Here is a 56,841-nt window from a genome sequence, read left to right on the forward strand (position 1 = left end):
CGCCCGCCCCCCCCCCCCCTCCCGATGCCGCGCCACCCGGCACGGCCAATGGTGAAGGGCCGCAGGCTGCCCCAAGCTCATTCGGTGGGGGAGCCGGTAAACCGGTGCCGTCGATCGCGGTCGCCCACTACGACCCGCGTACCGGTCGCTATGTCGGCCCGGACGGAAAGCTGTACCAGCAGTCGGATCTCGCGACGGCGACACCGCCTAAGACGGGGCGGGGAGTTCTCCCGCCGAGGGGACGTCGAGTGGCGCGATGGGCGGAAGGTCAGCCGACATTGGCGACAAGGGTGCCAGCGTTGGCCCCGATGACGGCACCGGCGGCGCAGCGTATCCCGGTCCGGGTGGTCCATACGCGCCCCGCGGCCCCGGCGGTGTGCCGCGCGGCACCGCCCCCGGCGGCAGTGGCGTTCCCTCGACCGGGCCAAAGATCCTGTTGTTGACGGTAACCCGGTCATCGGGCGGGATGCCCTGGGAGAGCAGGTTCGGATCCAGCGGGGAGGGGCCCAGAACATGCTGGCGCATCGCCAGCGGCATGTACGGCTTGTCGCTGTTGCAGATTTCGACCGTGGGCGCGCGTTTGCCGGGATGACCCATGCATGGATAGTTGCGGGCGCCGCGAACCGAGAGCGGTGAATCCTGCGGGAGTTTGCAATAAAGCCCGTCTGGTGTGTCCATGTCGCTGGTGTCGGCCGGGGATCGCCATTGGCTCGGCGGCAAGAAGCCGACCGTGCAAATGGGCGGATCGTCGATCGTGAGTGCGAAGTCACCGACGGCCCGACCGTCCGGATGGTTCGTGGGGCCGGCAGCTTGCTCGATAGCAACCGCCGACGGCAGCAACACCAGCAGCTGCTCCAGCGATGGGTGATAGGTGACCGCGATCTGCCCGATGGTCGTCAGGTTGGCAAGCAACACCGGCAGCGTCGGTTTGATTTGTTCGAGCAGTCGGGACGCTTCGTTCGCGGCCTCGGGACCGTTTCGTAGCAGGGTGCGAAACTGGGAATCGTCGTTCACCAGGACGTCCGAGATGCCGGCGAGGCTATGCGCCCACGTTCTGATCGAATCGGTGGTGCGTGCTTGCGAATCCAAAAGCGGCCCAGTGTCTTCGGTGAGGGTGCGGGTGCGATCGACGACGCCATTCGCATCGCGGGAGATCGTGGACGAGGAGTCGAACAGTGACCCCAGGTCGTAGCCGGTTCCGTTGAAGCCCTGGAAGGACTCGTCGAGCAACTGGCCGAGTTTGGTCTTCGGGATGCTGTTGACCAAGGCACTGACCTGATCGAGCATCGGCCCGACCGGTTGCGGAATCGCCGTGTCGCGCACGGCGATTACTGAGCCGTCGTGCAGGTAGGGCGGCGAATCGGTTCTGGGTCGCAAGTCCACGTACTGTTCGCCGACCGCGGAGACACTGTGCACCTCCGCTTCCAGGTCGGCGGGCACCTTGGGTGAAGTGCCAAGCGACAGCGTCGCTTTCGCGCCGGTCGGCGTCAACGCCACCGCCGTGACCTTACCGAGCTGCACCCCGCGGTAGGTCACGTTCGAAAACCGGTACAGGCCGCCGGTAGCCGGCAGTTCCAGCGTGACCGTGATCCGACCGATGCCCAGCAGGGTCGGCGCTTGGATGTAGAAGAGAACCATCGCGATCACGCCAATGGTCCCGACGATCGTGAAAATCACCAGCTGGATCCGAACGAAGCGCGTCAGCATCTATCCGCCGCCGTCCGTCGGTGCCGGTGGGGGCGGCGGCGTTTGGCCAAGACCCGCGTCGGGCCCCGGCGCCGTGGTTGGCGCGGGCCCGGGCAGCGGGGCACCGGGCGCCGGTGCCGCGGCTGGCGGAGGCCCGGGCAGCGGGGCACCGACCCACGGTGGCCTCGTGGCGGCGTGCAATGGATCCAGCGTGTAATTCAAGTAATACGGGTCCCCGGGTGCCGGTACCTCCGGTTGGTCCAGCTGCCCCCAGTGGGTCCCCAACATCAGTCCCCGCTTGAGCCGTGGAATCGTCAGGTCCAAGTCGACATGCAGGTTGAAGTAGTCGCCTCGGACCGCTCGGTCGACGAAGTTCTGGGTGAACGGGAACACGAACGCCGCCGCAAGTGCCGTGCCGAGTTCCGGTCCGACGTCGGCGAGCGCGCGGATGGTCGGTTCCAAGTTTTTGAGGTTCGTGACCAGGTCGGCCTGGGTGTCGTTGATCAGCCGGGTGGCGGTGTTGCTGAAGACGCGGAGTTTGTCCAGGGCGGTCGTCAAGCGCGGCCGCTCCCTGATCAGCACTTCGAGCGCGGGCGGTACCTTGCGCAGCGCCTGGGTGAGAACGTCGCGTTGTCCGGCGAATGTGGCGGAAAGCCGGTTCAGCGCCTGGATCGAGGCGACGATGTTGTCCCGCTGTTGGTCGAGTGTTCCCACGAACGTGTCGAGGCGAGTAAGGAGATCACGTACGGCGCCCTCACGCCCGGACAGCGCAGCGGTGAAATTGTGGATGATCTCCCCGATCTGTCCGAGGCCCCCGCCGTTGACGACCGCCCCCAGCGACGACAGCGTCTGCTCGGTCGACGGGTAGTTCGATGACCGGCTCAGCGGGATGGTGGCGCCCGGCTGCAGCCGTCCGCTCCCCGGTTGGCCGAGCGGCGTATTGAGCTCCAGATGCATCGACCCCAGCAGGCTGGTCTGACCGACGCTGGCTACCACGTTGGCCGGGACGACGACATCGCGCTTTACAGAAATCTCGACGTCGGCGTGCCAGCCTTGCACCCTCATCGTGCCGACGCTGCCGACGACGACGTCGTCGATCATCACCGGCGAATTCGACTCCATCGTACCGACATTCGGGACCTCGACGTGGTAGATGTTGGCACCCGGCCCGCGTCCGACCGCACCGGGCAAGGGTAATGAGTTCAGGCCGTGGAAGGCGCATCCCGTCACCGTCAGCATGACGCAGGACGAAATGGCGAGCACCCGCCGCCCCGGCACTCGTACCCGGGCGGTCATGGTTGCTGCCCTTCGGCCGGCAGCAGCATGCCCGACACGCTCGGCGCCGGTGGTGGCGGTGGGGGTTCCATCGGTGTCGTCGGTGGGGGCGGCAGCGGCATCGCCGCGCCCGGTATCCGCGCTGGCGGCACCGCCCCCGGCGGTCCGACGGGATCACCGGGCAGACCGGTGTAGGCCGACACCGCGGGCGGGATCTCGGGTGGTCCCGGTTTCGGGCCCTCGCCGCCCGGGGCCAGGCGTTGCTCGGTGTAGACGATCTTGGAAGGGTCCACCGACTTCTGCAGGAAGATGTTGATGGGAATCGGCAGACTGTTGAAGTTGAGCAGGCGCAAACCGGGACCGAGAAACAGGGTGCACAGCTTGGCCGTTTCGACCGCGGTCACATTCTCGACGGCGCCGATTTGCGAGCAGCCCGGAACGGGCAGCGGAAGAAGCAAACCCGAGGCCACGGGATTCGCGAAATCCATGATCCCGAACCCGCCCACGATCGTTCCGGTATCGGCATTGTAGTCGTTGAAGAAGTTACCGAGCGCGTTCGGCGACGCGTGCAGAATGTTCTCCAGAGCCATGTGCTGATCGACCAGGATCTGCGTGACGTCGGCCAACCGGGCAACCTGCTCGCTGGCCTGGTTGCGAGTCCCGGCGATGAATCGTTGCACCTCGCCGACCGCCGTCGACAGATCGGTCAGCGCGGCGTCCAGGTCAGACCTGCTGTCGTTGACCACGCTGGTGAGCGTGGCCAGGCGGTCGTTGAACTGCACGATCTGGGTGTTGCTGTCGCGCAGCGCCGTGACGAAGATCTGCAGATTCTTGATGATGTCGACGATGTTCCCGCTGCCGTTGGCCAGGATCCGGCCCACCCCCGACAATTGGCCGAGCGTTTGCCGCAGCTTGTCGCCATTGCCCTCGAGTGCATTGGCGGCGCTGTCGATGAACCGGCCCACCGACGTGTCCGATACCCCACTCTTCGGTCCCAAATCCGTTGCCAGCCGCATCAACTGGGTCTTGACCTCATCCCACTCGACGGGCACCGCGGTGCGTTCGACCGGTATCACCCCGCCGTCCGGCATGACCGGGCCGCTGGACCGGTAGGCGGGAGTCAGTTCGACGTAGCGGGCGGCCACCAGGTTCGAGGCGACGATGACCGCTTTCGCGCCCGCCGGAATGGGCACGCCCTGGTCGACTTTGAGGGTCATCTTGGCTACGGTGCCCGCTGGGTGAATCGACTTGATGCTGCCGACTTTGACGCCCGAGACCCGCACCTCGTCACCGGGATAGATCGCCGTGGTCGTGGTGAAATAGGCGGTAATCGTCTTCGGCCGAAAGAACGTATTACGGACGAGCACGGCCGTGCCGGCAACGAGGAGCCCGACCAGGACAACCGCCGCCACGGTCGCAAGCCTGTTGCGCGGGATCCGGGAGATCCGGGAGGTCCGGGAGGTCATTGTGATCCTCCGATCCTTCCGCCCAACGTACAGCCAGGGCACACCGGAATACCGTTGTACGGCCAGGGGATCAGCGACCGAGGTACCGGCGAAGGGAAGCCGGGACCGCGAGCCGTGTCGAAGGTGCGGAATCCCCAGAGGTAGTCAAGGAACGGTTGGAAGAGTTGCGGGATAAGGAAGTTCGGGACGAACGCCGAGTAGGCGTACATGCTGGAGATGGCCTCACCGACCGTGACCTCGAATTTCGCGAGACCCGGCAGCGATTTGGAGATGTTGTCGCGGTTCTTTTCCAGCATCGCGGTCACGGAATTCAGCTTCTCGAGCGTCGGCGCCAATTTGCTTTCGTTGTCGTGCACCAATCCCGTCAGCTGCCTGGCCACCGCCGACGTGTTGGCCAGCAGGTCCACGATCTCTTGTCGGCGCGCCGCCAGGACCCGGAGCAGATCGTCGGAATTGAGGATGAGCTTGTTGACCTGCTGGCTGCGTTCGGATAGGACCCCGGTGACGTCGCTGGCACTCTTGAATAGGTCACCCAGGGTCTGGTTGCGGCCGTTGAGGGTGCGTGACAACCGGGTGAGCGCGTCGAAGGTCGGCCCCAGTTGGGGTGCAATCTGGTTGAGCGTCGCCGACAGCGTATCGAGCGACTGGTTCAGCGACTGGGTGTTGGTTCCGGCGGTGTTCGATGTGAGGTCGCTGACCGCTTCCGTCAAGGAGTAGGGCGAGGATGTGCGCGAGACCGGGATGACAGCCATCGGATGCATCGTGCGGCTACCGGCGGACTCCAACGTCAGCATCCGCTCGCCCAGCAGCGTGCCGGTGCGGATGTGCGCGGTAGTCTCCGACCCGAGCAGGATGTTGCCTTTCATCGAGAACGTCACCAAAGCATCGCCGTTGCGCAGCGACATGTCCGACACCGTGCCGACTTTCAACCCCGACACCGTGACGGGGTTGCCCACCGCAAGGCCGCCGGCTTCCGAAAACAGCGCCTGGTATCGGACCGCTGTCGCCCACGACAGCAACCGTTCCGGCGACAGGCCCACCAGGATGACGAGCACGATCAGGACAGCGCCGATGAGTCCGGCCTTGACGAGCCCCGCTCCGCGATACTTAAGCATTAGGGTTCCGTGCACCTTCCAGCATCTGACCTGAACCAGGGGGCTACCACCGTCTTGCCCTGAAGATCCGTGCCACGGAGCGTTATCTCGCAGATGTAGTACGGGATGGTGGCGCCGAATACTCCGAGTCGCGTCAGCTTGCGGTAGTTCTTCGGCGCCTTCTGGATTGCGGCGTCGAGGCGGTCCTTGTCCGAATCGAGTATCGGCGCCAGCCTGCTGAGCTGGTCTATGGTGCCGGACAGCGGCGGCCGCGCGTTGGTCAGCAGGTCTGCCAGCGAGGCGGTCCCCTTGTCCAGGGAGTCGATGGCGGCGCCGATGGTGTCGCGATCGTCCGACAGGCCGCTGACAAGCCGTTCGAGGCGATCGATTGCGCCGGAGAACTTGGTGCCGTCCTTGGAAAGCGTGCCGACCACGACGTTCAGGTTGTCGATCAGTTGCTGCACGGTTTGATCGTTGTCGGCCAAGGCATTCGAAAACGATGTGGTCTTGGCGAACAGCGACTCGAGAGTTCCGCCCTGGCCCTGGAAGACCTGCAACAACGCCGAGGTCAGCGCGTTGACGTCCTGCGCATTCAGGCCCTGAATAACGGGTTTCAGTCCGCCGAGCAGCAGATCGAGGTCCAGCGCCGGCGCGGTGCGGTCGACGGGAATCTGACCGCCGGCCGGCAGACGCTTGGTCGAGCCCGGGCCATCGGCGAGCTCGAGGTAGCGATCGCCCACCAGGTTGAGATAGCGGACCGACGCCCTGGTGCCTTCGGTGAGGACGACATTGCGGTCGGCGTCGAACTTCACCACGACTTTTTTGTCGGGCCGCAGCGAAACGCCTTTGATCGTGCCCACCCGGATCCCGGCGACCCGCACCGATTGCCCCGATTTGAGACGCGACACGTCGGCGAACACCGCCGAATACCCGGTCGTCGAACCCGTTCTGTACTGGCCGAAGATGAAAAACAGGAAAGCGGTCAGCACCGACATCACGACCACGAAGATCGCGAACTTGATCAGCGTGGCGCGCGTCCTCATCCGGGTTGTCCGATCTGAGCGGAGTTGCGCGGTGGGCCGGCGATCGGCCCGTACAACAGCTGCTTGAGGAGATCGGAGTTGATCAGCAGCTGTGGGTTTCCATACCCCACCGGGTCGGCACCGATATCTGTGATCAGTTGCGGCGGATTCGTATTGAACGGCAGCTTCGGCAGGCCCAGGCACCGCGGGCCACCCGTGGCCGCGACCTTGGGCAAGTTCGTCGGGTATCGATAACGTTCGCCGCCCCACGTGAGACTTGCCGAGATGTTGATGCTCGGTTCCGACAACGGCGGATTGTGCCCAATCTGTATGAGCCCGCCGAAACCACAGGTGAACACCTCGTGGTACTGGCTGGTCAGGTCGGTGGTCGGCACCAGCAGATGCAGCACATCCGTAAGCGGTTTGCGGTTCGTCGACAAGACGTCGTTGCCGATGTCGGCCAAGCCGATAGCGCTGATCAGCAGCGCATCCAGGTTGTGCTGCTCGTCGACGATCGTCTGGCTGATCCGGCTCGCGTTACTGACCGTCCTCACCAGATCCGGTGCCGCGTCGGCATAGGCGTTGGACACAGCCGGCAAGAGCGCGAGGTCGCGACTCAATGCGGGGAGGCTCGGCTCCAGGTTGGCCAGAAACGAATCCAAGTCGCTCAGCGATTGGCCAAGCTTTGCGCCCCGCCCACTGAACGCTTTTGCCAGCGCGCCCAGTGCCTCGTTGAGCTTCGCCGGGTCGATCTGGGCGAGCACCGACGTCAATTGCTGAAACACCGTGTTGATCTCAACCATCACGTGCTGGCCCTGCAGCGTCTGGCCGGCGTGGAGCCGCTGCGCCGAGGGGTCGGCGGGTGGTACCAGCTCAACGAACTTGGCGCCGAACACCGTCGATGACGTGATGTTCACGAGCACGTTGGCGGGAATGTAGTGCAAGTCCGACGGGTACATGTCGAGGTGAATCGCCGCTTGGCCGTTCGGTAGCGTTTCGATGGGGGAGGCGACCCTGCCCACCTGCACGCCGCGCATCTTGACCTTGGCGTCCGGGTTCATCACCAGGCCGGCGCGTTGCGAAATAACGGTCACCGGCACGGTTTCGGTGAATCCTCCCTGGAATAGCGTTATCGCCAGGGCGACAATTCCGCAGATGACCACGACAGTGGTCAGTCCGAGCAGGGGCGCTAGGTAACTCGGCGGCCCCTGCCGGGTGGCTCCCCGCGCAGCGGCGGTACCCGGTAGCCGGCCGGCGGATGAGCCACGACCCGCTGGCACATTTTGCGTCACTGCGATCCCACCTCCTCCGCTACCCGGACAGGTTGAAGTTGCCGTTACTACCGTAAATAGAAAGCGAAACCAGCAGCGTTACCGACACCACGACGATGAGCGAGGTGCGCACCGCGTTACCGGTCGCGTTGCCGACACCGGATGGTCCACCGGAAGCGAAATAGCCGTAGTAGGTATGAATCAGCAAAATGGTCAACGCCATGAGAACTGCCTGCAGGAACGACCACAACAAGTCGAGCGGGTTCAGGAACGTGTCGAAGTAGTGCTCGTACAAACCCGCCGACTGACCGAGCAAAAACGTCGTGGTGAACTGGCTGGCGACGAACGACAAGATGACAGCGATGCTGTACAACGGCGTGATCGCGAGCATTCCGGCCAGGATCCGGGTGCTCACCAGGTACGAAATCGGGCGAATGGCCATGCTTTCCAGCGCGTCGATTTCTTCGTTGATGCGCATCGCACCCAACTGAGCGGTCACCCCGGCACCGAAGGTCGCCGCCAAACCGATCCCGGCGACCACCGGTGCCGCGATACGCACATTGATGAACGCCGCCAGAAAGCCGGTTAGCGCCTCGATGCCGATATTGCCCAGCGAGGTGTAACCCTGAATGGCCAGCGTGCCGCCCGCGGCCAACGTCAAAAAGCCGACAATCACCACGGTTCCGCCGATCATCGCCAAAGTGCCTGCGCCCATGCTGATCTCGGCGATGAGGCGGATGACTTCGCGTGTGTAGTGGGTGGCTGCGAAGGGTATCCCGGCGAGCGCTCGGCTGTAGAACAGTGTGTGGTCGCCGATCCGCCCCAACGAGGCGACCGGCCGCTCGAGTTGGCGGAAAAACCTGGGATAGGCGGCTCGCAGCGTCACGGGGTCACTTCGCCGTCATTTTGATGCCGACCGCGGTGACAACCACGTTGACTACGAACAGCGACATGAACGCGTAGACCACCGTTTCGTTCACCGCGTTGCCCACGGCCTTGGCGCCGCCGCTGCTGATGATCAGGCCGCGATAGCAGGCGACCAATCCGGCGATGAGGCCGAAAAGCGCTGCCTTGACACAGGAAATGATCACTTCGGGCACCCCGGTCAGCAAGGTGATGCCCGCGGCGAAGGCCCCGGGATTGACGTCTTGCACAAAAACCGAGAAGGCGTAGCCGCCCAAGATGCCGATGATGCAGACCAGGCTGTTGAGCAACATCGCGACCAACCCGGAGGCCAGCATGCGAGGCGTCACCAGCCGTTGCACCGGATTGATGCCCAGCACCTCCATCGCGTCGATTTCTTCACGGATCGTTCGCGCCCCGAGGTCGGCGCACATCGCCGTGGCACCGGCTCCCGCCACGATCAAGACCGTGACCAAGGGGCCGACTTGAGTGACCGCGCCGAACGCGGCACCCGCACCGGACAGGTCCGCCGCACCTAGTTCGCGCAGCAGGATGTTGAGCGTGAAGCTGACCAGAACGGTGAACGGGATGGCTACCAATATTGTCGGGGCCAGGGAGACCCGGGCGACAAACCATGACTGTTCCAGGAACTCGCGCGCCTGAAAGGGCCGGCGGAACGCGAACTTGATCGCGTCCGCCGACATCGCGAATAAACCCCCGACGGCCTGCATGGGCCCGGAGAGACTCCCCTTCAATTTCAGCGAGGGCAATCCCGGTGACCAGCGGTCGCCGCGCTTATCTGCCATGGGCGTCAAATCCTTCCGGCAACACGAGACCGGTAGTCTCAAAAATCGGCCGGGCCGGCGACGAATGCGCGACGCCGACGGCGAAATGCCTAGCGGGTAGCCACGTTTCGGGCTTTATGCCCAGTGCGGCGTCCGCTACCATCCTCACGCCAGTCCTCCGTTCTCTCGCGTGAGTTGGCGCCCCGAAACGAGGTATCCCTCGTCTCGAAGCGTCCGGCGATTATGACTCATGCCGCGTCCCGGGGGAACGAAAAGTTTAAAACCGTTATCGGACAGCCCATGTTCGGCTTGAACATCTCAGGCGGGGGTCCGATCCCTGCAGCACTCATGTGACGGCGCCGGCCGTCTTGAGTTCGATGATGCGATCCCAATCGAGCCCGATTTCCATCAGGATCTCGTCGGTCTGCTCGGCGAATCCGGGCGCCGGTCCCGTCTGCGGCGCGGCAACGTCGAACTGGACCGGGTTGGCGACCAGGTCGAGTTCACCTGCGCGAACCAGATACTCGTTGGCGCGGATCTGTGCGTCGTCCACCGCCTGCAACGTGTCCTGCACCGGTGCCCAGGGCCCGGCGAGCGTGGCAAAGCGGTCGCTCCACTCGGCAAGCGTGCGGGTTGCGATCACCTTGGTCAAGATCTCCACCGCGTCGGCTGTGTGGGCGGCGATGCTTTCGGCAGTGGCGAACCGTGGATCGTCCGCCAGCTCGGGAAGCTCGACGTGCCGGCACACGTCAGCCCAGAACTTGGTCGGCTGCATCATCACCAAAGAGATGTAGCGGCCGTCGGACGTCGCGTAGACGCCCACCAGTGGGTTGACCGGCGACCCATGTATGCCGGGCGGTGGCGCTTCCAGCCGCTGCCCGAGATGCTTTGTCAGCGCCACCGTGTGACCAAGCGACCACAGGCCGCTGCCGAGCAGCGACACGTCGACGACGGACGGCTCTCCGGTGCGTTCGCGCTTGAGCAAGGCCGCCGCGATGCCGCCGGCGAGGTTGGTGCCGGAGATGGTGTCGCCGTAGGCGGGCCCGGGCGGATTGATCATCCCCTCATAACCCATCGGCGTGATGGTGGCCGCCGTTCCGGCCCGGCACCAGAAGGCGGTCATGTCGTAGCCGCCTTTGGTGGCCTCTTGGCCGCGCGGGCCGAGCGCGCTTCCCCGGGCGTAGACGATCGACGGGTTCACCGCTCGAATCTCGTCGACGTCGATGCCGAACTTCTGCCGGGCGTCGGGCAAGAAACTGGTCAGGAACACATCCGACCGGCGGGCCAGCTCGTAGAGAACCTCCCTGCCCTCGGGCACCGACATATCCAGACCGATGCTGCGCTTGCCGCGGTTGGCGTGTTCGATGTTGGGGTTCGGGTCGCCTTCGACGCGCAACATGCCGGTCTGGCGCAGTCCGCGCTGCGGGTCACCGGTGACGGCGTGCTCGACCTTGACCACATCGGCGCCCCACTCGGCCAGCACCGCACCCGCCGACGGGACGAACCCGTACATGGCGACCTCCAGGACGCGGATGCCCTCGAGCGGCCTCATGCGGGCGCCCCCAGAACGGGAACAGCAAATGTCTTGCGCTCCAAGAACTCCTCGAGCCCCGCGACGCCCATCTCGCGGCCGATGCCGGATTGCTTGAAGCCCCCGAACGGGCTGTCCGCGCTGAAGTAGTTGCCGCCGTTGATGGAAAACGATCCGGTGCGGATCCGCCGCGCCACCGCCAGCGCCCGGTCCTGGTCGCGGCTGAAGACCGCGCCGGCCAGCCCGTAAATCGAGTTGTTGGCGATGCGCACCGCGTCGTCGTCATCGTCGAACGCGATGACGACGAGCACCGGGCCGAAGACCTCGTCCTGGGCGATTTCGCTGTCGGGGTCGACGTTGGTGAGCAACGTGGGGGCATAGAAGTAGCCGGGATCCAACCGCTTGCCGCCGGTGACCCGGGTCGCCCCCGCGGCAATAGCGCGCTGGACCATGCCGTCGACCTTGTCGCGCTGGCGCTCGTTGATCAGCGGCCCCATCAACGTTTTCGGATCGGCCGGATCGCCATGACGCACCTTGGCGAAGTTCTGGGCGATCAGTTCGACGATTTCGTCGTGGTGCGACTTGGGCACCAACAGCCGCGACGTGAGCGCGCAGCCCTGTCCGGCGTGGGTCACCATGCTGAACGCCGCGAACATGCTGGCGCTGGCGAAATCGGCGTCGTCGAGCATGATCACGGCCGACTTGCCACCCAACTCCAGGAAGACCCGCTTGACGGTGTCGCTCGCGGCGGCCATGATCCGGCGGCCGACCGCGGTTGACCCGGTAAAGGTGATGACGTCGACGTCGGGGCTGGCCGTGAGCGTCTCTCCGGCCGCGGCATCCGAGGACGTCAGCACGTTCACCACGCCGGGCGGGATATCGGTGTGGTTGGCGATCAATTCACCCAGGGCCAGCGTGACCAGGGGGGTGTCCGGCGCGCCCTTGAGCACCACGGTGCAGCCGGCGGCCAGGGCCGGGGCCAGCTTGGCCAGCGCGAGCTGGTTCGGATAGTTGTAGGCGATGATGGCGCCCACCACGCCTGCGGCTTCCTTTTCCACCCAACGCTGATGCCGCATGCCCCGCGATTCGATCTCGCCAAGGTCTTCGGAGAACTGGTAGCTGCGCAGCAGGTCGGCGTAGAAACGCACGATCTTGATCGGCTCGTCGAGCTGAGCGCCGTGGGTCAGCGCCCGGGTGGCGCCGACTTCGGCGATGGTCAGCTGGCGCAATTCCTCGGCGTGCTCGACAAGGGCTCGGTGCAGCTGGTCCAGGCAACGGATCCGCAGCGCGACGTCGGTCGGCCAGCTTGTCGTGTCGAACGCGCGCCGGGCCGCCGCGATCGCCGCTTCGGCCTGCTCGACGCCGGCGTCCGGGGCATGCCCGATGACCGCACCTGTGGCCGGATTGATCGAGGGGAACGACTTGCCCGCGCCCAGGAGCCGGCCGTCGATCAGCAATCTGTGGTCGATCTGCGACTCGGACGCGGCATCGGCGATGGTCCCTGAGGTCGTCCCCAAGGCGGCCTCGGCCGTGTCCTGCGCTGGCATTCCTTACCCCTTACTGTGGTGACGGTCACGATAATTTCATTCTCCTCCCGGGCGAATCTTACATTCGACTCTCGAGAATTCAAGAAAGTCACAGGAATCAAGAACCTGCGGCTGACCAGCTCAAAAGTTGCGTTTATCAGCCTCGCAGCGCAGGCCGAGCGTGGTTTTGTACCCGTGTTGCATGGCGCTTGAGGCCGAGAGTAGGGTTCTCATAATCGTAAGCGAGATTCTTTGTGGCTGAGATGGCCCACCGTTGGAAAGTGAAGGATCGACGTGAAGACCGCGGTTGTCACCGGTGGCGGATCCGGCATCGGTCAGGCTGTAGCGCAGCGCTTGCGCGCCGACGGCCTTGACGTCGCCACCATCGACCTCAGGCCGTCGGACGCCGATCTCGCGTTTACCGCCGACGTCACCGACCGATCGCAGGTGGACGCCGCGGTATCGGCGATCCGCGCGCGACTGGGCCCAGTGGCGGTTCTGGTCAACGCGGCGGGCCTCGACGGGTTCAAGCGTTTCAACAACATCACCTTCGAGGACTGGCACCGGGTGATCGATGTCAACCTCAACGGAGTTTTCCACACGATTCAGGCGGTCCTGCCGGACATGGTCGAGGCCGGTTGGGGGCGGATCGTCAACATCTCATCATCGAGCACGCATTCCGGCGCGCCCTACATGGCTCACTATGTGGCGGCCAAGTCCGCGGTCAACGGGCTCACCAAATCACTGGCACTTGAGTACGGCCCCAGCGGCATCACCGTCAACGCCGTGCCGCCCGGATTCATCGACACCCCGATGTTGCGCGCCGCCGAGAAAAACGGGTTCCTTGGCGACATCGACGAGACCATCGCCCGGACCCCGGTGCGCCGGATGGGCAAGCCCGAAGACATCGCCGCCGCGTGCGCCTTCCTGGTGTCCGAGGAAGCCGGTTACATCACGGGTCAGATATTGGGCGTCAACGGCGGCCGAAACACCTGAGCACCGCCACAACTTGAGCCGAAAAGAACCATCGCAAGGAGACGCCGTGAAGGTCTGGGTTGACTCAGAACGCTGCCAGGGCCACACCCTCTGCTCGATGATCGCTCCGGATTCTTTCCAGCTCAGTGACATCGACGGAAGCTCGTCGGCGATCGACGAGCTGGTGCCCGCCGACCGGGAGGACCGGGTTCGCGAAGCCGCACAATCCTGTCCCGAGCAGGCCATCATCATCACTGACGAAACGTAAAGGGAGACAGCGCTTTGAGTGTCGACGACGTCGTCAGTGACGGCGATCGCAAGCGAATCCGATATCAATTCGAGCGGCACTCCGCCGAGTACCGCTCGAAGTTCAAGGCGATCACCGAGGAGATGCACACCCGGTGCCCGGTGGCCTGGAGCGACACCTACGGCGGACACTGGGTGGCGGCCGGCAGCCACGAGGTGTTCGAACTGGCCCGCTGCCCGGCGGTGTCCAACGATCACGACGTCAACGACGAACGCCGTGGCTACAAAGGCATTTCGATCCCGACGGCCAGCCGCATCAACGGCGTGCGCGGCGGCATCCTGGAGATGGATGACCCCGAGCACCGCACCTACCGCAACGTGCTCAACCCCTACCTGTCCCCGGCCGCGGTCAAGCGGTGGGTGCCGTTCGTCGACGACGTGACGCGCGCCTGCCTCGACGAAAGGATCGAGCGAGGCAGCATCGACTTCGTCGACGATCTCGCTAACATCGTGCCGGCGGTTCTGACGCTGGCGCTCATGGGCATCCCGCTGAAGAAATGGAAGATGTACAGCGAGCCGACCCATGCTGCTGTCTATACGCCCGAGCACTCCCCCGACATCCGGCGAGTCACCGAAATGCACCGGCAGATGGGGCTCGACCTGGTCAACAACATGATCGAGATCCGCGAGCATCCGCGCCCGGGCGTGGTCAACGCCCTGCTCGAAATGCGGATCGACGGCCAGCCCGCCCCCGACCTGGAGATCCTTGGCAATCTCGGATTGCTGATCGGCGGCGGCTTCGACACCACGACGGCCCTGACGGCGCATTCGCTGGAATGGCTTTCGGAGAACCCCGATCAACGGGAACTGCTCAGCAAGTACCGCGACACGCTGCTCGACCCCGCGACCGAAGAATTCCTGCGCTACTTCACCCCGGCGCCCGGCGATGGCCGGACCTTCTCCGACGACGTCGAACTCGACGGGATGCGTTTCAAAGAAGGTGAGCGACTGTGGATCTCGTGGGCCATGGCGAACCGCGACCCATCGGTGTTTCAGGATCCCGACAAAATCATCCTCGACCGCAAAGGCAACCGGCACTTCAGCTTTGGCCTGGGCGTGCACCGTTGCATCGGCTCCAACGTGGCGCGGACGGTGTTCAAGTCCATGTTGACCGCCGTCCTCGACAGGATGCCCGACTACCACTGCGATCCCGAAGGCGCCGTGCATTATGAGACCATCGGCGTCATTCAGGGCATGCGTAAGCTGCCGGCCACCTTCACTCCGGGCCCCAGGCTCGGGGCAGGCCTCGACGAGACGCTGGACAAGCTGCAACGCATCTGCGACGAGCAAGAACTCGCCAGGCCGATCACCGAACGCAAGGAAGCGGCGGTCATCGACTAGGTGTTTCAGCCCGTTGACTGCCACGTTTTTTCCGAGTAGGCCTGTTCAGCGAGACGGCGCCTTATATTTGGGCTAAACGCCTGTGCAGGGATGGGAGACGCATCGGTGAAGATTTTCACGGTGAGCCTTGGGCTTGCCATGGCCGCGGTGACTCTTACGCCTACCGCCCACGCGGAGATGCAGGTTGGCAACTACAGGGTGGACACAAACCGGGACCCCGGCCACAGCTGGATCTGGTCGATTCGACCATGCAACCATCCCGAACCGGGATGCGTTCGGATTCAAGCGATACCCCAGCCCAACGGGCAAGCGGCGCCCTACGCCGAAGATGCTCATCTGTCCAACGGCCGCTACACCATGACCGTCGACGTGCCCGACGGCGTGCGCTGCGTGGTCCAGTTCTTCCCCTCCCATGATGTCTATTCGTGGGATGAGGTCTCGCTGGCCGGTCAGGTGGTTTCTACATTCGACACGGGATGCGGCGGCGGACCCGGCGGCACCAACACCTACCCTTTCTCGCTCGTGCGATGGTAGCCGCGACCACCCTTGTCCTTGCGATTTGCGGGCAGCTCTGATCTCAGGAATGGGCAGTACAGTACGAGCGATCAGAGTTCAGTCGACGATGACGGGGACGGGTGGTGAGCGCGATGGCTGAGGCGAAAGAACCGCAAGAACGCTCGGCCACATCGAAGGCCGAGACCATGGCGTTGCTCGAAGAAGCCGAGGCGGAAGCCGCCGAAGCTGAAGCACTCGCCGCCGCGGCGCGTGCCCGCGCCCGCGCCGCCAGGCTGCGGCGTGAGGCGCTGGCCGAGGCAGAATCCGACGCCGCCGAGCCCGAACAGGCCCCCGAGCCCGAACAGGTCGCCGAGGCCGCCGAGGCCGCCGAGGCGGCCGACAAACAACCACCGGACGCCGACCAAGGCGGGGACGAAACCGTCGAAAATGTCGATGCGGAGCCCGATGAGGTTGCCCCCGAGCAGACCGTCGAGGCCGACGAACCGGGATCTCGACTGGCCAGAGGGCGACGCCGGTTGCCGTCCCTGTCGACGACTTCTAAAGTGGTCGCGATCGTCCTCATCTGCGCCTTTGCCGGGATCAGCGGATACATGATGTGGCAAGACCGTCAAGCCACTCAGCGTGAGCACCGCGCAGCGAATTTTGTCGCGGGGGCCAGGCAGGGCATCGTCAACATGATTTCCTTGGATTTCAACCGAGCAAAGGAAGACGTCCAGCGAGTGATCGACAGCTCCACCGGCCAGTTCAGGGACGACTTCCAGCAGCGGGCAAAGGATTTCACGTCGGTCGTCGAGCAGTCGAAAGTGGTTACCCAGGGGACGGTCACCGCGGCGGCCCTCGAGTCCATGGACGAACATTCCGCATCCGTATTGGTTGCGGCCACATCGCGGATCACCAATTCCGCTGGCGCCAAGGACGAACCACGCATGTGGCGGTTGCGGGTAACCGTGACCGAAGAAGGCGGACAGTACAAGATGTCGAAAGTGGACTTCGTACCATGACCGATGACACCCGCGACGCCGAAACCAGCACGACGGCGGAGGCGGTCGAGGACGATGCAGGGGCGGACGAAACCGAGGTCGACGACTCGGTGGCCGAGGTGCCCGCCGAAGTCGATAGCTCCCCCAAGCGAATCCAACGCGGTCGGCGGGGCTGGTCACGCACTCTGCACAAGGTGAAGCCCGTTCCGGTGATTCTGATCCTGCTGCTGCTGGTATCCGGAGGTCTGGCGGCGTGGCTGTACTTCGAGCGGTACCAGCCAAATCGACAGACCGATCCCAGCGTCGCGCGCACGGTGGTCAACGCGGCGTCCGACGGAACGGTTGCGTTGCTGTCCTACTCCCCCGAGTCGCTGGACAAAGACTTCGCCAACGCCAAGTCGCACCTTTCTGGAGACTTCCTGTCCTACTACAACCAGTTCACCGACCAGATCGTGGCTCCCGCGGCCAAACAGAAGTCGTTGAAAACCACCGCCCGCGTGATTGGCGCCGGGCTGTCGGAACTGCATCCGAATTCTGCCGTGGTTCTGGTGTTCGTCGACCAGAGCACGACAAGCAAGGACAGGCCCGACCCGGCGATGGCGGCCAGCAGCGTGCTGGTGAGCATGACCCGCGTCAACGGCAATTGGCTGATCACCAAGTTCGACCCCGTCTAGAGCGCACCGCAGTTCGGCCCAGCAGACGTAAAACCCCCCGGCACGCCGTCTGAGCCCGCGAGCTCCGGCACGTAGCTCACGACCAGCGCTAGCCGCGAGGGAGGCCGAGCACGCGCTGGGCGATGATGTTGCGCTGGATCTCCGAGGTTCCCCCGGCGATCGTGCCGGAAAAGCTGCGGGCATAACGCTCGAACCAACTGGCGAAGTAGTGGTCGAGGTTCATCGGCGCATACGGGCCGGTCTGCCCGGGGTGGATGAGCCCGTCGGAACCGGCAGCCGACAGGGCGTGTTCGGTGCCGTGCAGCTCGGCTTCGGAGCCGAGGAGCTTGAGGACGGAGATCGCGGCGACGTCGTCTTCCCCACTCGCCGCGCGGGCCAACGCCACCGAACCCAGCAGGCGCAGAGCCTGTTTGTCCATGATCAGGGTGGCGTATTGGTCGCGCTCGAGCTCGGTGGACGGACGCCAGTCGGCGATCACGTTGTCCATTCGGTCCGCAAAACCGAGCCACATCATCGTGCGTTCGTGGCCTAGCGATCCGTTGGCCACCCGCCATCCCTGGTCGAGCTCGCCGACCAGGTTCTCGGCGGGGACACGCGCATCGGTGAAGAACACCTCGTTGAAGTCCAGGTCATCGGCGGCACAGATGGACGGGAACGGCCGGCGCGCGACGCCCGGGGTGTCGGTCGGGATCAATAATGCGCTGATGCCCTTGTGCTTTGGCGCGTCCGGGTTCGTCCGCACGAACGTCAACAACACATCGGCGTCATGGGCCCCCGACGTCCACACTTTCTGCCCGTTGACCACGAAGTGGTCGCCGTCGAGCACCGCACGGGTGCGCAGCGACGCCAGGTCGGAGCCGGCGCTGGGCTCACTCATCCCGAGCGAGGCGGTGATCTCGGCGCGCAGGATGGGCACTGCCCAGCGGCGCTTTTGTTCGTCGCTGCCGAACGACAACAGCGATGCCGCAACGATATTCACGCCTTGCGGGTTGAAGCTGTGGTAGATCCGCCGGCGGCACAATTCCTCGAGATGGACGAACTGCTGGACAATGGTCGCGTTGCGGCCGCCGAATTCGGGTGGCTGACCGGGCAGCAGCCAGCCGTTGTCGAACAGCAGCCGCTGCCAACGCCGCGCCCACTGCGGCATATGTGAGACGGACCGCGGGCGCTCCAGGGTTTCGCTTGCGGGAGGCAGGTTTTCGTCGAGGAACGCGGCGAACTCCGCCCGAAACGCCTCGACGTCGGGATCAAAAGTCAGCTGCACGGTACTCCTCCGCGATGCGCGCGCGATGTTCGGCCGCCCCGCCGAGCATGTGCTCGCCCGCCTTGGCCCGCTTGAGCGCGAACTGCAGGTCGTTCTCCCAGGTGAAGCCCATCGCACCGAAAAGCTGTAAGCCGTGCCGGAATACCAGCGACTGGCACTCGCCCGCCGACGCCTTGGCCATCGCGGCGGCCAGCCGGCGCCGCGGGTCGTCGGCCGCGATCGTCAAGGCGGCGAAGTAGGCCAGCGCCCGGGCGCGTTCCACCGCGACGTGCATGTCGGCAGCCTTGTGCTGAACAGCCTGGAAGGAACCGATCGGTACGCCGAATTGGTGACGGGTGCGGACATGATCGAGCACCAGGTCGAGGATCCGTTGGCAGGCACCGACCATGGTGATCGCCATGCCCGCCAACGCGATGTGGTGCGCGCGCTCCGCGTCTACGGTGAGCCGGGCGGTGTCGGGGACCCGGACCTCGCCGAACGACAAGTCGGCCACATGAAGGACGGGATCGAACACCGCCGAGCGGCGAGCCGATACCTGGTTGGCCGCGACGACGAACACCCCGGCATCGGTCACCACCGCCAACCGGTCGACACGGTCGCCGTCGAGGACGTGGCGTGCCGTCCCGTCCAACACCCAGCCGTCGGCGTCGCGGTGTGCCCATATCCCGCCGTACACGGCGGTCCCCGACGCGTGCGGGTCGAACTGATCGCCGGCCAGGGGTGCGAACTGGCTCATCGTCGCGAGGAACGGGGTCGGATCGGTCGCTCGTCCCAACTCCTCGAACACGATCGCCAGCTCCACCGCGCTGGCCGGATCGTTGAGCTCGGTCCAACCCTGGTCCAGATAGGACTTCCACAACGGGCTCGGGTCGACGCCATCCTCGGCCACGCTGCGAACGAGCGAGGGCGGGCACTGCTTGCCGACCACGTCGCGCACGGTCTTCTGCCACAGTCGCTGATCAGCGTCGAACTCCAACAGCATGAAGGCCGCCTCCTGTCGTCACCGCCAGAGCGAGAATAACATTCTCTCTCACGGAAGTAATAATCTCGGAAATCGGTTATGAGGTGCAAGTAAGGCGCGGACGCTGCTTGCTTAGATGCCGAGATTGACGCGAGCGTGTTGCGCAGTCGCACTTCTTCGCGCCGACGTGGATCTCGACGAAGAGTCGCCGCCGCACAACGGTGCTCCCGAACCAATGACTCACGCCGCTAGATTCTGGCCGCCAGGTTGTCGGCCGGCTGGTTCCACCTGTCGAGGTTGGCGAATTCGGCCAGTGGACGACGGCGCAGCGGCCCGTGCCTGCCCTTGGGCCATCCCACCACGATGTGGCCGGCGATCATCCAGTCGTCGGGCACGCCAACGGCGTCACGCAGCAGCCGCTCGCCCCCGTACGAGGCCCAGCTGGTCATGCACGCCCCGAGACCCTGGGCGCGCGCGGCCAGCAGAAAATTCTGCATGGCCGGAAAGATCGACCCGCCGAGCAGCAGTTCGGACGCGGTCGGGTAGTGCTGCTGGGCGAACAGCACCGAGGTGAATTCACCTGCCCGGTCGTGCAATTCGTAGGTCGCGCGGTAGGTGCGGGCACGGCGGCTGGTGTCGTCGTCGGCGGGTCGGCTCATTCCGTACACCGGCTCAATCACTTCCAAGGCGTGCGCGGCCGCCTCGGCCACGACGGCCCGCTGCTCGGGCGATCGCAACACGACGAACCTCCATCCCTGCGCGTTCGCGCCCGACGGGGCCCACCTGGCCGCTTCCAGACACCGCGCCAGCGTGGCGTCGTCGACCGGCTCGTCTGTGAACCGACGGATCGTCCGGGCGGTCGACATGACTTCCCAGACGTCGCTACTTGCTCCAGTCACGACTGCTCCTTCCGGCTAGACCAACGTCATATCAGGACGCGCCCGATTGCGGGTCGACCGCTCTGGTTGGGTGTAGATCGGCGTCAACCCCGGTCGAAAAGGAGAAGACCATTGGATCGCGAAACATACCAACGAGGACTCGAAATCCGCTCGGCGGTGCTGGGCGAGGAATACGTCAATCAAGCCCTGGCCAACGCGAACGACTTCACCAAGCCGTTGCAGGATCTCGTTACCGAGTACTGCTGGGGAGCGGTGTGGGGCCGCGACGGGTTGCCGCTCAAAACCCGCAGCATGCTCAACCTGGCGATGATCTCGGTCCTCAACCGGCCCAACGAATTGCGCACCCACGTCAAGGCGGCACTGACCAACGGTGTCAGCCGCGACGAGATCCGCGAGATTTTCCTGCAGGTGGCCATCTATGCGGGCGTGCCCGCCGCGGTCGATAGCTTTCGTATCGCCGGGGAGGCGTTCGCGGAAGTGGACCCAACCTAGTGGCCGTGATGGAGATCGGATTCATCGGGTTGGGAAACATGGGCTTTCCCATGGCAACTCGCCTCCTTGAGCAACGCAACGCTGTCATCGCCTTTGACACGAACGACGCGGCGCTCGATCGCATCGTGACCCTCGGGGCACGCGCCGCGTCGTCGCCGAAGGACGTCGCCGATCACGCCGAAACGGTGCTGGCAAGCCTGCCGTCGCCCGCCGCATCGCTCGAGGTGGCAACCGGTGCCGGTGGGGTGGTCGACGGCGCGCGGGTGCGGCGCTATATCGACCTGTCGACCGTCGGAAGCCGGACCGCAACCCGAATTCACGACCTGCTGAGCCAACGTGGCATCGCGGCGATCGACAGCCCGGTCAGTGGTGGGGTCAGCGGAGCCCAGAATGGGTCGCTCGCGCTCATGGTGTCCGGCCCGCGGGCCGAATTCGACAGCGTCGCAAGCGTGTTGGAGGCGCTGGGCAGACCCTTCTACATCGGCGAGAAGCCGGGCGCGGCGCAGACCATGAAGCTTGCCAACAACATGCTGGCGGCCAACGTCTTGGTCGCCACCGCCGAAGTCGTCGTGATGGGCGTCAAGGCCGGCCTCGACCCGAGCGTGATGGTCGACGTGCTCAACGCGGGGTCCGGCGGGACAAGCGCAAGCCGCGACAAGTTTCCCCGCGCGATCCTGCCACGCACCTTCGATTACGGGTTCGCCACCGGGCTGATGGTCAAGGATGTGCGGCTGTATCTCGACGAGGCGAAGGGACTGGGCGTGCCGGCCGAGGTCGCCGAGACGATCGGTCGGCTCTGGGAGGCGACGGCTCGCGAGGAAGGGCCCGATTCGGATTTCACGACGGTGATCAAACCGCTCGAGAAGGCGGCCGGTGTGACCGTGGGTCAGGCGGGCCTGCCACCGTCAGGCTAGTTGTCCTGACCGCAGAGATTGGCTCGCCGCCACTGCTCTGAACGATTCGGCTCGTGAATCACATTGGTAATCCGTGATTTTGGACATCCCAGCCTTGCCCGTGGGCGCGCGACGACGAGGCGAACTCAACGCTTGGTGCTTAGGTGACTCACAGTTGAGGTGTCTCGCGGTGGAGCTTCCCCCGCGCGCCCCGCGGCTGCGGAGGTGGCCAGCCGAAAAGCCACGCGGCCACGAGGAAGCACAAGGCGCCGAAGAACGTACCGATGTTGGCCCACGCGAGACTGACATCGGCTCCCGAGCGCAACACCAGTGCGCCCGCGGCCGAGGCGAGAAACAGGACGGATCCAGCAAAGTTGAGGAAAGCGATGCGCTGCGACGCGTTCGCAACGTGGGAATGCCGCCGGGCCCGGACCTCGGGAACGATCGCGATAGCCGAGGAGACCAGGAACGCGACAGAACCGACAATGTCCGGCACCCACACCTCGACGTCTACCAGCTCTGGGCGCGCGCCGATGCTCACCGCGGCGTCCATCGTGTTGACGTTGAACAACACCGTCCCCACCAACTGGATAGCCGCGGCCAGCCAGTCGGTAGTGCGAGCACGCAACGGGAGCGAGCGCCGCTCGGCGTCGGGCAGCTCTCGGCGAGCGAGGACGAGCTGAAGGGTCGCGGCGGCTGTGAAGAACACCGCCCCGATCGCGTATGTCACCGCCGAGAGCAGCGGTGGCGACGCGGGTAGCAGCGAGAGGAGGACACCGAGCGCAAACAGTGCCGCGCCGACCACGAACAGGAGACCAGTCCAGCGCACCATGGACGCGTGCACTGCCCTCAGCACGTACGGGCCATCGGGTGAGACAAAGAGCTACGACATTTTGACATCGATTCGCGCGTCTTCCTCATGGGCGTGGCGTCCCGATGGGTGCAAACCGCTCAGTCAGCGGTCGTGTTGCTGATCCGCGATCGGACTCGGCGCCAAGCACACATGGACAAAGCTGAACATGGCCCCAATCCGGCGATCACGCGTCGAATCGTACTGCCTATGCGGGAGGTCCGGTTCGCGAGTTGTCGCCGGCGCGGTCGGGTCCATCAGCAATAGCGGAGAATGCTATTATCCTTTATCAAGAACGATACTTACCTCAGCGACGGCAATACCGATAGCTACCAGCGCCGATGACTAACCGAAACGCTTACCGGAAATCCATTGATTGACGATCCAGAAGAATGTTAGCTTATCTATCATATGGCCCAACCGGGCTCACTTTGGCTGACGGCGCCGAAGGACGGCTCTCGTGATCGAACACGCTGACGGAACGCGCACACCGGTGATCGACGCCAGCGTGCACATCTTCTTCCCGTCGAACAAGGACCTGCGCTCGTTTTTGCGCGAGCCGTTCAAGAGCCGCGGTTTCCCCGACTACGAGATGGACTGGTACGGCGCACCGGGCGGCGAGTACGTGCCGAACATCGAGGGACCCGACCGCCAGTACCCGGGTTCGGATCCGGATTTCGTTGGCCATGAATTGTTTTCGAAGCGCGGGGTGGATGTGGCCGTGCTGCACCCAATGGGGCGCGGCATCATGCCGGACCGGCACCTGGGCACGGCGCTACATGCCGCGCACAACGAGATGATGGTGTCGCGCTGGCTGGACTCGGCGGAATTCGGCGAGCGGTTCCGCGGGACGATTCGGGTCAACCCCGACGACATCGCCGGCGCACTGAGGGAAATCGAGAAGTGGCGTGGCCACTCGCGAGTGGTCCAGATCGGTGTGCCGCTGCAATCCCGCGAGCTCTACGGCAAACCGCAGTTCTGGCCGCTCTGGGAAGCCGCCGCCGATGCCAATCTTCCGGTCGCTGTGCACATTGAAACCGGCGAGGGCATCGGCTTTCCCCCGACGCCGTCCGGGCACACGCTCACCTACGAGCAATACGTCAGCTTCATGGCGCTCAACTACCTCTATCACCTGATGAACATGATCGCCGAGGGCGTGTTCGAGCGCTTTGCGAACCTAAAGTTCGTCTGGGCCGACGGCGCGGCGGATTTCCTCACGCCGTTCATGTGGCGGATGGACACGTTCGGCCGGCCACACCTGGAACAGACGCCCTGGGCGCCGCGCATCCCCAGTGCCTACCTACCCGGCCACGTGCACTTCGTGCAGGGCAGCCTCGACGGTCCGCCCGACGCGGAATTCGCCGGCGAGTGGTTCGGCTTCACCGGCAAGGAAGACATGGTCATGTTCGGCTCCAGCTATCCGCACTGGCAATGCAATGACGTGCGCCGGCTGCCGACAGCGCTATCCGCCGAACAGCGCGAAAAGCTGTGCTGGCGCAACGCGGCCAACCTGTACGGGATCGACGTTTCGGTCGACCTCGCAGCGGGATAGTCGCAGAATGTGAAATAGGAAGACTGAGGAGTGCGAAATGACACTGACACACATGCACGAGCGGGTTCCTGCCGCCGAGCGCATAGCCGTCCGGTGCGTCGACTCGGATGTCCACCCGGTGCCCAAACGCGGCGAGATCACCCCGTACATCCCCGAGCCGTGGCGCAGCAACTTCTTCCTCGAACACAGGGTGGGCGAGCTGATCTACTACGACGCTCCCGATTACGCGCACGCCTTCGCGATGCGCACGGACACCTTCCCACCGGACGGCGAGTTTCCCGGGAGCGATCCCGACATGGCGTTCCGTCAGCTGATCATGGAAGCCGGCTCCGACATCGCGATCCTGGAGCCCGCCGGCCGCACGCCCCGCTTGCCGGAGGCTCACCAGGCGTTCTCGAGCGCACTCAACGACTGGCAGGCAAACCACTGGCTCGACAGCCACAACAACTGGCATGAGCGGTGGCGGGGTTCGATCTGCGTAGCGATCGAGGATCCTGATGGCGCGGTCCGCCAGATCGAGAAGTGGGCCGGGCATCCGTACATGGCGCAGATCCTGATCAAGGCGGAGCCGCGACCGTCCTGGGGTCACCCGAAATACGACCCCATCTGGGAGGCCGCCACCAAGCACGACATCACGGTGAGCTGTCACCTGTCGCGCAGCAATTACGAGCTGCTACCGACCCCGCCCGTTGGATTCCCCAGCTACAACCACGATTTCATGGTGACCTACTCGCTGCTGGCCGCAAATCAGGTGATGAGCCTGGTTTTCGACGGCGTCTTCGACCGGTTCCCGACGCTGCGGGTCGTCTTCGTCGAGCACGCGTTCTCGTGGATCCTGCCGCTGATGTGGCGCATGGACGCGATCTACGAAGCGCGCAAGTCGCGGATGCCAATCACGCGCAAGCCATCGGAGTACGTCAAGGAGCACATCAAGTTCACCACCCAACCGCTGGACTATCCGGAAGACAAGACGGAGTTGACCCGCGCCTTGGAGTGGATGGAGTGCGACAAAATCCTGCTGTTCTCCTCGGACTACCCGCATTGGACGTTCGACGACCCGCGCTGGCTGGTGAAGCACCTGCCGAAGGCGGCCCGGGACGCGGTGATGTACAAGAACGGGATCGCGACATACCACCTCCCGGAGACCGTGCCGGTCCTCGAGGGCCAGACCCGGGTGTTTTGAGTTGGCGTCTGAACAAGAAGGGGCAACCACCAGGCGGCCCCAGCCCCGCCTCGCTCAGGGCCGCGAGCATGTCGTGGCGACAGTGGACGAAATCCCTGCGGGCAGCCACAAATTGGTGCCGATAGGGCGGCACGGCGTCGGTGTCTACAACGTCAACGGGACGTTCTATGCCATCGCGAATTATTGCCCGCACCAAGGCGGTCCGCTGTGCTCAGGGCGCGTCCGCGGGCGCACCATCGTCGACGAGACCGCCGCCGGCGACGCGGTGATGGTGCGGGACCTGGAGTACATCTACTGCCCCTGGCATCAATGGGGCTTCGAGCTTGCGACCGGCACGACCGCGGTCAAGCCGGAGTGGAGCATTCGCACGTATCCGGTGCGAGTCGTGGGCAATGACGTTCTGGTGATGGCGTGACGCGACGGGAGCATGTGTGTCGACTATCGAGGTGAATGGCGGAAACGTTGTCTACGAAATCCTCGGTGACACAGGCGATCTCATTGCCCTGACACCGGGCGGCCGGTTCAGCAAGGAAATCAACGGCCTGCGCCCGCTGGCCGAGGCACTGGCGGCCGGCGGCTATCGGGTGCTGCTGTGGGACCGGCCCAATTGCGGCGCCTCCGATGTGCAGTTCTACGGTCAAAGCGAGTCGCATATGCGCGCCGAGACGCTGCACAAGCTGGTGACAGGGCTGGGCTTCGAGCGCTGCATCCTCGCCGGAGGATCCGGCGGTGCACGGGATTCCATGCTGACCACGATGCTCTATCCCGAGATGGTCACCAAACTCGTGGTGTGGAACATCGTCGGCGGCATCTACGGCACGTTCGTGCTGGGCTCTTTCTACATCGTCCCAAGCATTCTCGCGGTGCGAGGTACCGGAATGGACGGCGTAGTGAAGGTGCAGGAATGGCGCGAGCGCATCGAGGAAAACCCCGCCAACAAGCAGCGGTTTCTCGACTTCGACAAGGACGAGTTTCTCAAGGTCATGCTGCGCTGGCTCAACGCGTTCGTTTCCAAGCCGGGACAGACGATCCCGGGCGTCGAAGACGAAATGTTCGACCGTATAAAGGTCCCCACGCTGATCATTCGTGGCGGCGAGAACGACATGGATCACCCCAAACGGACGTCGCTGGAAGTGAGCTGCCTGATCAAGGAGTCGAAGCTCATCGATCCGCCCTGGCCGGAGGACGCCTGGGAACGCGCCTCCGAAGACCGCGCGGCGGGCCGGGTGCAGCACTTCAACATGTTCGACACGTGGGTGCTCGCCGGGCCTCCGATCCTCGAATTCTTGGACTCCTGATGTCCCCGTTGCGTTTACCCGATGCGAATGTGAACCTCACAGTTCAGCGAGGCCTCGAGGGCCGTGTGGATCCGGCTTTCCGGGATCCGCTCGAGGTCGGCTTCGCGCAGGGTCACGTGGATGATGTCGTAGCCGTCGTCGCCGGGCGTCCGGACGATCTCGCCGGTGAGTCCGAAGCCGGCCAGCACGCCGTGCGCGTCGTCGTCGGTTCCCCGGCTGACAAAGGTCACCACGCCGGCCGCCGGCGCGGTGCCAAATGCCTTGGCGCACAGGGCCAGTCCGGTCTGCTTGACCGCGTCGGCCTCGTCCCCTGCGATCAGGAGCTCCACCTCGCGGCGATCAGGCGGCATGCCCGCAACATTGTTTTCCACCACATCCGCACCCAGCTCACGGGCAAGCAGAAGGAGCGCGGTCATGCCCTGGCCTAGCTGCGCGGCGGTGAGCACACCGGACGGGTCGACGTTGACGCGCACGACGGCGGTTCGCATGTGCGCAAGCCTAACTGCGACGATGGAGAGCAGCTGATGGGAACCAGCGCGGCGCCGGCCATCACCGCGGCCACCTGGCCCGGGTGCCCGTCGCGCCTGCTCGGCGCTCACCCGGACACAAGGGAGAGCTACCAGGCTTACCGGGAGCAAGGCGGCTACCGTCGCCTTGCCGATCCGGACCAACTGCTCGGTGAAGTCGAACGCAGTGGGCTGCAGGGCCGGGGCGGCGCGGCCTTCCCGCTCGCGGTGAAGTTGCGCGCCGTGCGCGACAACGGCCGTCTCGCCGGTGGCCCCGTTGTCGTCGCGAACGGTGAAGAGGGAGAACCGGCTTCGATCAAGGACCGCTGGTTGCTGCGGAACCGGCCCCACCTCGTTCTCGACGGGCTGCGACTCGCGGCTGCGATGGTGGCGGCCAACCGGGCCTACGTCTACGTGTCAGACCCGGAATCTGCCCGCAGCGTCGAGATCGCGCTAACGGAACATCCGCTCGGCGACATCACGATTGAGGTGTTCAACGTCGCTGCCGGATACATCGCCGGTGAGGAGACCGCGGTCACCCGCGCGATCAACGGCGGCCCGGTCAAGCCGACGGACAAGCCACCGCGGCCCTTCCAGAAGGGCGTCGGTGGGCGGCCCACCCTGGTGAGCAATGTGGAAACCCTGGCCAACCTGCCCTACCTGCAGCGGCACGGCTCGGCGGAGTTCCGCTCGCTGGGCACGGCGTCCTCGCCCGGCACCTTCCTGGTGACGCTGACCGGGGCCGGTCGGCCGCCGGGGCTCTACGAGGTGCCGCACGGGCTGCCGTTCCGGGAACTGGTTGCCCTCCACGGGGTTTCGGCTGAGCGGGTCCAAGGCGCGCTGCTGGGCGGCTATTTCGCCGGGCTGCTCAACAGGAGCGTGCTGGACGCAACGTTGGATCACGAGACTTTCCGCGGCCTCGGCAGCGCCCTGGGCTGCGGTGCGATCGCGGTGATCGCCGACGAATGTACGGTGGCGGTCGCCGCGTCGGTACTGGCCTACTTCGACCGCGAGAACGCCGGCCAATGCGGTTCGTGCTTCAACGGCACCGCCGCGATGGCCGCCGCCGCCGGCGCGCTCCGCGATGGTGCCGCCACGACCGAGGACCTCGACCGGCTGCGGCGGTGGTCGGTGACGCTGCGCGGCCGCGGCGCCTGCGCGACGTTGGACGCCGCGGCCAACGTGGCGGGAAGCCTGCTCGACCAGTTCCCGCAAGCGGTGGCCCAGCACCTAGACAACGGCTGCGAGCTGTGCCGAGCCCAAATGTTCAGCGCCGAACGGCCTTACGAGGCGGAGGCGGTGGTGTACGCGTGACCGATGGCATGAAGATCCACCTCGACCGGACCCTCTGTGACGGCTTCGGCATCTGCGCAAAACACGCTCCCGGCTACTTCTCGCTCGACGACTGGGGCTACGCGTGTTTGATCGGGGACGGTGACGTCCCCGAGGCCGACCGCGGCGCGGTCATGCGCGCGCTGATGGATTGCCCGGTCCACGCCATCATGGAATTGAATGAACGCCGACCCGACGACGTGCCGCCGCCCCCAAGCGGCGAAGAAGATCCCGCCGCGCACCTCAAAACCGAGGCGAACGAAGCCGAGTGGGGCTTCACGCGTTGACCGCTCGTCGCTAGTTCTGGCGGTCTCGAAGGCATAAGCTGAAGCCAGCCAAGGTCGGGATAGTCCCTCAGGGAGGCCTGCCATGAGACGGTTGGTTAGTCATCTGGCCGCCGTTATCGCGGTCGCGTTCGTGTCGATGGCGGTTGCGGTTATCGGGACGCCGGGTGTCAGCTCGGCGGAATGCGGCCCCAACATGTCATGGAATCCGACGACCAACGTGTGCAAACAGCCACCGGCGCCGCCCGAGTGGTACAGACCTCCACCGCCATATGCGCCGGCATTTGCCCCATTGGATGTGCCGCCTCCTCCGCCAACGCCGTGGTGGGCACCGCAGGCCCCGGCGTGGAGTAACGGCTTTCAGCATTGGGGCGTTGTCATAGGCACCATCTGGGTGCCCATCTGACGCCGGGACGTCTCCGCGCGTCGCTCAACCCGATTGCATGACGGTCGCGGATTAGTCCGGTCGCAAGCCGTGTGACCGTGCGCGGGCGGGGCGGCTACTTCGCGTTCGAACCGAAGATCGATTGTTTCTTCTTGCCAATTATCGCGGCGAGGTTTCGTCATGAGTCGGGGATGAGGAGCGGCACTACAGTTTCCTAACAGGTTGATACCGATTGATACAGGGCAGTTTTGGGCCCAAATATTGATGCACTATGTGCCCAGTACACATTGTCGGCATAAAGATGCGGGGAACGTCCCGCACGTCCATGGCAAAACAGGGAGAACCATGAAATCCATGAAATCCATTGCCGTCAGCGCGGCTGCACTGGCCGTCGTTGGCGGTGGCGCCGCCGGGCTGGCATCCAGCGCATCGGGCATTGCCCCTGCGGACCTGCCTCAGGTTCAACTGGCCTCAGTCGGCGCGCCGCTACCACAGGACCCGCCGCAACCCGCGTCGACAATGAACCTGCCGACCCCTGACCAGTTGACTGGCATCCTCAACGACCTTTCCAATCCGGGCGTGTCATATAGGACCAAAGATGGTCTCGTCGAAGGCGGCATCGGGTCGGGCGAGGGCCATCAGATGGATCACGAGCTGAGAGTGGCCTACCGGAACGGGCAGCTCCCGTTGTCGTTCGTCGTCTCCAACATCCAACAGAACGGTCCGACTACGGTCATGTCCGACGTGGCTGTCTCGGGGCCAAAGTTGTCGGCACCGGTCACGAAGCCCCTCATGTTTGTCAATCAGAACGGTAACTGGGTGTTGTCGAGCCCTTCCGCGACCATGCTGGTGCAGGCCGTCGCCGGGCACTGATTCCGGCTTTCCGCATGAGCAGCCGAACGTTGGCTGAAGTGGGGCGGGGCCCGCCCAACGCATTCGGAAATGGCATTTCGCGTGCAAGCCAGAAATCGACTGTATCTTCCTGTAGTGCAACAGGATCACCGCTTCCGGCTCCAGCGGCCAGCGTTGGCACCCTTCGTATGCGTCGCGCGAATTCGGCCCCTGTGGCGGCACGGCGGGGCCGAGCCCCGGGCAGGCTCTGGCCATCGTCGGGCGCTCCGGATCGGTCCCGGCAGATGCGCGGCCTAGATCGCGCCTGCCTGAAAGTGATAACGTAATTCTCCGATTCGTACAACGGGCCTACCGCCGAGGCTCGACTTTCCGGAGGTGACGTGTCAGCAGCACCGGGACGTCCCCTTCCGATGGTCACCCTCGACAACGAGTTCTTTTGGACGTCCGGTGCCGACGGCACGCTGCGGCTGCAGGAATGCAGGCGCTGCGAGTCGCTGATCCATCCGCCCGCACCGGTGTGCCGCTACTGCCGTTCCCGCGATATGGGTGTGCGCGCCGTCTCCGGTGTCGCGACGCTGGCCGGGTTCACCATCAACCATCGGTTCAGCCTGCCGGGAATGCCGGCCCCGTACGTCGTCGCGCAGGTGGCGATCGCCGAAGATCTGCGCGTCCGGCTGACCACCAACATCGTTGAGTGCGATTTTGATCGACTCGAACTCGGTCAACAGGTGGAGGTCGTCTTCGAGCACATCGAGGACGTCTGGCTGCCGCTGTTTCGCCCCGTTGCGGACGCGCAGCCCGCTGCCCTGCCCGAAGACGAGATCGCGCCGGAGCGCTTCGGCGAACACATCAGGCCGATGCTGACCGCGGAGAAGTTCGAGGACAAAGTCGCGCTCACCGGGATCGGGATGTCGCCGATCGGGCGCCGCCTGATGGAGCCGCCGCTGGCGCTGACGGTGCAAGCGTGTGAGGCGGCGATCGCGGATGCCGGGCTGACGTTCGCCGACATCGACGGCCTCTCAACATATCCCGGCGGCGGCAACCTCGGCGGGTTCGGCGAGGGCGGGGTCACCGCGCTGGAGGCGGCGCTGGGCGTACGGCCGACCTGGCACAACGGCGGCATCGAGACGTTCGGCCCGGGCGGATCGGTGATCGCCGCGATGCTCGCGGTCGCCGGCGGCCTGGCCCGTCACGTGCTGTGCTTCCGGACCCTTTGGGAAGCGACCTTCAGCGAGCTGATGAAGCAGGGCAAGATCACCCCCTCCCATCTATCGGGGGGCCGAGCGCCTGGCTGGCAGTTCCCGTTCGGCGCCACGTCGGCGGCGCACACGCTGGCGATGAACGCGCAACGGCACTTCCACCGTTACGGCACAACGAAAGAGACGCTGGGCTGGATCGCGCTGAACCAGCGCGCCAACGCCGAGCTCAACCCCACCGCCGTCTATCGCAGTCCGATGACGATGGACGACTACCTGGGCGCGCGGCCCATCACCACACCGTTCGGCCTCTACGACTGCGACGTGCCGTGCGACGGCGCGATCGCCGTCATCGTGTCCGCCTCTGACGCCGCCCGCGACCTAGCCAAACCGCCCGTGCTGGTGGAGGCGGTGGGCACCCAGATCGTCGAGCGGATCGACTGGGACCAAAGCACTCTCACCCACGAGCCGCAGGTACTCGGTCAGGCCGCGCACGTGTGGACGCGCACCGAGCTGCGACCCACCGACGTCGACGTCGCCGAACTCTACGACGGGTTCACCATGAACTGCCTGTCCTGGATCGAGGCGCTGGGCTTCTGCGGAATCGGTGAGGCCAAGGATTTCCTGGACGGGGGCAAGAACATCGCCCGCGACGGCCAGCTGCCGCTCAACACCCACGGCGGCCAGCTGTCGCACGGCCGCACGCACGGCATGGGCCTGCTGCACGAGGCTGTTAGCCAGCTGCGCGGGGAGGCCGGTGACCGCCAGGTCGCCGGCGCCCGCGTCGGCGTGGTCAGCAGCGGCGGCCTCACGCCCAGCGGGGTGCTGCTGCTGCGGGCCGACGCATGATCACCGTTCGCCCGCGGGTGGTGATCGTCGACGGCGTCCCGATGTCGGCGTTGGTCGCCGAGGCCCCCGAACCCAAGGCCGTGATCGTGGCGATCCACGGCGGAGGCACCACCGCCATCTATTTCGACTGCCCGGGCCACCCTTCCTACTCGCTGTTAAGGGCCGGCGCCGCAGCGGGATTCACGGTGGTGGCGCTCGACCGGCCCGGCTACGGCAGCTCCGCTCCCTATCCCGAGGCGATGGCCACACCCCAGCAGCGGGTCGGCCTCGCCTACGGGGCGGTCGATCGCGTTCTCGGGGAACGCCCGCGCGGCGCGGGACTGTTCCTGATGGCCCATTCGGGCGGGTGCGAACTGGCGGTGCGGATGGGCGCTGACGAGCGCGGCGCGGATCTGCTGGGCATCGAACTGTCGGGTACCGGCCGCCGCTATCACCCCGCGGCGCGGGAAATCCTGAAAACGGCGACCCGGGAACGCCGGCCGGCGGGGTTGCGCGAGCTGTTGTGGCACCCGGAGCGGGTTTACCCGCCCGAGGTCCTCAGCGGGGCCACTATTTATCCGGGAGCCCCCTCGTACGAGGACCAGATGGTGTCGAACTGGGCCCGTCAAGACTTCCCGGCGCTCGCGCCGGCCATCGGCGTGCCGGTCCAGTTCAGCATCGCCGAGCACGAAAGGGTTTGGCAGACGGATGATTCGGCGTTGACCGAGATCGCCTCCCTGTTCTCCGGCACGCCGCGGTTCAGCGTCAACCGCCAACCGGGGGCCGGACACAATATCAGCCTCGGCCACACCGCCGCGGATTACCACTCGAAGGTCTTCTCGTTCGCGGATGCATGCGTGGCCTCTCGCGCGAATCCCGTTGATCCACAGGATGATTTGGAGGCCGGGTGAAAGTCGGATTCATCGGGCTGGGAAGTCAGGGCGCCCCCATGGCGCGGCGGATCGTCGAAGCCGGCTACCAGACGACACTGTGGGCGCGCAGACCCGCGACGCTCGAGCCGTTCGCCGACACCGCGGCGAAGGTCGCCGAGTCACCGGCCGAACTGGCCGCGGACTGCGACGTGGTCTGCCTGTGCGTCGTCGGCGATGCCGACATCCAGCAAATCACCAGCGGTGACCACGGGCTGCTGGCCTCGATGAAACCCGGCGGCGTCATCGCCGTGCACAGCACCGTACACCCCAACACCTGCCGCCAGCTCGCGGAAACCGCTCGTGCCCACGGTGTTTCGGTCATCGATGCCCCGGTGAGCGGGGGTGGCCCGGCGGCATCAGAAGGCCGCCTGCTGGTGATGGTCGGTGGCGACGCCGACGTCGTGGAACGCTGCCGTCCGGTCTTTGCAACCTACGCCGACCCGATCGTTCACCTCGGCGAGCTGGGCTCGGGGCAAACCACCAAGCTGCTCAACAACCTGCTGTTCACCGCCAACCTGGGCACCGCGGCCACCGCCTTGTCGCTGGCCAATGCGCTGGGCGTCTCCCCGGATCGTTTCACCGAAGTCGCCTCCCGCGGCAGCGCGAACAGCTTCGCGCTCAACGCTCTTGGCGGGATCGGCGGCCTGGAGCGGCTGGCCGGTCTGGCGGGGACGCTGCTGCAAAAGGATGTCCGGTTGATCGTCGAACTCGCCGAGCAGGCCAAGGCCCGCGGCGGTGCCGTGCTGGATGCGGCCGACGCCACGCTGGCCTTGATGGGCCATTCCCGATGAAGGCCCAGTGAAAGTCGGGTTCGTCGGCGCGGGCCGGATGGGACGCCCGATGGTGGCGCACCTGGTCGAGGGCGGGCACGAGGTCCGAGCCTTAGGGCGAACCGCCGAGTCGCGGCAGCAACTCGAACGGCTGGGCGCTCGAGCGGTGAGCCAGGTTGCAGCCGCCGGCGCGCGGGCCGACGTCGTGGTGCTCTGTGTGTTCACGGATCAGCAGGTGCGTGAGGTCTGCCTGGACGGCACCCTGCTGGCCACGATGCCGCCCGGGTCGACGTTGGTGGTGCACACCACCGCGAGCCCGAAAACCATCGAGGCCGTCGCCGCCCGCGCCCTGCACCTCGACGTGGTCGACGCGCCGGTCAGCGGCGGCCCGCACGACGTCGCGGCCGGCAGCCTGACGCTGTTCGTGGGGGGCGGCGACGATGCCGTGGCACGAGTGCGCCCGGTGCTGGACTGCTACGGCGATCCGGTACTGCCCGTCGGGCCGCTCGGCGCCGGGCAAAGGGTCAAACTGGTCAATAACGCGCTGTTCGCGGGCCACATCGGGCTGCTTGCCGAAGCGATCCGGCTGGGCCAGCGGCTCGGCGTGCCGGAGTCGACCCTGCTGGCCGCCCTACCGCAGGGCAGCGCAGCCAGCCGGGCGCTGAACATCCTCGCGGCGCGCGGGTCCCTCGCGTCGTTCATTGCGGTCACCGGCGAATTCGTCGGCAAGGACGTCGCCGTGGTTCGCGCGATGGCCGAGGAACTCGGCAGCGACCTGGGTGCGCTGAACGACGTCATCGAGGTCATCGACCCCGTAACAGAGAGAGCCGGGAGGGTATGAAATGGCGCCGCTTTGGTCTTTTCGGCCCGCCACGAAAGCGCTACCGTTAGCGTTACAGTGAGGCAATCCACTGTAACGGTTCCAGCCCGCACCTCGCCCGCCAGGAGTGTCCTATGACCAAATCGAAGCTGGTCTTCGATCCGTTCTCCGAGGAATTCTTCAACGGCGCCTGGGAGACGTACCGGCGAATGCAGGAAGAAGCTCCCGTTTACTACAGCGAGGAGTACGACTTCTACGCGCTAACTCGCCACGTTGACGTCGCAGCGGGCCTCAAGGACTTCGAAACGTATTCGTCGGCCTACGGCATCGACTTGTCGATGGTGCGGTCCGGGCAACAGCCGCCGCAGTCGATCATCTTCATGGACCCCCCCGATCATCGGCACATGCGAAGCCTGCTCAACAAAGTCTTCACCCCCCGTGCCATCCAGTCCCAGAAGCAGATGGTCACCGAAAAGATCGAGAAGTACCTCGGCGCGGCCGACCCGGATCGGTTCGACGCCGTGCAGGACTTCTCCGGCCCCTTCCCGGTCGAGGTGATCACGACGATGCTGGGAGTGCCGGAGGAGCACGCACAGCAGATCCGCCACTGGATCGATGAGTCATTGACCCGCGCGCCCGGGCAGGTCGAAGTCGGCGAGTCGGGTATGCAGGCCAACATCAACATCGCGATGCTTTACTACGACCTCGTCAAGCAACGCCGCGATCAGCCGCGTGACGACCTGTTCACCAAGCTCCTCGAGGCGGAGCTGGAATGCGAGAACGGGGAGAAGCGGAATCTCGACGACCTCGAGATTGCCGGCTTTTCAACGCTGTTGGGCGGCGCCGGCGCCGAGACCGTCACCAAGCTGGTCGGCAATGCGCCGGTGGTGTTCGCACGCTTTCCCGACCAGTGGCAGAAGCTGCTCGACGACCGCAGCAAGATCCCCGCGGCCGTCGAAGAGCTGTTGCGCTACGAGGCACCGTCGCAATATCAGGTCCGTCGCTCGATGAAGGACGTCCATCTGCACGGCGTCACGATTCCGGCCGGAAAGCCGATTTTCCTCATCAACGGTGCGGCCAATCGCGATCCCGACGCGTGGACGAATCCGGACAAATTCGACGTCGACCGCGACCGGACCGAAGCTCTGAACATGGGATTTGGCTACGGGATTCACAGCTGCCTCGGTGCAGCGCTGGCCCGCATGGAGAGCGCGCTCGCGCTGGAGAAGCTGCTTGACTTCATGCCCCGCTACGAGGTGGACTGGGACGGCTGCGAACGCGTCCATATGCAAAACGTCATGGGGTGGAAGCACGTACCGGTGAAGGTGCTGAGATGAGAATCGAAATCGATTGGGGTCTTTGCGAAAGCAACGGGGTCTGCATGGGCATCAATCCGGAGGTCTTCCACCTCGACGACGACGACATGCTGACGGTCTTGCAACCAGAGGTCACCGCGGAGACCGAGTCGGACGTGCGGGAAGCCGTTCGTCAATGCCCCCGGCAGGCGATCTCTATCGTCGAGTAGCGATCAGCCTGCGGCCGACGGTATTTGGAAGCCCGACAGGATGACCGCGTTGCAGTCGGCTGCCGCTTGGCGCAGTTTCGCCGCCTTTTGGTAGGCGTCCGACTCGTACCACGCGCGGGCCGCATCCACCGATTCGAATTCCAGTACGACGGTCTGATCGCCGTGCCACGTGCCCTCGACGACCTTGGGAGCGGTGTCCACCGCAAGAACGTTGACGCCGCCCATCGCCGCTCCCGCGGCTTGGGCGTAGGCCTTCATGCCCTCCGGATCCTTGATGGCCTCGGTGAGGATGACGTACCCCTTAGGCCCTTGAGCCACTCGAATCTCCTTGGTCTCGTTAGTCTTGTGTTTCGCTGATCGCCTGTTCGGGGCAGCAGTCGATGGCCTCGTGGGTCGCTGCCTCGAAATCCGTTGGGACATCGGATGCTATCGCCACCGCATATCCGTCGTCAGTCAGGTTGAACACTTCCGGGCAAAGCGTGACGCACACGCCGTGACCGCGGCAGCGCTGGTCGTCGACCGAGACTTTCATGCCGGGGTGAACTCCAGGTGCAGCTCCGTCAGACCCCGCAGGATATAGGTCGGAACGTATTGGTAGCGGCGGTCATTCGCCGGGCCGTGCATGCGTTCGTTGATCCTGATCTCCGACGTTCGGTCGAGCATCCGCTCGATCGCCACACGGGTTTCGGCACGCGCCAGCGGCGCGCCCGGGCAGCTGTGGATCCCGCGCCCGAACGAGATGTGCTGGCGCGCGTTCTTGCGTTCCGGGTCGAAGGTGGTGGGGTCGGAGAACCTGCGCGGATCGCGGTTGGCGGCGGCTTGCACAACCATCACGGTGGTGCCCGCGGGCAGGTCGACCCCACCGACATTGACGGCCACCCGATTCAGGCGGAAGTCGCCCTTGACGGGGCTTTCGATGCGCAGCGCCTCTTCGATGAAGTTGGGGATCAGGCTGCGGTCCCTGCGCAGCTGCGCCTGGATGTCGGGGCGCTCCCCGAGCGTTTGCAACGCTGCGCCGAGCAGCCGCACGGTGGTCTCCTGGCCCGCCGAAAAGACGTTGCTGGCGACGCGAGCCACGTCTTCGATCTCGGGAATGGAGCCGTCAGGGTATGTGGCGGTCGCCAGGCCCGTCAGCACGTCGTCGCGGGGTTCACGGCGGCGGTCGCGAACGTAGTCGGAGAAAAGACCGTAGAGGAATTCGAGCGGGCTGTGCGCCAGCGCTTCCTTGCCGCCGCCCCCGACGCCGCCACCCGAGTGGTGTCGGATGCCTTTGACGAACTTGTCGCGATCCTCCTCGGGCACCCCCAGCAGGTCGGCGATGACCAGCAGCGTGAAGGGGCCCGCGAAGCCTTTGATGAATTCGCCCTCGCCGGGCGCCAGGAACGGGTCGAGCGCCCGGTCGGCGAGCGCCCACATCGCGTCTTCGTTCTCCTTGAGGCGCTTTGGGGTGATCAGCCGCATCAGCAGGGCGCGATGGTTGGTGTGCGTCGGCGGGTCGAGGGTGGGCAGCTGGTCGCTGAACGGAAGCTCGTCGCGGTGCTGCTCGATCAGCTCGGTGACGTCATCGCCCTCGAGCGGTACCGGAAAGCCGGGAAACGGGCCGGTCACCGAGACGCATGAGGAGAACGTTTGGGCGTCGTTCAGCACGGCGCAGGCCTCGTCCCAGCCGGTCACCATGGTGACCCCGTGATGGTTTTCCCGGGTCACCGGGCACCGCTGGCGGAGCGCCTCGTAGAAGGGGTAGGGATCCTCGATGAGCCGACTGTCGCGGAAGAAGTCCATCTCGGTGAAGTCGTTCACCATTGGTTGCTCCGTTCGAATCTCGCCAAGTGAGAATCATCCTCTCAGAGATGAGTATTACATTTCCACACGGCCCGGTCGTCGTCAACGAGAGGCGCCCTCGCCCGATGTGCAATCGGCGACGCGACACGCCGAGGCTGCGTCGCGTCCTGCACAGTCGGCGACGCGGCAACGTGTCTTAGCTGGCGGGAACCAGGTCGGCGGCCACCGATGGGCACGCCAGGAGCCCGCTGCGGAAAGTCTCGAGGTAACCGATCGAGTCATGCGGCACCGCCGCGGCGGCCAGCGCCTTGCCCTTGAAGATCTTCGCGGCCATGGTCAGCCGGTGTTGCACCAGGCCGACGCTGTCGTCCAGCTCCACCGGCCAGCTCTCTCCCCACAACGTCACCTCGGTGACGCCGTGATCGAGGGCCTGCAAGACGCCTTGCCGCACCCGCGAGTCACATCCGAACAGGTCCGCCGCGGCCGCCAGGGCCTGCGGGCGCGGTCGGGACTCCACCGAAGCCAACGCGTCCTCGAGGTCGAGCACCTGGGCCCCCAGGATCTGCAGTGGCCGACGGTCGGGGTGGTCGGCCAGGTCGGGCAGCAGCACGGTGACGTCCCATCCCGCCATCGCCCGGTCGAAGAGCCAACCGCCGGCGAACCGCACCACGTCGACGACGTTGGAGGCGACGACGTCGAGCCGGTACCTCATGTCTGGTCGCTCTTCTTCGGCGGCGCGAAGTCCCGTGCCAGCGCCTCCGCGTACTCCTTGAACGCGTCGGTCAGCGGTATCGAAGGGTCGAGCGACCATATCGTTTCCATTCCGTGGACGAAGGCGAGGATTTCCACCGCCTTGACGGCGGGGTCTATGTCGGTGCGATACCGGCCGTCGGCCTGACCGCGACGGATCAGCTCGGCGACGATGTCGATCGCTTCGCGCTGCCTGGACAGCATGCGGTCGTGCAGCGGAGCGTCGGGGAGGATGTTCTCGACCAGCAACACGGTGAACGTGCCCACCAGCTCCGGCGCCCGCGTGAAGCGATCGGCGACCCGCGCGATCTCGACGAGGAGGTCACCGGCCCGGTCGGCGTGCGAGTCGTCATCGGCGTCGCGCGCGTCGAGGACCGCGTGCAGCAGCTGGTCCTTGGATTCGAAGTGATGCAGCAGCCCCGCCGGGGTGACCCCGGCTTCGCCCGCGATCTGGGCAAGCGTGGTGTTGCGCCAGCCGTTGCGGGTGAGGAGGCGCTGCGCGACGTCGAGGATCCGCTGCTTGCGGTCCTCGCCTTTGGCGAGAAGCGTGTCGTATCGCCGAACGACGGGCAACCGGACTCCCTGAACTAACTCCGCACCGATAGAGATCAACCTACTGAACACACAGTAGGTTGGTTTGCCCGCTGTGACAAGCGTCTCAGCCCAGCCGTTCTAGGAAACGAGCTCGATCAGGGTGGCGTTGGCCGTCCCGCCGCCTTCGCACATGGTCTGCAGCCCGTAGCGGATGCCGTTACTGCGCATGTGGTGCGCCATGCGCGTCATGAGCACCGCACCGGAGGCGCCCAGGGGGTGCCCGAGGGCGATCGCACCACCGAGCGGATTGAGCCGGCGTGGATCGGCGCCCGTCTCGGCCAGCCACGCCAGTGGCACCGGGGCGAAGGCTTCGTTGACCTCGAAGACGCCGACGTCAGACAGCGCGACGTCGGCCTTGGTCAGCACCTTCTCCGTCGCGGGAATGGGGCCGGTGAGCATGAGCACCGGATCGGCGCCGGTGACCGCCCCGGCGCGATAGCGGACCAGCGGCGTCAACCCCAGGCTCACCGCCATCTCCGCCGTGGTCACCAGCAGCGCGGCGGCGCCGTCGGAGATCTGCGAGGAATTGCCCGCGTGGATTACGCCGTCGTCGACGAAGGCGGGCTTGAGCCCAGCCAGCTTTTCGACAGTGGTGCCGCGGCGCACGCCCTCGTCCGCCGCTATGACGTTGGCAACGGTGCCGTCGTCCGTGAAGACCGGAACGATCTGGTCGGTGAAGGCGCCGCCGTCCTGGGCCGCGGCGGCAAGCTCGTGGGATCGGACCGAGTATTCGTCCAGCTGGGTTCGGGAGAATCCCCACTTCTTGGCGATCATCTCCGCCGAGAGGCCCTGGTTGAAGGAGAAATCACCATAGCGCGCAAGGACTTTCGGGCCGTAGGGCATCCCGGTTGCCCTGGCCGCGCCCAGCGGGACGCGGCTCATCACCTCGACACCGCCGGCAACGACGACGTCCTGCTGACCGGACATCACCGCCTGCACCGCAAAATCCAGCGCCTGTTGACTGGAACCGCAAGCCCGGTTGACCGTGGTTCCCGGAACGCTCTCCGGCCACCCGGCGGCCAGGACCGCGTAGCGCCCGATGTTGCTGGACTGGTCGCCGACCTGAGACACGCACCCCCAGATCACGTCGTCGATCATCTCCGGACCGACACCGGTGCGCTCCAGTAGTTCGTTCAGGACGACGGCGGACAGGTCCGCGGCGTGCATGCCGGACAGCCCGCCATTGCGCTTCCCTACTGCCGTGCGTACCGCCTCGACGATGACTGTCTCACGCATGCATCTACTCCGTTTGGCTCGATCGTGATACCGCCCACCGACCAGTAAACGACGGCTCTCGTCGCTCGGCGAAAGCCGCATAGGCGGCCGCCGCATCGGCAGTCGCAAAATTGCCCACTTGCGCGCGCGCCTCGTTCGCCAGCGCGTCGCGCAGGGTGCGGTCAACACCTTCGTTCAGCAGGGCCTTGGTCTGGGCGAGCGCCACCGGCGGTCCGGCCGCGAGCCGGCCGGCCAGCTCTTTGACGAAGGAGTCGATCTCGGCGCCGGGCACCACCCAGGTCACCAGGCCCAGGGCGTGGGCTTCGGCGGCGTCGATCGTGTCGGCCAGCAGCGCAAGCCGCTTGGCCTGTTGCAGCCCAACAAGTTTGGGCAGCAGCCAGGAGCCACCAAGGTCGATGGACAGGCCGCGCTTGGAAAAGACCTGGCAGAACGTCGATTCCGGCGTCGCAACCACCAAATCGCAACCCAGCGCTAGGTTCCATCCCGCGCCGACGGCCACGCCGGTCACTTTGGCGACTGTCGGAACCGGGAGCTCGTGCAATGCCAGCGCCGCGTCGGTCAAGCGCTGCAACTTGTCTTTCGGATGAACGTCGTCGGTCACGGAGATGTCGGCGCCGGAGCAGAAGCTCCCGCCGGCGCCGGTGATAACGAGTGCGCGCACGGTGCGGTCCCGGCCGGCCGCGTTGAGGGCGTCCCGCAACGCGACCCAAAGCTCGGGGTTGATCGCGTTCTTGCGGCGCGGACGGTTCAAGGTCAGTGTGCGCACCCCGTCGCGGTCCTCTGACAACAGCACGGGGCCGTCGGTCGCGGTCACGTCACCATGCCGCCGTCCACCGGCAGCACTTGGCCGGTGATGTACGACGCGGCATCGGTCATCAGTAGCTCCTCGGCAGCTTCAGGGCGTGGGCCCCAAGGAAGTTCAGGATCATCTCCTGGCTGATCGGCGCGATCTTCATCAGCCGGGCCTCACGGAAGTAGCGTGCCACGTGGTATTCCTCGGCGTAGCCCATGCCGCCGTGGGTTTGCAATGCGCGGTCGGCGGCGGTGAAGCCGGCGTCGGCGCACAGGTATTTTGCCGTATTCGCCTCGCGCCCACAGGGTTTACCGTTGTCGTAGAGCCAGGTTGCCTTGCGCAACATCAGCTCGGCGGCGTCCAGCCGGGCCAGCGAATCGGCAAGCGGGAACTGGATGCCCTGGTTCATGCCGATCGGGCGGCCGAACACCTCGCGATCGTTGGCGTAGCGGACCGCCTTCTCCAGCGCGACCCGCCCGATGCCCAGCGCCTCGGCGGCGATCAGCATCCGCTCCGGGTTCAGTCCGTCGAGGATGTACTGAAATCCCTTGCCCTCCTCGCCGATCCGGTCCTCGACCGGGATCTCGAGGTTGTCGATGAACAACTCGTTGGAGCTGACGGCGTTCCGGCCCATCTTGCGGATGGGGCGGACGTCGACCCTGCTGCGGTCGAGGTCGGTGAGGAACAGCGTCATCCCGTCGGTCTTCTTCGCGACTTCGTCGTAGCTTTGGGTGCGCGTCAGCAGCAGGATCTTGTCGGACTCCATGGCTTTCGAGATCCATACCTTGCGGCCGTTGACGATGTAGCGATCGCCATCACGTTTGGCGAAGGTGGTGATGCGCGATGTGTCGAGCCCGGCGCCCGGCTCGGTCACCCCGAAGCAGACATGAACCTCGCCGGTCGCGACGGAGGGCAGCGTGCGCTGTTTGAGGTCCTCAGAGCCGTGCACCACCACGGGTTGCATTCCGAAGATGGACAAGTGAATTGAGCTGGCGGCGTTCATAGCGCCGCCGGACTTGGCGACCTCTTCGAGCAACAGGGTGGCCTCGGTGATGCCGAGGCCGTGCCCGCCGTACTCGGTCGGAATTGTCATGCCCAGCCAACCGCCGTCGGCGATGGCCCGGTAGAACTCGGTCGGAAATTCGTGTGCCTGGTCTTTTTCCATCCAATACTGGTCGTCGAACTTCCGCGCCAGCTCGGCGACCGACCGGCGGATCAGCTCCTGGTCATCGGTCAGCTCGAAATTCATTCCACCGCCGGGCACTTGGGGCGTCTCCTTTCAGCGCGAGCAGACATAAAAGCCCCCGACACGCCGACGAATTTGGCGCTTTTGCGTCTGCCCGCCGGGCGCGGCGCCTGCGTCAGCCTGCCTCAGTCTCTGTTGCCGGTGAGCTCTTTGGCGTTGGCGGCAAAGTCCTGGAACGACGAACCCGACCTGGTGTCCTTGTGGTGGCTGAGGGCCCGGATGGACACGTCGTGCCCCTCGGCGGCCTTGCGCAGGGCACCGACCGTGGCCTGCTCCGGCGTGATGTGGGTGAAGGGGTCGAACGAGTACCAGCGCATCGCGTTCTCGTGCGTGATCTTCTTGATCTCGTCGTCAGGCACGTTGTTCAGGCTCAGGACGTCCCAGAGCTCTTCGGGCGCACCAGGCCACATCGAGTCGCTGTGCGGATAGTCGGCCTCCCAAGCGATGTTGTCGATGCCGATCATGTTGCGCAGCTGCACGCCCACCTTGTCGCTGATGAAGCAGGTCAGGAAGTGCTCACGGAAGACCTCGCTGGGCAGCTTGCCGCCGAAGTTCTGGTGCGTCCACGTCGAGTGCATTTCGAAGGTGCGGTCGGCCCGCTCGAGGAAGTACGGGATCCACCCGGTGCCGCCCTCCGAGAGCGCGACCTTCAGATCCGGGTACTCCTTGATCGGCCTGGACCACAGCAGATCGGCGGCCGCCTGCACGATGTTCATCGGCTGCAGCGTGATCATCACGTCCATCGGTGCGTCGGGTGCCGTGATCGCGAGCCGGCCGGAGGATCCGATGTGCACGTTCATCACGGTGTTGGTGTCGCACAACGCTTTCCAGAGCGGATTCCAGTACGAGTCATGGAAACTGGGATAACCCATCGCGGCGGGGTTCTCGGTGAACGTGAGCGCGTGCACGCCCTTCTTCGAGACGCGCCGCACCTCGGCGGCGCACGCCTCGGCATCCCAGATCACGGGCAATGCCATCGGGATGAACCGCGCCGGGTACGCGCCGCACCACTCGTCGATGTGCCAGTCGTTGTAGGCCTGCACCAGAGCCACCGAGAACTCCGAATCCTCGGTGGCGAACAGGCGCCCGGCGAAACCGGGGAACGAGGGGAAGCAAATCGAGGCCAGAATGCCGCCGGCGTTCATGTCCTTGATGCGTTCGTCGACGTTGTAGCACCCGGGGCGAATCTCATCGAGACCCTGCGGCTCCAGCCCGTACTCCTCTTTCGGCCGGCCGGCCACCGCGTTGAGCGCCACGTTGGGGATCACGGTGTCGCGGAACTTCCACATGTCCGAGCCATCGGGGTTGTGCACCAGCCGGGGCGCGTCGTCGAGGTACTTCTTCGGCAGGTGGTCCTTGAACATGTCCGGCGGCTCGACGGTGTGGTCATCGACGCTGATCAGGATCATGTCTTCTTTGTTCATGGCCATTCCCTCTCGTCGGATCCATCGGTCGCTTGCGCCTAGATCACCGTTTTGAAAACTATCTTCTCCCGAAGCGAGAATCAACATTCAGGGTAGCCGCCCGACCCGGACGGCCAAACCGCCCGCCGCTTCGACCAGGCGTCACGCAGCGGGAAAATCCGTGGTTTCGTCGCGCCCGCGCCGGCAACCGGGGCCGGGCGGGGGCGGCAAAGCCCGCCACCGGTCAAGGCCGCCGGCCGCGGGCGCCGGCATTGACCCGCAGGGCGAATCGTGCAACTCTATTGGTTGGAAATGAGAATCTGATTCTCTTTCACCGAGAGGTGGTAGAGGGGATGCCGAGAGGAGACTGCGGGATGCGCCTGCAGCCGCTGCCGGCCGATGAGTGGGACGAGTCGGTCGAGCAGGCACTGTCCGGCATGCTGCCCCCGGAACGGCGCAACCCCCGGGATGCCGGCACCCTCATGTCCACGCTCGTGCGTCACCCGAAACTTGCCCGCGCCTTTTTGCGGTTCAGCGGCTATCTGCTGTACGGCTCCACTCTCCCGGCGCGCGTCCGCGAGCAGGCGATCCTGCGTATCGCCCATCGGCGCAACTGCGCCTACGAATGGACGCACCACATGAAGATCGCGAAGGAGGCGGGACTGTCGGAAGCCGACATCGCCGCCGCCCGAACCGGTGAGGCGAACGACGCGTTCGACCGCGCCGTATTTCACGCCGTCGACGAGCTGGACGAGAAATCCAATCTCTCCGACCAGACGTGGGCCGCTCTGTGCGAACGGCTGGACGAACGTCAGCGGATGGACTTGATCTTCACCATCGGTGGCTACAACGCACTCGCGATGGCTATCAACACTTTTGGCGTCGAGGTCGAGCCCGACCAACAAGGAAGGTAGGAAACATTGGCCCACTTCGCGAAACCAGCCGCGGGAAGCTGGACTGAGAATTACCCCGAACTGGGGACCGCGCCGGTCGACTACACCGATTCGATCGATCCGGCCTTCTTTGAGGCCGAGCGCGAGGCGATCTTCAAGAAGACCTGGCTCAACGTCGGCCGGGTGGAGCGGCTTCCGCGCACGGGCAGCTACTTCACCAAGGAACTGCCGTCGGCGGGCCCGGGCATGTCGGTGATCATCGTCAAGACCAAGGACGGCTCGGTCAGGGCGTTTCACAACGTGTGCCGCCACCGCGGAAACAAGCTGGTTTGGAACGACTATCCGCACGAGGAAACGTCGGGCACCTGCCGCCAGTTCACCTGCAAGTACCACGCTTGGCGCTACAGCCTCGACGGTGATCTGACCTTCATCCAGCAAGAAGATGAGTTCTTCGACGTCGACAAGAGCCAGTACGGACTGGTGCCGGTGCGCTGCGAGCTCTGGGAAGGGTTCATCTTCATCAACCTCGACCAAAACGCCAAGCCGCTCGCCGACTACCTCGGCCCGCTGGCCAAGGGCATCGAGGGCTACCCCTTCCACGAGATGACCGAGACCTACTCCTACCGGGCCGAGGTCGGCAGCAACTGGAAGCTGTTCATCGACGCGTTCGCCGAGTTCTACCACGCGCCGGTGTTGCACCAGGGGCAGTACACCAAGGAAGAAGCCGCCAAGATCATCAAGTACGGCTTCGAGGCGCTGTACTACGAGCTGGCGAGCCCGCACGGGATGATCTCCACCTGGGGCGGCCAGGCGCCGCCCGCCGACATGTCGATGGTCAAACCCATGGACCAGGTGTTGCGCAGCGGGCTGTTCGGTCCTTGGGACAAGCCGGAGGTCATCGAGAACCTCGATCAGCTCCCGCCGGGCGTGAACCCGAAGAAGGTGACGCAGTGGGGCATCGACTCGTGGCACTTCTATCCGAACTTCATGCTGCTGATCTGGGAGCCGGGCTGGTTCCTGACCTATCACTATTGGCCGACGGCGGTCGACAAGCACATCTTCGAGTGCACGCTGTATTTCGTCCCGCCGAGAAACGCGCGGGAGCGGTTGGCCCAGGAGCTGGCGGCGGTCACGTTCAAGGAATACGCGCTGCAGGACGCCAACACCCTGGAAGCGACCCAGACCATGATCGGCACCCGCGTCGTCAGAGATTTTCCGCTGTGCGACCAGGAAATCCTTCTCCGCCATCTGCACAAGGTGACCGGCGATTACGTGGCCGGCTGGAAAAAGGAGGTGGTCACCAATGGCGCTTCCCGCTGAATTCGCCGACCTGGAGCCCTATCTGGACTGGGACCTGGCCACCGAGCCGGAGCGCTACGCCAAGCGGCTGGCCTCTACGATGACCGAGATGCAGGCGTTCTACGACGCGGCGTTCCCGCGCCTCAACGATGCCATCGAGTTTTGCGACAAGTTCCCGATCGACGACCTGCCGGAAGACGCGCGGACCCTCATGCACCTGATGCAGTCGCTGGTGATGGTGTCGTTCCCGATCGAGGCATGGAAGCAGCCGCGGGTGCCCGACAGCGGCGCGGCGTGGGTCGAACTGATTCGGGAGCCGGTGATCTGACAGGTGCTGACGCTCAAGGCCGCCGGGCTGCTCGACGTTGACGCCGGTGAGATCCTTCGGCCCGGCATCCTGCAGATCGACGGCGACCGGATCACCGGTGTCGGTGGTGACGGCGCCTCGATCCAAGGCGAGCTGATCGACCTGGGCGAGGCGATCCTGCTGCCCGGGCTGATGGACATGGAGGTCAACCTGCTGATGGGCGGACGCGGGGAAAAGCCCGGCCTGTCCCAGGTGCAGGACGACCCGCCGACGCGCCTGCTGCGCGCGGTCGGCAATGCCCGCCGCACGCTGCGCGCCGGGTTCACCACCGTGCGAAACCTCGGGCTGTTCGTCAAGACCGGTGGCTACCTCCTGGATGTCGCGCTGGGCAAGGCCATCGACGCGGGCTGGATCGAGGGGCCGCGCGTGGTGCCGGCCGGTCACGCCATCACACCCACCGGCGGGCATCTGGATCCGACGATGTTCGCCGCGTTCGCGCCGCACGTGCTCGACCTGACGGTCGAAGAAGGTATCGCCAACGGAGTCGACGAAATCCGCCGGGCGGTGCGTTACCAGATCAAGCATGGCGCCGAGCTGATCAAGGTCTGCTGCTCGGGCGGGGTGATGTCGCTGACGGGACCGCCTGGCGCGCAGCACTATTCGGACGAGGAACTGCGCGCGATCGTCGACGAGGCGCATCGGCGCGGGCTGCGCGTCGCCGCGCACACGCACGGGGCCGACGCGGTCAAGCATGCCGTCGCGGCCGGTATCGATTGCATCGAGCATGGCTTCCTCGTCGACGACGAAGCGATCGCGATGATGGTCGAGCACGACACATTTCTGGTGTCCACCCGGCGCCTGGCCGAGGGCATGGACGTTTCGCACGCCCCGCCCGAGCTCCAGGCCAAGGCCGCCGAGATGTTCCCCAAGTCGCGCGCCTCGATTCTGGCCGCCCACAAAGCCGGCGTGAAGATAGCGGTGGGCACCGACGCTCCCGCGATCCCGCACGGTCGCAACGCCGATGAGCTTGTCACGCTGGTGGAATGGGGCCTGCCCCCGCTGGCGGTGCTGCGGGCGGCGACGGTGACCGCGGCGGAACTCATCAATTCCACCGATCGGGGGCGGCTCGCGCCCGGCCAGCTCGCCGATGTCATCGCGGTGCCGGGAAACCCATTGGAAGACATAACGGTTACTCGCAACGTCGGCTTCGTCATGAAAGGCGGGAAGGTCTATGTCGGCACATCAACAAACCAAAAGCGCGCCCACCAGAACTGACGATTTAGTCGAGATCCAGCAACTGCTCGCCCGCTACGCGGTCACCATCACCCAGGAAGACATCGACGGCCTCATCGCCGTCTTCACCCCCGACGGCACCTATAGCGCCTTCGGTGATACCTACCGGTTGGACCGATTCCCGGAGCTGGTGGCCGCCGCGCCAAAGGGCTTGTTTCTTACCGGGACGGCGGTGGTCGACCTCGACGGGGATTCGGCGAGCGGGACCCAGCCGTTGTGCTTCATCGACCATGCCACTCACGACATGCGCATCGGCTACTACCGCGACACGTACACCCGCACCGCCGACGGTTGGCGGCTGAAGACCCGTGCCATGACCTTCATCCGCCGCAGCGGCCTGCACGACTCGGGGCGCCCGCACGCCGTGGGGCGCCCCACGCCGTGAACGTCGAGCAGTTTCGGGCCGACCTGCGTTCGTGGCTCGACCAAAACGACCTGACGCCCGGGCCGGACCACTCGCTGCAAGCCCAGATGCGACAGCTCGCCCGGGTCCACCGGGCCCTCTACGACGCCGATTGGATGCGCTACGGCTGGCCCGTCCAGGTCGGCGGCTTGGGTGGGCCAGCGCTGCTGCGCGCGATCGTCGGCGAGGAGGTGGTAGGCCGCCGGCTGGCCGAACCGGGGCCCTACTCGATGGTGGAAGTGCTCGCGCCGACGATGATCGATTACGCGCCAGCCGAACTCGCTGCGGAAATGGTGCCGCGGCTGCTCAGCGGCCAAGAACAATGGTGCCAGGGCTTTTCCGAACCGGGTTCCGGCAGCGACCTGGCGTCGCTGTCCACCCGCGCGACCCCGGATGGGGACAACTGGATTGTCAACGGGCAAAAGGTCTGGACCAGCTTCGCGCAGTTCTCGACCCGATGCATCCTGCTCACCCGGACGGCACCCGGCCACGACGGGATCACCGCGTTCTTCGTCGACCTGGACACCCCGGGTATCACCGTCCGGCCGCTGCGCACGATGCATGGGGTCGACGAGTTCTGCGAGGTCTACTACGACGACGTGGTGATCCCGTCGAGCCGGATGCTCGGCCGGCCCGGAGACGGGTGGCGGCTGGCGATGGACCTGCTGCCCTACGAGCGCTCCACCTGCTTCTGGCAGCGGATCGCCTACCTGTATTCCCGATTCGACGCCCTCATCACCGAAGCGCAGGACCCCGACGAACACGATGAGTATGAGCTCGGCTCAGCCTATCTCGCGCTGCACACGTTGCGCTGCCGATCCCGCCGCACCCAACACCGGCTCCGCGACGGAGCGCGGCTGGGCCCCGACACCTCCGTCGACAAAGTGCTGCTGGCCACCGCCGAGCAACGCCTCTATGACACCGTCCGCGACCTGCTGCCCGGGGTGCTCGAGCTGGACGACACCCCGTGGCGGTCGGAGTACCTGTACTCGCGCGCGGCCACCATCTATGGCGGTACCGCCGAGATCCAGCGCAACATCATCGCCCGCCGGCTGCTCGACCTCGGGAAGGAGTGAATCGTGGATCCCTCGGCTGACCCAGAATCACTGCGCCTGCTGGGCGATTCGGTGCGAACGACCATGGTTGCGGCCTCGGGCGCAAAGCTCGACGCGGCGCTGACCGACTTGGGCTGGCTCGACATGCTCGACGAAATGCCCGATACCGCAATACCCTTGGTGTTCCGTCTGCTCGGCGAGACCGGGTCGCACGCCCCCGTGCTCAACGACGTGGTGCTGCGCGCTGCCGGCGCCGCGCCGGGCGGTACCCTCCCACTGCCGTTCACGGGTGGCTCCTGGGTGGTGTGGGAGCGCGGCGACGGCGCCAGCTCGGCACTAGACGGCGAGCTGCCGTTAAACCATGTGGCGCACGGCGATTCCATCTCGCCGGTCGCGCTGGGCGTTGGACGGCTGGCAGTGGGCTGGTGGCTGATCGGCACCAGCCGGGCGATGCTGTCGCTGGCGCGCCAGCATGCCGTCGACCGCGTCCAATTCGGCCGCCGCATCAGTTCGTTCCAGGCGATCCGACACCGGCTGGCGGAGACGCTCGTCGCGATCGAGGGAGCGGAGGCGACGCTGGACGCCGCCACCGCGCAGCCGGACGATCCTGTGGGCCTGGCCTCCTTGTTGGCCAAGGCCGCGGCCGGGCAGGCGGCGCTGACCACCGCGCGGCACTGCCAGCAGGTGCTGGGCGGCATCGGCTTCACCGCTGAGCACCAGCTGCATCACCACGTCAAGCGGTCGCTGATCCTGGACGGCCTGCTCGGCAGCGCACGAGAGCTAACCCGGCAGGCCGGAGCGGCGTTGCGCGCCAAGGGATTCGCGCCTCGGTTGGCCCAGCTGTAGCGGCCTAGCCTCCTCGAGCCCCACCGGTCACTTCAATCACCGGACGCCGGGTGGGGCTGCGCTAGACTCGTCTCGCCGCCCAGAGGACAGGACGCGATGAGCCACCCCGACGCACCCCGGAACGAGGTCGGTGTCGCCTCGCTGCTGGTCGGCCTCGTCGCGCTCGGCACCTGTTGGCTTCTGATCGGGGTGCCCTTCGGCATCGCGGCGGTGATCACCGGAGATGTCGCGCGCAGACGCGTGCAGCGCGGCGAAGCAAACAATCCCCGAATCGCCATGGCGGGCATGGCATTAGGGGCGGTATCGATCGCGGCAGGCCTCGTCGCGATCAGTTACTACGCCTGGCTGGACGCCCGCTAGTTTCGCGGCAGACCCAGTACCCGTTCGGCGATGATGTTCCGCTGAATTTCGGAAGTGCCGCCGGCGATCGTCGCGGCGAAGGTGCGCGCGTATCGGTCGAACCAGCTTTGGTAGTGGCTGTCCAGGTCCAGCGCGGCGACCGGGGCGGTGACCGCGCGGTGGACGAGCCCGTCGGCACCCGCGGCGTTCAGCGCGTCTTCGCAGGCACGTTGCAGCGCATCCGAACCGAGCAGCTTGAGCACGGATTGGCCGGGAACGTCCTCTTCCCCGCGAGCGGCGCGGGCCAGGGCAGCCGACCCGAGCAGCCGCATCGCCTGGGCGTCCATCACCAGAGTGGCGTAGCGATCGCGCTCGACCGATCCCGAAGGCTCGAAATCAGCTGTCAGCGCACGCAACAAGTCGACGTATCCCGTCCACAGCATGATGCGTTCGTGGCCGAGGGAACCGGTCGCCACCCGCCAGCCCTCATTGAGCTGACCCACCAGGTTCTCGACCGGCACCCGGGCGTCGGTGAAAAATACCTCATTGAAGTCGACGTCATCGCTGTCACAGACCGACGCGAACGGACGGCACACCACCCCCGGGGTGTCGGTCGGGATCATTAATGCGCTGATGCCCTTGTGTTTTGGCTTGTCCGGATCGGTGCGCACGAAAGCCAACAACACATCGGCGTCATGGGCGCCGGACGTCCACACCTTCTGCCCGTTCACCACGAAGAAGTCGCCTTGCGAATCTGAGTGGCGCACCGCCCGGGTTTTCACGGAAGCCAGGTCCGAGCCCGCGCCGGGCTCGCTCATCCCCAGCGAGGCGGTGATCTCGGCGCGCAAAATCGGCACCGCCCATCGCTGCCTTTGCTGCGCGGTGCCGAACGCCAACAACGACGCCGCGATGATGCCCACGCCCTGCGGATTGAAACTCTGGGAGATACGCCGCCGCCCCAACTCTTCCAAGTACACGTATTGCTGCAACAGCGTGGCGTTGCGCCCACCGAACTCGGGGGGGTTGCCGGGCAGCAGCCAGCCACTGTCGAACAGCAGCCGCTGCCAGCGGCGAGCCCACTCCGGAACATGCGAACTGGACCGGGGCCGCTCCCCCGCCTCCGCGTCGGGCGGCAAATGCTCGTCCAGAAACTCCACAAATTCGGCGCGGAACGCCTCGACGTCACTGTCAAAGGTCAGTTGCACGGCACTCCCGGGAGGGTGGTTTCCGGATTCTCGGTGACCGCGCGATCCGCTCTTACGATTAAGCTTCCGTACACGCGTCTAAGAGAATAGTATTCTCGTCGTGCGAAAGTTACAATCTCCGAAACAGCTTCCGCAAGGGGGTCGAGCGCAGCGATGGCACGGCGTTCTCCGGTAGAGTCCAATCATGTTCTCCCCACGCGGCAATCCCCTGAGCCGCCCGTGACGAACCCAAGCGAAGAGCCGGCCTGGAAGCAGCGCGCCGTCGAGCGGTCCATCAAAACCGCGAAACTGCGGGCGGCTCAACGCGTTCAACGCTTCCTCGACGCCGCGCAGGCGATCATCATCGAGAAGGGCAGCACCGACTTTACCGTCCAGGAGGTCGTGGACCGGTCCCGCCAGTCGCTGCGGAGCTTCTACCTGCAGTTCGATGGCAAACACGAGCTCCTCCTCGCGCTGTTCGAGGACGCGTTGAGCCGGTCCGCCGACCAGATCCGCGCCGCCACCGAAAGCCACACCGATCCGCTGGAGCGGTTGAAGGTCGCCGTCGAGCTGTTGTACGAGGCGTCGCGTCCCGATCCGACGGCTAAGCGACCGCTGTTCACCGACTTTGCGCCGCGGTTGCTGGTTACTCATCCCGCCGAGGTCAAGATCGCACACGCGCCGCTACTGGCGTTGCTGACCGAGCTCATGGAGGCCGCCTGCGACGCGGGCACGCTGCGCGCCGACATCAATCCGAAGCGAGTCGCCGCCATGACCATGCAGACCGTCATGTTCATCGCGCAGTCCAGCGGCGGCTCCGATGACGCGACGGTCCACCCCATCACCGCCGACGAGGTATGGGACTTCTGCTCACGCGGATTCGTCGGCTAGCGGCCGCCGCTCCTCGATCGAAAAGGTGAGCAAATAGCGCACCCGACTTTCGCTGCGAGAATCTGGTTCTCCGATATCTAGAACTGCAAGTAGCCAAAACGGATTCGCCGTTGACACTCGTTGGTCGCTGATGACAGAGTTCAGATGCGGCACGAATCCGCGATCCGGGGGACGCGGTTCCGGCGAGAGGTGATTGATACCCGTGACTGTCAGCGCGGCCAGCGAAATTTATTTCGACCCGTATGACGTCGGGCTGCACGCCGACCCCTACCCGACGTTTCGACGGCTGCGGGACGAGTCGCCGCTGTACTACAACGAGCAGCACGACTTCTACGCCCTGAGCCGGTTCGACGACGTGGACCGCGGCCTGGTCGACTACCTGACCTTCAGTTCGGCCAAGGGCGCGATACTCGAGCTGATCAAGGCGAACATCGCCATCCCGCCCGGCGTGCTGCTGTTCGAGGATCCGCCGATCCATGACATCCATCGCAAGCTGCTGTCCCGGATGTTCACACCGCGCAAGATCAACGAGCTCGAGCCCAAGATCCGCGAATTCTGCGCTCGCAGTTTGGATCCGCTGATTGGCACGGGCCGCTTCGACTTCGTCGCCGACCTGGGGGCGCAGATGCCGATGCGAGTCATCGGCATGCTGCTGGGCATTCCCGAGGAATACCAGGAGGCCGCGCGCGATCGGGCGAACGCAAATTTGCGTACCGAGGCCGGCAAGCCGATGGACACCACGGCCGAACACATGATGAACGGTGAGTTTTTTGGCCAGTTCATCGACTGGCGCGCAGAGCATCCCTCCGACGACATCATGACCGAACTGCTCAACGCCGAGTTCGAGGACGAGACGGGGGCCGTGCGCCGGCTGCGCCGCGACGAGCTGCTGATCTACATCAGCGTCGTGTCCGGGGCCGGCAACGAGACCACCACGCGGCTGATCGGGTGGGCCGGCAAGGTGCTGGCCGAACACCCCGACCAGCGGCGGGAGCTGGTGGCGGACCCGTCGTTGATCCCGGCCGCCATCGAGGAGTTGTTGCGCTTCGAGCCGCCCGCCCCGCACGTCGCCAGGTACGTCACCCGCGATGTCGAGTACTACGGCCAACGCGTGCCCGCGGGCAGCGCCATGATGATGCTGATCGGCGCCGCCAACCGCGATCACCGCCAATTCCCGCCCGACGGCGACGTTTTCGACATTCGGCGCGAATCACGCCAGCATCTGACGTTCAGCGTGGGCACGCATTACTGCCTCGGCTCGGCGCTGGCCCGCCTCGAGGGCCGCATCGCGCTCGAAGAGATCCTGAAACGCTTCCCCGAGTGGGAGGTCAACCTTCGCGACGCCAAGCTTTCTCCGACTTCCACGGTGCGGGGATGGGAGACCATGCCGGCCGTAATCGGCTGAGCCAGTTAAGGAATGAGGTAGCAATGACGGGACGCGTTGAGGGCAAGGTCGCTTTCATCACCGGGGCGGCGCGCGGTCAGGGCCGCAGTCACGCGGTGCGGCTGGCACAGGAGGGCGCCGACATCATCGCCGTCGACGTCTGTAAACCGATCGTGCGGAACACCACCATCCCGGCGTCGACGCCGGAGGACTTGGCCGAGACGGCCGACCTGGTCAAGGGGCACAACCGCAGAATCTTCACGGCCGAGGTCGACGTGCGTGACTACGACGCGCTGAAGGCCGCGGTCGACACCGGTGTCGAACAGCTTGGCCGGCTGGACATCATCGTGGCCAACGCCGGCATCGGCAATGGCGGCGACACGCTGGACAAGACCAGCGAATACGACTGGCAGGAAATGATCGACGTAAACCTGTCGAGCGTTTGGAAGTCGGTGAAAGCCGGTGTGCCGCATTTGATCGCGGGCGGCACGGGCGGTTCGATCGTATTGACGAGCTCAGTCGGGGGACTGAAGGCCTACCCACATTGCGGCAGCTATGTCGCCGCCAAGCATGGTGTGGTGGGCATCATGCGGTCCTTCGCAGTTGAGCTGGGACAGCACATGATTCGCGTCAACTCCGTTCATCCGACGCACGTCAGCACACCGATGTTGCACAACCAGGGAACGTTCAAGATGTTCCGGCCAGACTTGGAAAATCCCGGCCCGGACGACATGGCGCCGATCTGTCAGATGTTTCATACGATGCCGATTCCCTGGGTTGATCCCGTCGACATCAGCAATGCGGTGCTGTTCCTGGCCTCGGACGAGGCCCGTTACATCACCGGCGTGACCCTCCCCGTCGACGCGGGTAGCTGCCTGAAATAGGGTTCCGTCCCATGGACGGATTCGAGGGGCGCGGGGCTGTCATCACCGGCGGAGCGAGCGGCATCGGTTTGGCCACCGCCACCGAGTTCGCCCGGCGCGGAGCGCGGGTCGTGCTCGCCGATGTCGATCAGCCCGCGCTGGAACAGGCCGTGGCGCGGTTGCGTGCGGAGGGGTTTGAAGCGCACGGCGTGATGTGCGACGTCCGGCACCTCGACGAGGTGCTTCACCTCGCTGACGAGGCCTTCCGCCTGCTCGGCGAGGTCGACGTCGTCTTCAGCAACGCGGGCATCGTCATCGCGGGGCCGATTGCGCAGATGACGCACGACGACTGGCGCTGGGTAATCGACATCGACCTGTGGGGCTCGATCCACGCCGTCGAGGCGTTCCTGCCCCGGTTGCTCGAGCAGGGCAAGGGCGGCCACATCGCCTTCACCGCCTCCTTCGCCGGCCTGGTGCCCAACACGGGCCTCGGGACGTACGGCGTTGCCAAATATGGCGTCGTCGCCTTGGCGGAGACGCTGGCCCGCGAGGTCAGGGACAACGGCATCGGCGTGTCGGTGCTGTGCCCGATGGTCGTCGAAACCAAGCTGGTGTCCAACTCCGAACGAATCCGCGGCGCCGATTACGGGCTGGCGTCAACACCGGACGTGACGGGGTCGATGGGCCCGCTCCCAGCCCAAGACGACACGCTCGGCGTCGATGACGTCGCACGGCTGACGGCCGAGGCGATCCTGGCCAACCGCCTGTACATCCTGCCGCACGGGGCCGCCCGGGCCTCGATCCGCCGCAGGTTCGAGCGCATTGACAGCGCATTCGACGACCAGGCCGCCGCGGGGTGGGCCCACTAATACCGCCGAGCAGACGCAAAAGCCCCCTCGCGCCCGGGTTTTCGGAGGCTTCTGCGTCTGCTCGCGCGAAGATCAGGCCACGCGCCCGCTATTCCGGTCGACAGGTCGATAAACGTGTAGCCGGTCAGGGGCGCTTCGACCTCGGATCCCGCACTATGCCTGCCATGACGGGCTCGAGGTCAGCACCTCTGGGCCGTCTGCGGTGATCAGCACCGCTTCGCGCCCGAAGACCGCTCCCACTCCCGGTTCCCAGACGTAGCCGGTGACGGCCAACACCATTCCGGGCTCCAGCCGTTCGTCGGCCGCGCAGTGCGGTAGGTGTTGGGAGACGACGGGCGGGTCGAAGCCCATGCCCAGCCCCCGCGCCACCGGCATCGGCGGCGCCGGCTCCCCCGCGGCCGGGTAAGCAGCCAGCAGCCCGTCAGCCCCGGCGCCCGGCTGGCACGCGGCTAAGAGCCTGGCCCACAGGTGGTTCCAGCGCCGGTAGGGGCGGGCGGCGCCGCTGGCCGCGCCCGCGGGCCAGGTCCGCCCCACCTCACCGATGTAGCCACCGGCCAGCACCCCGGCGCTAAAGGCCACCAGGTCACCGTCTTTCACCCGCCCGTCGCCGTCGACGCGCCGCCACGGGTGGTCCCGAGAAGTCACCCAGGCCACATCCTGATTCGACGGTGTGCTGACCCCGCCGGCGGCCAGAGCCTCCACCAGCGCACCGGCCAGCAGTTGTTCGCTTACCCCGGGGCGCAGCTCGGACACCGCGGCGGCCAAGGCGGATTCGGCCACCGCGATCGCCTGCCGCAGGGAATCGACCTCTTCGGCCGTCTTGATCCGCCGGGCGGCGCGCATCGCGAGTTCCCCGTCGACCAGCTTCGCGTTGGGGAACGCGGTGGGCAGCAGCTTGGCGAAAGCCGGTGACAGAGCGTCGGTTCCGACGCGGCGCGCGGTGGCCGCTCCGTCGATGCGCTGCAGCGCCGCGATCGTGTTCATCGGGTTCCATGAGATGCCGTACAGGTTTTCGTGGGGGATGTCGTCGGGAACGCCCTCGTCCCAGGTGCTGAGCAGATGGACGGCACCGGTCTCGCGCACCAGGACGCAGGTGGGGCCGAACGGGCGGGTCCCGGCGACCCACAGCTGCGGCGTCCCGGAGACGTAACGGACGTTGGCCTGGCGCCCGAGCACCACGACGTCGAGGTCGTGCGCGGCCATCTGCTCCAGCGCCCGTTGCCGGCGCCCCAGGCGCA

At 65.6% G+C, this 56,841-nt stretch carries 58 protein-coding genes and 1 pseudogene (1 of these 59 only partly in view); 33 read left to right on the forward strand and 26 right to left on the reverse strand.

Features of this window, described 5'->3' with window-relative positions:
* Positions 1 to 213: 213 nt before the first annotated feature.
* The 10 genes and pseudogenes from A5764_RS09880 to A5764_RS09925 form a co-directional block, all read right to left on the reverse strand.
* Positions 214 to 1,707: pseudogene (locus A5764_RS09880) on the reverse strand (MCE family protein); the annotation flags it as partial.
* Positions 1,708 to 2,925, reverse strand: a complete 1,218-nt coding sequence (locus A5764_RS09885; protein ID WP_231989667.1) for an MCE family protein — start codon at positions 2,923 to 2,925, stop codon at positions 1,708 to 1,710.
* A 53-nt stretch (positions 2,926 to 2,978) separates the two neighbouring features.
* Positions 2,979 to 4,427, reverse strand: coding sequence for an MCE family protein (locus A5764_RS09890; protein ID WP_067112366.1), 1,449 nt, complete (start codon positions 4,425 to 4,427; stop codon positions 2,979 to 2,981).
* Positions 4,424 to 5,542: an MCE family protein gene (locus A5764_RS09895; protein ID WP_067112369.1), complete on the reverse strand. Its 1,119-nt coding sequence runs from the start codon at positions 5,540 to 5,542 to the stop codon at positions 4,424 to 4,426. Before A5764_RS09895 ends, A5764_RS09890 begins: the two co-directional genes overlap by 4 nt.
* Positions 5,542 to 6,564, reverse strand: coding sequence for an MCE family protein (locus A5764_RS09900; protein WP_067112372.1), 1,023 nt, complete (start codon positions 6,562 to 6,564; stop codon positions 5,542 to 5,544). Before A5764_RS09900 ends, A5764_RS09895 begins: the two co-directional genes overlap by 1 nt.
* Complete coding sequence (locus A5764_RS09905; protein WP_067112376.1) at positions 6,561 to 7,835, reverse strand: MCE family protein; 1,275 nt, start codon at positions 7,833 to 7,835, stop codon at positions 6,561 to 6,563. Before A5764_RS09905 ends, A5764_RS09900 begins: the two co-directional genes overlap by 4 nt.
* A gap of 19 nt (positions 7,836 to 7,854) precedes the next feature.
* The gene (locus tag A5764_RS09910) at positions 7,855 to 8,700 is read right to left on the reverse strand and encodes an ABC transporter permease (protein ID WP_067112379.1); all 846 of its coding nucleotides are present in this window, start codon (positions 8,698 to 8,700) and stop codon (positions 7,855 to 7,857) included.
* A gap of 4 nt (positions 8,701 to 8,704) precedes the next feature.
* Entirely contained in the window at positions 8,705 to 9,523 is an 819-nt protein-coding gene (locus A5764_RS09915) for an ABC transporter permease (RefSeq protein ID WP_067112382.1), read from the reverse strand.
* Between the two features lie 325 nt (positions 9,524 to 9,848).
* The gene (locus A5764_RS09920; RefSeq protein ID WP_067112385.1) at positions 9,849 to 11,054 is read right to left on the reverse strand and encodes a CaiB/BaiF CoA-transferase family protein; all 1,206 of its coding nucleotides are present in this window, start codon (positions 11,052 to 11,054) and stop codon (positions 9,849 to 9,851) included.
* Positions 11,051 to 12,580 carry an aldehyde dehydrogenase family protein gene (locus tag A5764_RS09925; protein ID WP_067112389.1) on the reverse strand — a complete coding sequence of 510 codons (1,530 nt, stop codon included), beginning with the start codon at positions 12,578 to 12,580 and terminating at the stop codon, positions 11,051 to 11,053. Before A5764_RS09925 ends, A5764_RS09920 begins: the two co-directional genes overlap by 4 nt.
* A 273-nt stretch (positions 12,581 to 12,853) precedes the next feature.
* Here A5764_RS09925 and A5764_RS09930 point away from each other — a divergent pair, with 273 nt between their 5' ends.
* The 6 genes from A5764_RS09930 (at position 12,854) to A5764_RS09955 (ending at position 17,351) form a co-directional block, all read left to right on the forward strand.
* Positions 12,854 to 13,555, forward strand: a complete 702-nt coding sequence (locus A5764_RS09930; RefSeq protein WP_067112391.1) for an SDR family NAD(P)-dependent oxidoreductase — start codon at positions 12,854 to 12,856, stop codon at positions 13,553 to 13,555.
* A 46-nt stretch (positions 13,556 to 13,601) separates the two neighbouring features.
* Complete coding sequence (locus A5764_RS09935; RefSeq protein ID WP_067112394.1) at positions 13,602 to 13,802, forward strand: ferredoxin; 201 nt, start codon at positions 13,602 to 13,604, stop codon at positions 13,800 to 13,802.
* A 14-nt stretch (positions 13,803 to 13,816) separates the two neighbouring features.
* Positions 13,817 to 15,181: a cytochrome P450 gene (locus A5764_RS09940; protein WP_067112397.1), complete on the forward strand. Its 1,365-nt coding sequence runs from the start codon at positions 13,817 to 13,819 to the stop codon at positions 15,179 to 15,181.
* 90 nt (positions 15,182 to 15,271) lie between these two features.
* A complete protein-coding gene (locus A5764_RS09945) occupies positions 15,272 to 15,715 on the forward strand; it encodes a hypothetical protein (RefSeq protein WP_082951623.1) in 444 nt (147 codons plus the stop codon).
* Positions 15,716 to 15,828: 113 nt separating this feature from the next.
* Entirely contained in the window at positions 15,829 to 16,698 is an 870-nt protein-coding gene (locus tag A5764_RS09950) for a hypothetical protein (protein WP_067112581.1), read from the forward strand.
* Positions 16,695 to 17,351, forward strand: coding sequence for a hypothetical protein (locus A5764_RS09955; protein ID WP_156664602.1), 657 nt, complete (start codon positions 16,695 to 16,697; stop codon positions 17,349 to 17,351). The genes A5764_RS09950 and A5764_RS09955 overlap by 4 nt, the downstream gene beginning before the upstream one ends.
* 88 nt (positions 17,352 to 17,439) lie before the next feature.
* Here the strand turns inward: A5764_RS09955 and A5764_RS09960 are convergent, their stop codons facing one another.
* The 3 genes from A5764_RS09960 to A5764_RS09970 form a co-directional block, all read right to left on the reverse strand.
* A complete protein-coding gene (locus A5764_RS09960; RefSeq protein ID WP_067112403.1) occupies positions 17,440 to 18,615 on the reverse strand; it encodes an acyl-CoA dehydrogenase family protein in 1,176 nt (391 codons plus the stop codon).
* Positions 18,599 to 19,597, reverse strand: coding sequence for an acyl-CoA dehydrogenase family protein (locus A5764_RS09965; protein WP_067112406.1), 999 nt, complete (start codon positions 19,595 to 19,597; stop codon positions 18,599 to 18,601). Before A5764_RS09965 ends, A5764_RS09960 begins: the two co-directional genes overlap by 17 nt.
* A gap of 227 nt (positions 19,598 to 19,824) precedes the next feature.
* A complete protein-coding gene (locus A5764_RS09970; protein ID WP_067112409.1) occupies positions 19,825 to 20,442 on the reverse strand; it encodes a nitroreductase family protein in 618 nt (205 codons plus the stop codon).
* A gap of 144 nt (positions 20,443 to 20,586) precedes the next feature.
* Here A5764_RS09970 and A5764_RS09975 point away from each other — a divergent pair, with 144 nt between their 5' ends.
* Both A5764_RS09975 and A5764_RS09980 read left to right on the forward strand, forming a co-directional pair.
* Complete coding sequence (locus tag A5764_RS09975; protein WP_067112412.1) at positions 20,587 to 20,967, forward strand: carboxymuconolactone decarboxylase family protein; 381 nt, start codon at positions 20,587 to 20,589, stop codon at positions 20,965 to 20,967.
* Positions 20,968 to 20,975: 8 nt separating this feature from the next.
* Positions 20,976 to 21,881: an NAD(P)-dependent oxidoreductase gene (locus A5764_RS09980; protein ID WP_067112584.1), complete on the forward strand. Its 906-nt coding sequence runs from the start codon at positions 20,976 to 20,978 to the stop codon at positions 21,879 to 21,881.
* A 148-nt stretch (positions 21,882 to 22,029) separates the two neighbouring features.
* Here the strand turns inward: A5764_RS09980 and A5764_RS09985 are convergent, their stop codons facing one another.
* Positions 22,030 to 22,716 (reverse strand): hypothetical protein, encoded by a 687-nt coding sequence (locus tag A5764_RS09985; RefSeq protein ID WP_082951624.1) that lies wholly within the window; start codon positions 22,714 to 22,716, stop codon positions 22,030 to 22,032.
* Between the two features lie 454 nt (positions 22,717 to 23,170).
* On the opposite strand from A5764_RS09985, the gene A5764_RS09990 reads away from it, so the two are divergent.
* Genes A5764_RS09990 through A5764_RS10005 form a run of 4 tightly spaced genes read left to right on the forward strand, consistent with a single transcriptional unit; the run spans position 23,171 to position 26,743 of the window.
* Positions 23,171 to 24,262 carry an amidohydrolase family protein gene (locus A5764_RS09990; RefSeq protein WP_067112415.1) on the forward strand — a complete coding sequence of 364 codons (1,092 nt, stop codon included), beginning with the start codon at positions 23,171 to 23,173 and terminating at the stop codon, positions 24,260 to 24,262.
* Positions 24,263 to 24,299: 37 nt separating this feature from the next.
* On the forward strand, positions 24,300 to 25,445 hold the full coding sequence (locus A5764_RS09995; protein ID WP_067112418.1) for an amidohydrolase family protein: 1,146 nt from the start codon (positions 24,300 to 24,302) through the stop codon (positions 25,443 to 25,445).
* Between the two features lies 1 nt (position 25,446).
* Positions 25,447 to 25,860, forward strand: coding sequence for a Rieske 2Fe-2S domain-containing protein (locus A5764_RS10000; protein WP_067112423.1), 414 nt, complete (start codon positions 25,447 to 25,449; stop codon positions 25,858 to 25,860).
* Positions 25,861 to 25,876: 16 nt separating this feature from the next.
* Entirely contained in the window at positions 25,877 to 26,743 is an 867-nt protein-coding gene (locus tag A5764_RS10005) for an alpha/beta fold hydrolase (protein WP_067112425.1), read from the forward strand.
* Between the two features lie 14 nt (positions 26,744 to 26,757).
* Here the strand turns inward: A5764_RS10005 and A5764_RS10010 are convergent, their stop codons facing one another.
* A complete protein-coding gene (locus A5764_RS10010) occupies positions 26,758 to 27,231 on the reverse strand; it encodes a hypothetical protein (protein WP_067112428.1) in 474 nt (157 codons plus the stop codon).
* Positions 27,232 to 27,267: 36 nt separating this feature from the next.
* On the opposite strand from A5764_RS10010, the gene A5764_RS10015 reads away from it, so the two are divergent.
* From A5764_RS10015 to A5764_RS10055, 9 genes are all read left to right on the forward strand, one after another.
* Positions 27,268 to 28,563 (forward strand): NADH-ubiquinone oxidoreductase-F iron-sulfur binding region domain-containing protein, encoded by a 1,296-nt coding sequence (locus A5764_RS10015; protein WP_067112588.1) that lies wholly within the window; start codon positions 27,268 to 27,270, stop codon positions 28,561 to 28,563.
* 8 nt (positions 28,564 to 28,571) lie between these two features.
* Entirely contained in the window at positions 28,572 to 28,868 is a 297-nt protein-coding gene (locus tag A5764_RS10020) for a ferredoxin (RefSeq protein ID WP_067112431.1), read from the forward strand.
* A 727-nt stretch (positions 28,869 to 29,595) separates the two neighbouring features.
* Complete coding sequence (locus tag A5764_RS10025; RefSeq protein WP_067112434.1) at positions 29,596 to 30,123, forward strand: hypothetical protein; 528 nt, start codon at positions 29,596 to 29,598, stop codon at positions 30,121 to 30,123.
* Between the two features lie 389 nt (positions 30,124 to 30,512).
* Complete coding sequence (locus A5764_RS10030; protein WP_197501285.1) at positions 30,513 to 32,147, forward strand: OB-fold domain-containing protein; 1,635 nt, start codon at positions 30,513 to 30,515, stop codon at positions 32,145 to 32,147.
* A complete protein-coding gene (locus A5764_RS10035; RefSeq protein WP_067112439.1) occupies positions 32,144 to 33,037 on the forward strand; it encodes an alpha/beta hydrolase in 894 nt (297 codons plus the stop codon). The genes A5764_RS10030 and A5764_RS10035 overlap by 4 nt, the downstream gene beginning before the upstream one ends.
* Positions 33,034 to 33,849 carry an NAD(P)-dependent oxidoreductase gene (locus tag A5764_RS10040; protein ID WP_067112442.1) on the forward strand — a complete coding sequence of 272 codons (816 nt, stop codon included), beginning with the start codon at positions 33,034 to 33,036 and terminating at the stop codon, positions 33,847 to 33,849. Before A5764_RS10035 ends, A5764_RS10040 begins: the two co-directional genes overlap by 4 nt.
* Positions 33,850 to 33,856: 7 nt before the next feature.
* The gene (locus A5764_RS10045) at positions 33,857 to 34,669 is read left to right on the forward strand and encodes an NAD(P)-dependent oxidoreductase (RefSeq protein WP_082951626.1); all 813 of its coding nucleotides are present in this window, start codon (positions 33,857 to 33,859) and stop codon (positions 34,667 to 34,669) included.
* A gap of 113 nt (positions 34,670 to 34,782) precedes the next feature.
* Positions 34,783 to 35,985 (forward strand): cytochrome P450, encoded by a 1,203-nt coding sequence (locus A5764_RS10050; RefSeq protein WP_067112445.1) that lies wholly within the window; start codon positions 34,783 to 34,785, stop codon positions 35,983 to 35,985.
* A complete protein-coding gene (locus tag A5764_RS10055; RefSeq protein ID WP_067112448.1) occupies positions 35,982 to 36,173 on the forward strand; it encodes a ferredoxin in 192 nt (63 codons plus the stop codon). Before A5764_RS10050 ends, A5764_RS10055 begins: the two co-directional genes overlap by 4 nt.
* Before the next feature lie 3 nt (positions 36,174 to 36,176).
* On the opposite strand, the gene A5764_RS10060 is transcribed toward A5764_RS10055, so the two are convergent.
* From A5764_RS10060 to A5764_RS10100, 9 genes are all read right to left on the reverse strand, one after another.
* Positions 36,177 to 36,491 carry a DUF1330 domain-containing protein gene (locus A5764_RS10060; protein ID WP_067112451.1) on the reverse strand — a complete coding sequence of 105 codons (315 nt, stop codon included), beginning with the start codon at positions 36,489 to 36,491 and terminating at the stop codon, positions 36,177 to 36,179.
* Positions 36,492 to 36,510: 19 nt separating this feature from the next.
* The gene (locus A5764_RS10065) at positions 36,511 to 36,705 is read right to left on the reverse strand and encodes a ferredoxin (protein ID WP_067112454.1); all 195 of its coding nucleotides are present in this window, start codon (positions 36,703 to 36,705) and stop codon (positions 36,511 to 36,513) included.
* Positions 36,702 to 37,976, reverse strand: coding sequence for a cytochrome P450 (locus tag A5764_RS10070; RefSeq protein WP_067112457.1), 1,275 nt, complete (start codon positions 37,974 to 37,976; stop codon positions 36,702 to 36,704). The genes A5764_RS10065 and A5764_RS10070 overlap by 4 nt, the downstream gene beginning before the upstream one ends.
* Before the next feature lie 175 nt (positions 37,977 to 38,151).
* Positions 38,152 to 38,667, reverse strand: a complete 516-nt coding sequence (locus tag A5764_RS10075) for a hypothetical protein (protein ID WP_067112460.1) — start codon at positions 38,665 to 38,667, stop codon at positions 38,152 to 38,154.
* Positions 38,664 to 39,278, reverse strand: coding sequence for a TetR/AcrR family transcriptional regulator (locus tag A5764_RS10080; protein WP_067112463.1), 615 nt, complete (start codon positions 39,276 to 39,278; stop codon positions 38,664 to 38,666). Before A5764_RS10080 ends, A5764_RS10075 begins: the two co-directional genes overlap by 4 nt.
* Before the next feature lie 99 nt (positions 39,279 to 39,377).
* Positions 39,378 to 40,535, reverse strand: a complete 1,158-nt coding sequence (locus A5764_RS10085) for a thiolase family protein (protein WP_067112465.1) — start codon at positions 40,533 to 40,535, stop codon at positions 39,378 to 39,380.
* Between the two features lie 4 nt (positions 40,536 to 40,539).
* Positions 40,540 to 41,349: an enoyl-CoA hydratase/isomerase family protein gene (locus tag A5764_RS10090; protein ID WP_067112468.1), complete on the reverse strand. Its 810-nt coding sequence runs from the start codon at positions 41,347 to 41,349 to the stop codon at positions 40,540 to 40,542.
* A gap of 61 nt (positions 41,350 to 41,410) precedes the next feature.
* The gene (locus tag A5764_RS10095) at positions 41,411 to 42,577 is read right to left on the reverse strand and encodes an acyl-CoA dehydrogenase family protein (protein ID WP_067112471.1); all 1,167 of its coding nucleotides are present in this window, start codon (positions 42,575 to 42,577) and stop codon (positions 41,411 to 41,413) included.
* Between the two features lie 122 nt (positions 42,578 to 42,699).
* Entirely contained in the window at positions 42,700 to 43,998 is a 1,299-nt protein-coding gene (locus tag A5764_RS10100; RefSeq protein WP_067112594.1) for an amidohydrolase family protein, read from the reverse strand.
* Between the two features lie 353 nt (positions 43,999 to 44,351).
* Here A5764_RS10100 and A5764_RS10105 point away from each other — a divergent pair, with 353 nt between their 5' ends.
* The 8 genes from A5764_RS10105 to A5764_RS10140 all read left to right on the forward strand — a co-directional run bounded on the left by A5764_RS10105 (position 44,352) and on the right by A5764_RS10140 (position 50,433).
* The gene (locus A5764_RS10105; protein WP_067112474.1) at positions 44,352 to 44,891 is read left to right on the forward strand and encodes a carboxymuconolactone decarboxylase family protein; all 540 of its coding nucleotides are present in this window, start codon (positions 44,352 to 44,354) and stop codon (positions 44,889 to 44,891) included.
* Between the two features lie 6 nt (positions 44,892 to 44,897).
* Complete coding sequence (locus A5764_RS10110; RefSeq protein WP_067112478.1) at positions 44,898 to 46,190, forward strand: aromatic ring-hydroxylating dioxygenase subunit alpha; 1,293 nt, start codon at positions 44,898 to 44,900, stop codon at positions 46,188 to 46,190.
* On the forward strand, positions 46,174 to 46,497 hold the full coding sequence (locus A5764_RS10115) for a hypothetical protein (protein WP_067112481.1): 324 nt from the start codon (positions 46,174 to 46,176) through the stop codon (positions 46,495 to 46,497). Before A5764_RS10110 ends, A5764_RS10115 begins: the two co-directional genes overlap by 17 nt.
* Before the next feature lie 3 nt (positions 46,498 to 46,500).
* Positions 46,501 to 47,751: an amidohydrolase family protein gene (locus tag A5764_RS10120; RefSeq protein ID WP_067112485.1), complete on the forward strand. Its 1,251-nt coding sequence runs from the start codon at positions 46,501 to 46,503 to the stop codon at positions 47,749 to 47,751.
* Complete coding sequence (locus tag A5764_RS10125) at positions 47,708 to 48,154, forward strand: nuclear transport factor 2 family protein (protein WP_067112488.1); 447 nt, start codon at positions 47,708 to 47,710, stop codon at positions 48,152 to 48,154. The genes A5764_RS10120 and A5764_RS10125 overlap by 44 nt, the downstream gene beginning before the upstream one ends.
* A complete protein-coding gene (locus A5764_RS10130; protein ID WP_067112491.1) occupies positions 48,151 to 49,248 on the forward strand; it encodes an acyl-CoA dehydrogenase family protein in 1,098 nt (365 codons plus the stop codon). Before A5764_RS10125 ends, A5764_RS10130 begins: the two co-directional genes overlap by 4 nt.
* A 3-nt stretch (positions 49,249 to 49,251) precedes the next feature.
* Positions 49,252 to 50,073 (forward strand): acyl-CoA dehydrogenase family protein, encoded by an 822-nt coding sequence (locus A5764_RS10135; RefSeq protein WP_067112494.1) that lies wholly within the window; start codon positions 49,252 to 49,254, stop codon positions 50,071 to 50,073.
* A 96-nt stretch (positions 50,074 to 50,169) separates the two neighbouring features.
* Positions 50,170 to 50,433, forward strand: coding sequence for a DUF4190 domain-containing protein (locus tag A5764_RS10140; RefSeq protein ID WP_067112497.1), 264 nt, complete (start codon positions 50,170 to 50,172; stop codon positions 50,431 to 50,433).
* Here the strand turns inward: A5764_RS10140 and A5764_RS10145 are convergent.
* A complete protein-coding gene (locus tag A5764_RS10145; RefSeq protein WP_067112500.1) occupies positions 50,430 to 51,617 on the reverse strand; it encodes an acyl-CoA dehydrogenase family protein in 1,188 nt (395 codons plus the stop codon). The two genes, A5764_RS10140 and A5764_RS10145, sit on opposite strands and share 4 nt — an antisense overlap.
* Positions 51,618 to 51,836: 219 nt before the next feature.
* Here A5764_RS10145 and A5764_RS10150 point away from each other — a divergent pair, with 219 nt between their 5' ends.
* The 4 genes from A5764_RS10150 to A5764_RS10165 all read left to right on the forward strand — a co-directional run bounded on the left by A5764_RS10150 (position 51,837) and on the right by A5764_RS10165 (position 55,603).
* Entirely contained in the window at positions 51,837 to 52,487 is a 651-nt protein-coding gene (locus tag A5764_RS10150) for a TetR/AcrR family transcriptional regulator (RefSeq protein ID WP_067112503.1), read from the forward strand.
* A 202-nt stretch (positions 52,488 to 52,689) separates the two neighbouring features.
* A complete protein-coding gene (locus tag A5764_RS10155; protein WP_067112506.1) occupies positions 52,690 to 53,892 on the forward strand; it encodes a cytochrome P450 in 1,203 nt (400 codons plus the stop codon).
* Between the two features lie 23 nt (positions 53,893 to 53,915).
* Positions 53,916 to 54,755, forward strand: coding sequence for a mycofactocin-coupled SDR family oxidoreductase (locus A5764_RS10160; protein ID WP_067112509.1), 840 nt, complete (start codon positions 53,916 to 53,918; stop codon positions 54,753 to 54,755).
* Positions 54,756 to 54,766: 11 nt separating this feature from the next.
* On the forward strand, positions 54,767 to 55,603 hold the full coding sequence (locus A5764_RS10165; protein WP_067112512.1) for an SDR family NAD(P)-dependent oxidoreductase: 837 nt from the start codon (positions 54,767 to 54,769) through the stop codon (positions 55,601 to 55,603).
* A 153-nt stretch (positions 55,604 to 55,756) separates the two neighbouring features.
* On the opposite strand, the gene A5764_RS10170 is transcribed toward A5764_RS10165, so the two are convergent.
* On the reverse strand, positions 55,757 to 56,841 hold the 3' portion of the coding sequence (locus tag A5764_RS10170) for a Xaa-Pro peptidase family protein (RefSeq protein ID WP_067112515.1). It continues 34 nt past the right edge of the window; only the last 1,085 of its 1,119 coding nucleotides appear in the window; the start codon falls outside the window, past its right edge; the stop codon is at positions 55,757 to 55,759.

The sequence above is a fragment of the Mycobacterium sp. 852002-51057_SCH5723018 genome, from assembly GCF_001667035.1.
GTDB lineage: Bacteria > Actinomycetota > Actinomycetes > Mycobacteriales > Mycobacteriaceae > Mycobacterium.

What these genes read in the sequence shown, in the direction of transcription:
- A5764_RS09885 (WP_231989667.1), bottom strand. Translation starts at nt 2,925, where the DNA reads ATGCTGACGGTGACGGGATGCGCCTTCCACGGCCTGAACTCATTACCC.
- A5764_RS09890 (WP_067112366.1), bottom strand. Translation starts at nt 4,427, where the DNA reads ATGACCTCCCGGACCTCCCGGATCTCCCGGATCCCGCGCAACAGGCTT.
- A5764_RS09895 (WP_067112369.1), bottom strand. Translation starts at nt 5,542, where the DNA reads ATGCTTAAGTATCGCGGAGCGGGGCTCGTCAAGGCCGGACTCATCGGC.
- A5764_RS09900 (WP_067112372.1), bottom strand. Translation starts at nt 6,564, where the DNA reads ATGAGGACGCGCGCCACGCTGATCAAGTTCGCGATCTTCGTGGTCGTG.
- A5764_RS09915 (WP_067112382.1), bottom strand. Translation starts at nt 9,523, where the DNA reads ATGGCAGATAAGCGCGGCGACCGCTGGTCACCGGGATTGCCCTCGCTG.
- A5764_RS09920 (WP_067112385.1), bottom strand. Translation starts at nt 11,054, where the DNA reads ATGAGGCCGCTCGAGGGCATCCGCGTCCTGGAGGTCGCCATGTACGGG.
- A5764_RS09925 (WP_067112389.1), bottom strand. Translation starts at nt 12,580, where the DNA reads ATGCCAGCGCAGGACACGGCCGAGGCCGCCTTGGGGACGACCTCAGGG.
- A5764_RS09945 (WP_082951623.1), top strand. Translation starts at nt 15,272, where the DNA reads ATGGGAGACGCATCGGTGAAGATTTTCACGGTGAGCCTTGGGCTTGCC.
- A5764_RS09950 (WP_067112581.1), top strand. Translation starts at nt 15,829, where the DNA reads ATGGCTGAGGCGAAAGAACCGCAAGAACGCTCGGCCACATCGAAGGCC.
- A5764_RS09955 (WP_156664602.1), top strand. Translation starts at nt 16,695, where the DNA reads ATGACCGATGACACCCGCGACGCCGAAACCAGCACGACGGCGGAGGCG.
- A5764_RS09965 (WP_067112406.1), bottom strand. Translation starts at nt 19,597, where the DNA reads ATGCTGTTGGAGTTCGACGCTGATCAGCGACTGTGGCAGAAGACCGTG.
- A5764_RS09970 (WP_067112409.1), bottom strand. Translation starts at nt 20,442, where the DNA reads ATGTCGACCGCCCGGACGATCCGTCGGTTCACAGACGAGCCGGTCGAC.
- A5764_RS09980 (WP_067112584.1), top strand. Translation starts at nt 20,976, where the DNA reads ATGGAGATCGGATTCATCGGGTTGGGAAACATGGGCTTTCCCATGGCA.
- A5764_RS09995 (WP_067112418.1), top strand. Translation starts at nt 24,300, where the DNA reads ATGACACTGACACACATGCACGAGCGGGTTCCTGCCGCCGAGCGCATA.
- A5764_RS10010 (WP_067112428.1), bottom strand. Translation starts at nt 27,231, where the DNA reads ATGCGAACCGCCGTCGTGCGCGTCAACGTCGACCCGTCCGGTGTGCTC.
- A5764_RS10015 (WP_067112588.1), top strand. Translation starts at nt 27,268, where the DNA reads ATGGGAACCAGCGCGGCGCCGGCCATCACCGCGGCCACCTGGCCCGGG.
- A5764_RS10020 (WP_067112431.1), top strand. Translation starts at nt 28,572, where the DNA reads ATGAAGATCCACCTCGACCGGACCCTCTGTGACGGCTTCGGCATCTGC.
- A5764_RS10025 (WP_067112434.1), top strand. Translation starts at nt 29,596, where the DNA reads ATGAAATCCATGAAATCCATTGCCGTCAGCGCGGCTGCACTGGCCGTC.
- A5764_RS10030 (WP_197501285.1), top strand. Translation starts at nt 30,513, where the DNA reads ATGGTCACCCTCGACAACGAGTTCTTTTGGACGTCCGGTGCCGACGGC.
- A5764_RS10035 (WP_067112439.1), top strand. Translation starts at nt 32,144, where the DNA reads ATGATCACCGTTCGCCCGCGGGTGGTGATCGTCGACGGCGTCCCGATG.
- A5764_RS10050 (WP_067112445.1), top strand. Translation starts at nt 34,783, where the DNA reads ATGACCAAATCGAAGCTGGTCTTCGATCCGTTCTCCGAGGAATTCTTC.
- A5764_RS10055 (WP_067112448.1), top strand. Translation starts at nt 35,982, where the DNA reads ATGAGAATCGAAATCGATTGGGGTCTTTGCGAAAGCAACGGGGTCTGC.
- A5764_RS10065 (WP_067112454.1), bottom strand. Translation starts at nt 36,705, where the DNA reads ATGAAAGTCTCGGTCGACGACCAGCGCTGCCGCGGTCACGGCGTGTGC.
- A5764_RS10070 (WP_067112457.1), bottom strand. Translation starts at nt 37,976, where the DNA reads ATGGTGAACGACTTCACCGAGATGGACTTCTTCCGCGACAGTCGGCTC.
- A5764_RS10075 (WP_067112460.1), bottom strand. Translation starts at nt 38,667, where the DNA reads ATGAGGTACCGGCTCGACGTCGTCGCCTCCAACGTCGTCGACGTGGTG.
- A5764_RS10085 (WP_067112465.1), bottom strand. Translation starts at nt 40,535, where the DNA reads ATGCGTGAGACAGTCATCGTCGAGGCGGTACGCACGGCAGTAGGGAAG.
- A5764_RS10095 (WP_067112471.1), bottom strand. Translation starts at nt 42,577, where the DNA reads ATGAATTTCGAGCTGACCGATGACCAGGAGCTGATCCGCCGGTCGGTC.
- A5764_RS10100 (WP_067112594.1), bottom strand. Translation starts at nt 43,998, where the DNA reads ATGAACAAAGAAGACATGATCCTGATCAGCGTCGATGACCACACCGTC.
- A5764_RS10105 (WP_067112474.1), top strand. Translation starts at nt 44,352, where the DNA reads ATGCGCCTGCAGCCGCTGCCGGCCGATGAGTGGGACGAGTCGGTCGAG.
- A5764_RS10115 (WP_067112481.1), top strand. Translation starts at nt 46,174, where the DNA reads ATGGCGCTTCCCGCTGAATTCGCCGACCTGGAGCCCTATCTGGACTGG.
- A5764_RS10125 (WP_067112488.1), top strand. Translation starts at nt 47,708, where the DNA reads ATGTCGGCACATCAACAAACCAAAAGCGCGCCCACCAGAACTGACGAT.
- A5764_RS10140 (WP_067112497.1), top strand. Translation starts at nt 50,170, where the DNA reads ATGAGCCACCCCGACGCACCCCGGAACGAGGTCGGTGTCGCCTCGCTG.
- A5764_RS10160 (WP_067112509.1), top strand. Translation starts at nt 53,916, where the DNA reads ATGACGGGACGCGTTGAGGGCAAGGTCGCTTTCATCACCGGGGCGGCG.
- A5764_RS10165 (WP_067112512.1), top strand. Translation starts at nt 54,767, where the DNA reads ATGGACGGATTCGAGGGGCGCGGGGCTGTCATCACCGGCGGAGCGAGC.